We start from the raw sequence: 56,293 nt of genomic DNA on the forward strand, positions 1-56,293 counted from the left end.
GCCGAGGATGGCCTGGATCCGGCGGACGCACGAACCGCAGTCCGTCCCCGCCTTGCAGGCGGACGCTATCTGGCGGGGGGTGCAGACCCCGTCCTCCGCATGCCGCTTGACCTGCGCCTCGGTCACTCCGAAACAGCTGCAGACGTACACGCGGATTCACCTCCCGCCGGGATCGATCAGTGATGCCGTCCCGAATGGTCGGTGAGGCAAACCTAACCTTACCCGTCACCCGCGGAGTGGAAAAGTGCGGTGGGGCGCGGATCGTATGTGATCCGCGCCCCACATCAGCACGTCGCGACGGGCGGAGCCGTCACTGGTCCCGGTACATCTCCGCGACCAGGAACGCCAGGTCCAGGGACTGGCTGCGGTTCAGCCGCGGGTCGCAGGCCGTCTCGTAGCGCTGGTGCAGGTCGTCGACGAAGATCTCGTCGCCGCCGCCCACGCACTCGGTGACGTCGTCGCCGGTGAGCTCGACATGGATGCCACCCGGATGGGTGCCGAGCGCCTTGTGGACCTCGAAGAAGCCCTTGACCTCGTCGAGCACGTCGTCGAAGCGGCGGGTCTTGTGGCCCGAGGCCGCCTCGAAGGTGTTGCCGTGCATCGGATCGGTCACCCAGGCCACGGTGGCGCCCGAGGCGGTGACCTTCTCGACCAGCTCGGGGAGCTTGTCGCGGACCTTGTCGGCGCCCATCCGGACGACGAAGGTCAGCCGGCCCGGCTCGCGGTCCGGGTCGAGGCGGTCGATGTACCTCAGCGCGTCCTCGGCCGTGGTCGTCGGGCCGAGCTTGAGGCCGATCGGGTTGCGGATCCTCGCGGCGAACTCGATGTGCGCCCCGTCCAGCTGCCGGGTGCGCTCACCGATCCACACCATGTGCGCCGAGACGTCGTACAGCTTGCCGGTGCGGGAGTCGACCCTGGTCAGGGCGGACTCGTAGTCCAGCAGCAGCGCCTCGTGCGAGGAGAAGAACTCGACCGTCTTGAACTCCTCGGGCTCCGCGCCGCAGGCCCGCATGAAGTTCAGCGCGTTGTCGATCTCGCGGGCGAGCTGCTCGTAGCGCTGGCCCGACGGGGAGGACTTCACGAAGTCCTGGTTCCAGGCGTGCACCTGGCGCAGGTCCGCGTAACCGCCGGTGGTGAAGGCACGCACCAGGTTCAGCGTGGAGGCGGACGCGTTGTACATCCGCTTCAGCCGCTCGGGGTCCGGGACGCGGGAGGCCTCGTCGAAGGCGAAACCGTTGACCGAGTCGCCCCGGTAGGTCGGCAGCGTCACCCCGTCCCGGGTCTCGGTCGGCTTGGAGCGCGGCTTGGAGTACTGGCCGGCGATCCGGCCCACCTTCACCACGGGCACCGACGCGGCGTACGTCAGCACGGCGCCCATCTGGAGCAGGGTCTTGAGCTTGCTGCGGATCTGGTCGGCCGAGACCGCGTCGAAGGCCTCGGCGCAGTCGCCGCCCTGGAGGAGGAACGCCTCTCCCTCGGCGACGGCCGCCATCCGGGCGCGCAGCTGGTCGCACTCGCCCGCGAAGACGAGCGGCGGATACGACTCCAGCTCCGCGACGACTGTGCGCAGAGCCTCGGGGTCGGGGTACTCGGGCTGCTGCGCCGCGGGCAGGTCTCGCCAGGTGTTGCCAGCGCTCGCGCTGGTCTTAGCGTTCACGGTCACCCCCCAAACATTACGGGGTCGTGTCGCCTGATTTTTCCCTGGCTCGACTGGTGAGACGGAGTGATTGCCCTGTGGACGGAGGGTGGGGTGGGGTAGGGTTTTGGACATGTTCGCGCTTTCGAACCAGAACTGGTGGTGGACCGCTTCTCCGGCGGCCCACTGACTGCGCGTACGCAAGACTTCGCGAAGGCCGCCCGAGGGGCGGCCTTCGGCGTTTCCGGGGCCGCTCCTCTCTCACTCCCACTCCCACTCCCACCTGCAAGGGATCGCAGAGGACCCATGGACCTGACCCAGCTGCTCCACGACGACCGCCCGTTCGCCCTGCTCCGGCGCCGTCCCCCCGGCCACGACGAGAGCACGGTGGAGGTGCTGCTCGGCCCGGTCACCGCCCGCGACCGGCTGGCGGACCTGCCCGAGGAGGGGCTCGCCCTGATCCCCTTCCGCCAGATCCACGAGCGCGGCTTCGACGTCCGCGACGACGGCACGCCCCTGCTGGTCCTCACCCCCGAGGAGACCCACACCCTGCCGCTGGCGGACGCCCTGGCCCAGCTGCCCGCGCACGCGGTGCGGGTCGAGGACGGGGGCTTCGACGTCGACGACGAGGAGTACGCGGAGATCGTCGGCCGGGTGCTGCGCGAGGAGATCGGCCGCGGCGAGGGCGCCAACTTCGTGATCCGGCGGACGTACCGGGGACGGATCGCGGGCTTCGGCCGGCCCGACGCGCTCGCGCTGTTCAGGCGGCTCCTGGAGGGCGAGCGGGGCGCGTACTGGACGTTCGTGGTGCACACCGGGGAACGGACCCTGGTCGGCGCCAGTCCCGAGGTGCACGTCCGGATGTCCGGCGGCACCGTGGTCATGAACCCGATCAGCGGGACGTACCGCTATCCGGCCGAGGGCCCCACCCCGGAGCACCTGCTCGGCTTCCTCGCCGACGGCAAGGAGATCGAGGAGCTGTCGATGGTCGTCGACGAGGAGCTCAAGATGATGTGCACGGTGGGCGACATGGGGGGCGTGGTGGTCGGGCCCCGGCTCAAGGAGATGGCCCACCTCGCGCACACCGAGTACGAGCTGCGCGGCCGGTCCTCGCTGGACGTGCGGGAGGTGCTGAAGGAGACCATGTTCGCGGCGACCGTCACGGGCTCGCCGGTGCAGAACGCCTGCCGGGTGATCGAACGCCACGAGCCGCTCGGGCCGGACGGGGTAGGGCGCGGCTACTACGCGGGGGCACTGGCCCTGCTGGGCCGGGACTCCGGAGGCGCCCAGACGCTGGACTCCCCCATCCTGATCCGCACGGCGGACATCGGCGCCGACGGCGGACTGCGCGTCCCGGTCGGCGCCACCCTGGTGCGCGGCTCTGACCCGGCGGGCGAGGTCGCGGAGACGCACGCGAAGGCGGCGGGCGTCCTGGCGGCCCTCGGGGTACGGCCGGCCCGGCCGCGTGCCGAGGGGACCCGGTCCCGGCTCGCCGACGACCCCCGCGTGCGGGCCGCACTGGACGGGCGGCGGGCCGCGCTGGCGCCGTTCTGGCTGCGGATGCAGGAGCGGACCGGGGAACTGTCCGGGCACGCGCTGGTGGTGGACGGCGAGGACACGTTCACGGCGATGCTCGCGCACGTGCTGCGGGCCGCCGGGCTCGACGTGACCGTCCGCCGCTACGACGAGCCGGGGCTGCGGGGGGCGGTACTCGCCCACGAGGGGCCGGTGGTGCTCGGCCCGGGGCCCGGTGACCCGTCCGACCTGGACGATCCGAAGATGCGGTTCCTGCGGGAGCTCGCGGCGACCGTGCTGCGTGAGCACCGGCACGGGGTGCTGGGCGTCTGTCTGGGGCACGAGCTGATCGCGGCCGAGCTGGGCCTGGACATCGTCCGCAAGGAGGTGCCGTACCAGGGGGCGCAGACGACCGTGGACCTGTTCGGGCGGCCGGAGACGGTCGGCTTCTACAACAGCTTCGTGGCCCGCTGCGACGAGGACGCGGCACGGGAGCTGGCGGCGCACGGCGTGGAGGTGAGCCGGGCGGCCAACGACGAGGTGCACGCCGTGCGGGGGCCGGGGTTCGCCGGGGTGCAGTTCCACCCGGAGTCGGTGCTCTCCCTGAACGGCGCCGCCGTCGTGCGGGAGCTGATCGGTCAGGTGCGCGGCGCCGGCACGTTCCCCGAAGGGCGGCCGGCCCGCTAGTCCGGGACGCCGTTCCGGGCGGGTCCGGCCCTTTCGGGGCGCGGACCCGCCCGGACGCGGTCTCCCGGAATCAGCCGAAGAACACCCCGGCCTCTTCGTACAGCTTCGGGTCGACGGTCTTCAGCCTTGCCGTGGCCTCCGCGATCGGCACCCGCACGATGTCGGTGCCGCGCAGCGCGACCATCTTGCCGAAGTCCCCGTCGCGCACCGCGTCGATGGCGTGCAGACCGAAGCGGGTGGCCAGCCAGCGGTCGAAGGCGCTGGGCGTGCCGCCGCGCTGGATGTGCCCGAGGACGGTGGTGCGGGCCTCCTTGCCGGTGCGCTTCTCGATCTGCTTGGCCAGCCACTCGCCGACCCCGGAGAGCCGGACGTGGCCGAAGGAGTCCAGCGACTCGTCCTTGAGCACCATGTCGCCGTCCTTGGGCATGGCGCCCTCGGCGACGACCACGATCGGGGCGTACGAGGCCTTGAAGCGGGAGGTGATCCAGGCGCACACCTGGTCGACGTCGAAGCGCTGTTCGGGGATGAGGATGACGTTGGCGCCGCCGGCCAGCCCGGAGTGCAGGGCGATCCAGCCGGCGTGCCGGCCCATCACCTCGCAGACCAGGACCCGCATGTGCGACTCGGCGGTGGTGTGCAGCCGGTCGATGGCCTCGGTGGCGATGCCGACCGCGGTGTCGAAGCCGAAGGTGTAGTCGGTGGCGGACAGGTCGTTGTCGATGGTCTTCGGTACGCCGACGACGGGCACGCCGTACTCGTCGGTGAGCCGGGCTGCCACGCCCAGGGTGTCCTCGCCGCCGATCGCGACGAGCGCCTCGACCTCCTGCTTGGCGAGGTTGTCCTTGATGCGCCGGATGCCGTCCTCCTGCTTCAGCGGGTTGGTCCGCGAGGAGCCGAGGATGGTGCCGCCGCGGGGCAGGATGCCGCGCACGGCGGGGATGTCGAGACGGATGGTGTCGCCTTCGAGGGGTCCGCGCCAGCCGTCCCGGAAGCCGACGAAGTCATAGCCGTACTCCTGCACGCCCTTGCGGACGATGCCCCGGATGACGGCGTTGAGCCCGGGGCAGTCGCCGCCTCCGGTCAGTACTCCGACCCGCATGGAAATGTCCCTTCGCCGCGGTTGCCTGGTCGGAATCACGCTAATGGTGATACAGCTCACACAGGGATGGGCGCGGAAGGGCAATTCCGGTGAATTGTCGGGCGGTTGGTTTACGTCCCGGCCGCGAAGATCAGATCAGCGGCCTTCCGGACCGTCGTCGAGACCCCGCTCTATGGCGTACCGGACCAGCTCCACCCTGTTGTGCAACTGGAGCTTGCCGAGGGTGTTCTGGACGTGGTTCTGGACCGTGCGGTGCGAGATGACCAGGCGTTCGGCGATCTGCTTGTAGCTCAGGCCCTTGGCGACCAGTCGCAGCACCTCGGTCTCGCGGTCGGTCAGCCGGGGCGCGTCGGGGCCGCCGGCGCCCGCGGCCGGCGCCGGCTCGGAGGCCAGCCGGCGGTACTCACCGAGCACCAGACCGGCGAGGCCCGGCGTGAACACCGGGTCGCCGACGGCGGTACGGCGGACCGCGTCCAGCAGTTCCTCCGTCGAGGCCGACTTCAGGAGGTAGCCGGTCGCGCCGGACTTCACCGCCTCCAGGACGTCGGCGTGCTCACCGCTCGCCGAGAGCACCAGCACGCGCAACGCCGGGTTGTGGCCGACGAGTTCCTTGCAGACCTGGACGCCTGGCTTGGCGGGCAGGTTGAGGTCCAGGACGAGCACGTCGGGTGCGGCCGCCTTGGCCCGGCGCACCGCCTGCTCGCCGTCCCCCGCGGTGGCGACCACCTCGAGACCGGACTCCGCCAGATCCCGGGCGACCGCGTCGCGCCACATGGGGTGGTCGTCGACCACCATGACCCTGATGCTCATCGCCGCTCCGCCTTCCCCAGGGAGTCCTTCGGTACTTTCAGCTCGACTTCCGTGCCCTGCCCGGGAACCGAGAACAGCTCGGCACCGCCGCCGAGGTCGCGCAGCCGTCCGCGGATCGACTGGGCCACACCGAGCCGCCCCTCCCCCTCGGCCTGGGCGAGCCGCCCCTCCGGGATGCCGGGGCCGTCGTCCCGTACGGTCACCACGATCTCGTCGGGCTCGTCCTCGACCAGGATCCAGGCCCGCGCCCGGTCGCCCGCGTGCGCGCGCACATTGTCCAGCGCGGCACCGACGGCGGCCGCCAGCTCGCGGGCGGCACCCGCCGGCAGCTCCACCGGCGCACCGGGCTCGGCCAGACTCACCAGGGCCCCGGCGTAGGGCGCGAGCAGCGCGCGCAGGTCGACGGACCCGGTGGCGTCCGGCTCCTCCACGAGGCGCACGACCGCGCCCTCGGCCTCGTCCTCCGAGACCCGCGAGAGCGGCACCAGACCGCCGGAGACCAGGGTGCGCAGCGCCACCTCCTGTTCCCCCGCCATCCGTCCCAGTTCGGCCGCCTCGCCGCCGAGGACCGTGCCGCGCCGCTGCACCATGGCCAGCACCTGGAGCACGCCGTCGTGGATGTCCCGGGCGAGCCGCTCCCGCTCCCGGGTGGCCGCCTCGATCTCCAGGGCGCGGGCCAGGGTGCGCTCGGAGGCGCGGGCCACCTCGACGACGTACCCGATGGCGATGGACGCGACCCAGACCAGGATCACGTTGTGGACGGTGTCGCGCGCCGGGTGGCCGCGTTCGACCAGGTTGGCGGCGGCGACCGGCGTGGAGGCGAACGCGGCCCAGCGCCAGCCGCCCTTGAGGGCGTAGGCGAGCACCGAGCCCGCGGTCCAGATCGACGGCAGGGTCGAGCCACCGCGGTCGATGTGGACCTGGGTGACCACCCAGGGGGTGAGCACGATGCCGGTGAGCGCGATCACCAGGTCGACGGCGAGGAAGCGCTTGGTGCAGGCGGCCGCGTTCTGGACGCGCGGCAGGGTGGCCAGCGTCCAGCCGGCCAGCACGGCGTAGTAGGCGATCGCGACACCCGGACGGTCGTACTCGTCATAGGCGGACGCGAACAGGCCCGTCGCGTACAGCAGGGTCAGCACGCGGTAGCCGGTGAGGGCACGCCACAGGGGCTGCTCGACCGACATCCGTATGACGCGTTCCCGCTTGGTCATCTCCCCCAGTCCCCCCAGTCCCCCCAGTCCCGCAGTCCCGCAGTCCCGCAGTCCCGCAGTCCACCCAGCCCCCGCTGGTCCCCCGTGCCGCCGGTCTAGGACTCGGTGGCCTTCTTGTCGGCCTTCGCGGCTTCCTTCGCCGCCTCCCTCTCGGCCTTGGCGGCTTCCGCGATCTGCCGTTTGGCGGCGGTGGCGTACATGTCGACGTACTCCTGGCCGGACAGCTTCATGATCTCGTACATGACCTCGTCGGTCACCGCGCGCAGCACGAACCGGTCGTGCTCCATGCCCTGGTAACGGCTGAAGTCCAGCGGCCTGCCGATCCGGATGCCCGGGCGCATCAGCTTGGGCATCACCTGCCCGGGCGGCTGGATCTTCTCCGTGTCGATCATGGCGACGGGGATGACGGGAGCGCCCGTCGCCAGCGCCACGCGCGCGAGGCCACCGGGCTTGCCCCGGTAGAGACGGCCGTCGGGCGAGCGGGTGCCCTCCGGGTAGATGCCGAACAGCTCGCCGCGTTCCAGCACGTCCATGCCGCTGCGCACCGCCGCCTCGCCCGCGCCGCGCCCGCCGGAGCGGTCCACCGGGAGCTGGCCGACACCCTTGAAGAAGGCGGCGGTGAGACGGCCCTTCACGCCGGGGGTCGTGAAGTACTCGGCCTTCGCGATGAAGGTGACCTTGCGGTCCAGCACCGCGGGCAGGAAGAACGAGTCCGAGAAGGACAGGTGGTTACTCGCCAGGATCGCCGGGCCCTCGGCCGGAACGTTCTCCAGGCCCTGCACCCAGGGCCTGAAGGTGACCTTCAGCGGTCCCCCGATAGCGACCTTCATCGCGCCGTACAACAACCGAGTGCCTCCTGTTTCCGTGGATGAGACCTTAACCCGCGGCGCCGGGAATGGCCCCGACGACCCTGGTCGGTGTCAGTGCCGTCGCGTACGGTGAAGCACATCCGAAGTCGTCTTTCGGGCCTCTCTCATTTCCTGCCCGCTCTCATGAATTGGAGACCGAAGGTGCCGGTTCTCCCCGGAGCCGAGCCGTACCGCCATGACGGCGGAGAGGTCGGTGTCCTGCTCTGCCACGGTTTCACCGGTTCACCCCAGTCGCTGCGCCCCTGGGCGGAGCACCACGCGGCGCACGGCCTGGCCGTGTCCCTGCCGCTGCTGCCCGGGCACGGCACCCGCTGGGAGGACATGCAGGTCACCGGCTGGCAGGACTGGTACGCGGAGGTCGACCGCGAGCTGCGGCTGCTGCGCGAGCGCTGCTCCCAGGTGTTCGTGGCGGGCCTGTCCATGGGCGGCACCCTGGCGCTGCGCCTGGCCGCGAAGAACGGGACGGGCGTGGACGGCGTGGTGATCGTCAACCCGGCGAACAAGGTGCACGGCCTGTCCGCGTACGCCCTTCCGGTGGCCCGGCACCTCGTCCGCACCCGGCCGGGCATCGCCAGCGACATCGCCAAGCCGGGCGCCGCCGAGGTGGGGTACGACCGGGTCCCGCTGCACGCCGCGCACTCGCTGCGGAACTTCTTCCGCCGGGTGGACGGCGAGCTGCCGCAGGTCACCCAGCCGCTGCTGCTGTTGCGCAGCGCCGAGGACCATGTGGTTCCGGCGGTCGATTCGGCCCGGATCCTGAGCCGGGTGTCCTCCACGGACGTAACCGAGGTAGTGCTGGAACAGAGTTACCACGTGGCGACGTTGGACAACGATGCGGACCGGATCTTCGAGGAGAGCCTTGCCTTCATCGGCCGGCTCGCACCCAGTGTCGGCAAGGAAGGGACGGCCGCAGTTGGCTGAGCACGACTCCGACCGCGAGGACCGCGAGCCGGACGAGAAAGGGGTGCCCTTCGACGAGGCGGCCGCCTGGGCGGCGATCGTCGCGGGGTACGGCGACGAGCCGCCGGACCCGCCGGGCGCGAAACCCTACAAGCCGGTGGAGGATCTGGCCCTGCCGCCCGCCGAGGAGGACACCGCCGAACCGGGCGCGGCCGAGGAGCAGCGGCCCGTGCAGCCGCTGGGCAGCTCCGTCTCCTTCGCGCCCGGGGTGGGCCCGCGGGACTACACGGCACCCGAGCCGTCCGAGGACGACTTCGACGATGACGACGAGGGGCACTTCGTGCCGCCCGAGCCGCCGCCGCTGCCGATGGCCGACACGACGGCCAGGTTCGCCTGGCTGGGCGTGGTGGGCGGGCCGATCCTGCTCCTGCTCGCGGTGCTGCTCGGCTGGGACATGACGTGGTGGCTGGCGACGCTGGGCATCGGCGGGTTCCTCGGCGGCTTCGGCACCCTGGTCACCAGGATGAAGACGGACGACGACGAGGACGACCCGGGACGCGGTGCCGTGGTCTGAGGTCGCCTCCGGCGCGCCGGACTCCGTCCGGCCGCTCCGGATCAGGCCGCGGGCACCCGCAGCGCGGCCAGGAGGGGCAGATGGTCCGTCGCCCCGGCGAGGTCGGCGGCCGCCACGCCCGGCTGGTCCAGGGGTACCCCGCAGCCGAGCACCTCGATGCCCTTCGTCGCGAAGATCGCGTCGATGCGCTGGTGGGGGTCGGTGGACCCGGAGGTGAACTCGCCGCCCCAGGGCGCGGTGGTACGGCAGTCCTGGAAGGCGGTGGCCAGGCGGCGGAAGGTACGGCCGTCGGGGCGGTCGTTCAGGTCGCCGCCGGCGACGGCGTGCTCCACTCCCATGCCCGCGACCCGGTCCAGGAGCATGCCGCCCTGCTCGTAGCGCTCCTCCTGCTGCAGGCTGAGGTGGAAGCTGGCGACGCCGAGGCGGGCGCCGCCGAAGCGGACGACGGCGGTCGCGAAGCCGCGGCGGTGCAGGCCGGGCGTGAGGGGCAGGAGCACGTCCTCGGTGCGCTCCACGGTGGCGCGGAGGTCGCAGAGGACGGCCGGACCGGCCGCGGTCCCGCCGCCGGTGAGGATCACCAGGTCACAGGCGGCGGCCAGGCGGGCGAGCTTCTTGCGCCACCGGAAGAACCGGGGCGCTTCCTGGACGAGGACCAGGTCGGGGGCACAGGCCTTGATGACACGGGCCAGCGCCCCGGTGTCGTCCCGCAGGGAGCGGATGTTGTAGCTGAGGACGCGGATGACGGCGGAACCGTCGGGCTCTGTGTGGGAGTTGGGGAGCGGCGCCATGTGGATCAATGTACGCCCACCGGGCGGGGCGCGAGACGGGTGGGCGGCCGCCGGTGCATCGCGGCTGATCGCGCCCACGCGGCGGTAGCCGCATGCCGGCTACCGCCCCGCGCCCCTACGGGCCGCTACATGATCGGGTCGGGCTCCCGGGCCAGGTCCGCCGCGCCCACCAGGCCCGCCTCGTTGCCCAGCTGGGCGGCGATGACCTCGGCCACCGGGCGCCAGTTGCCGCCCACCAGCCAGCGCTTGTAGGACTTGCGGATCGGGTCCAGGACCAGTTCGCCCTCGTCGGAGAGGCCGCCGCCGACGATGAAGGCGGAGGGGTCGAAGAGGGAGGCCAGGTCGGCGAGGCCGGCGCCGGCCCAGCGGGCGAGCTCGCGGTAGGAGTCGACGGCGACCGGGTCGCCCTGGCGGGCCGCGACGGAGATGTGCTTGCCCTCGATGCCGTCGGGGCTGCCGTCGCCGAGGGCCAGCAGGATCTCGGCACTCTCCGGGGTGGCGTTGGCGCGCTGCTTGGCGTAGCGGACGAGGGCGCGGCCGGAGGCGTACTGCTCCCAGCAGCCCTGCGAGCCGCAGCCGCACAGCAGCCCGTCCGGGACCATGCGGATGTGGCCGAACTCGGCGGCGACACCGAAGTGGCCGCGGCGCAGTTTGTTGCCGATGATGATGCCGCCGCCGAGGCCGGTGCCGAGCGTGATGCAGATGACGTTGCGGTGGCCCTTGCCGGCGCCGAACTTGTACTCGCCCCAGGCCGCCGCGTTGGCGTCGTTCTCCACGACCACGGGGAGGCCCACGCGGGCCTCGACCTTCTCCTTCAACGGCTCCTGGCGCCAGTCGATGTTGGGCGCGAAGTAGACCGTGGAGCGCTGCCGGTTGACGTAGCCGGCGGCACCGATGCCCACGCCGACGATCTCGTGCCCGGCGCGCGCACCCTCTACGGCGGAAGCAATGGCGTCCACGATGCCCTCGGGCGTACCCGGGGTCGGCACCTTGTGGGTCGAGAGGATGTTGCCTTCCTCATCGACCACGCCGGCCGCGATCTTCGTGCCGCCGATGTCGACGCCGATGGTGAGTCCCATGAATCCCTCAGTTTCGGTCGAACCCCGCTACGGCCAACCGTACCCGAGGCCCTGCCGTCGGGTTCCCGCCGTCCGCCCGCGGGGCGGGTGCGTGCGGCCGCGGGAGGCGGGACGCGGTGGGGGTGCCCCGTGGGGGGCGTGCCAGACGCCCGCGGGCAGGCGGGAGCCCGACGGCGGCACCTTCAGGGGCGGTCAGTCGAGGTCGATGCGTTCGCCGGGGCCGGCTTCGTCGCCCTTGTCGCGGTCACCGGCGCTCCAGCGGGCCTCCTGGGCCTGCACCGCGGAGCGGTAGGCGGCGAGGAGTTCACTGCCGGCCGCGGCCAGGTGGTCGAAGACGTCGGGGTTGCGCTCTATGACGGGCTCGACGGCGTTCTTCGCCTGCTGCACGACCTGCCGGACCACCTGCTGGGCGGCGGGCCCGGCGACGGCCCCGAGAAGCGGGGTCTGGATGCCGGAGAGCTTGTCGGCGACGGCGTCGACCAGCTTGCGCAGTTCGTCGGCGGCCGATCCCGGGGGCGGGCCGTACTGGGTGCGGCGTCGGGCCTTCTCCGCCGCCAGGTCCTCGGCACAGGCGGTGGCCCAGGCGTCGGCGTCGGCGACCCGTACGTCGTCCGCGGCCTCGGAGGCGTCGGCTGTGGGGCGCTCTTCGCTCATGACGGACTCCTGACTACGGTTCGTCCCTACGACGTTACCCGAACGGGCGTACCGGATTCACCGTCAGCGCGGCCACAGATCCGGGTCGGGCGCGAAGCGCAGCCGCAGCTCGCCGTCGCGCAGCGCGGCCCCGGCGACGGTGCAGCGGCGCAGGGCCGACGGCAGCGCGACGATCCGGCGGAAGCCGCCCACGGTGATCACGAGTTCGTCGCCGCGCCGCACGAGATCGAGGCCGTCCCGTATCGCGCCGGGCAGCGGGATGTGCCAGACCAGGACGCCGTCCTCCTCGATACGGTCGGCGACGGGCCACTCGACCGGCGCGGGCGCGGTGTTGACGCCGGGCACGGCGAGCGCGGCGAGGTCCTCGGCGCCGCGCGGGTCGTGGCCCAGGTGCGGCACGACGGTGACGTCGAACGTCTCCGTCCAGTCGGCGACGGCCTTGCGCTGCTGGGCGACGAGACCGTGCAGGGGGGTGTCCTCGGGCAGTACGCGGTTGACGACGAGGGCCTCGGTGCGCAGGCCGCGCAGGGCGAGACCGAGGCGGGCGCTGCGGACGGCGTCGGCGCCGGCCGGGCCGGGCTCGGCGACCAGGCGTACGGCGGTGCGGCGGTCGGCGAGGACGGCCTCCACGGCGGCCAGCTCGACGTCCCAGCGGGCCGCCGTCTCGTAGAGCCAGTCGGAGGGCATGGGGACGCCGGCCAGCCGCCCGAGGACGGGGCGCAGGGCGCGGGCCGCCTGCCGCTCGGGCGGCAGCAGCCGGCGCAGATAGCGGCGCAACTCCTCGGGGAGGGCGAGCAGGCCGAGGGCCTGCGGGGCCGGCGGCAGGTCCACGACGAGCAGGTCGTAGCGCTCGGAGAGGGCGGCGTCACGCAGGGCGCGCAGGAGGGACAGCTCCTCCGCGCCGGGCAGCGGGGTGAGCTCCTCGGCGTCCAGGCGAGAGGCGCCCAGCAGGTCCAGGACGCTCGCGGCGCGGGTCTGGAAGGCGGTGAGGTCCTCCCGGAACCGGGCGGCCGCGTCGGGGCGCCAGGCGGTGAGGGTGGGGGTCACCCGGGTCGGCGCGGGCCCTGTCGCCGTGCCCAGGGCCGCGCCGAGGGTGTCGGTGCGGTCGGCGCCGAGCACGAGGGTCGGGGTGCCCTCGCCCGCGGCGCGCAGAGCGGTGGCCGCGGCGACGGCCGTACGGCCGCTGCCGCCGGGTCCGGTGATCAGGATGGTGCGCATGGGGGTGAACCGTAACGGACGTCCGGGTGGGCTCTCGCCGCAGCGGGCGCACGGGGGTGTCACTCACCGGCGTCGGCAGGGTGCCGCCGCGCCCGCCCGTGCCGCCCCGTGCGGCACGACTCTGCGCGCAGCCGTACGGCCGGCTGCTAGGCGCCCGCCTCCACCCGCTTCTTCAGCCCCGCCAGCGCCCGGTCGATGATGACCTTCTCGGCCTTGCGCTTGATCATCCCCAGCATCGGGATCTTCACGTCCACCGTCAGCGAGTAGGTGACCTCGGTCGCCCCGGCGCCGGCCGGCTTGAGCAGGTACGACCCGTCGAGCGATCGCAGCATCTGGGACTTCACCAGCGTCCAGGACACCTCGTCGTCACCGGTCCAGGTGTATCCCAGCGTCTGGTCGTCCTTGATCGCACCGGCGTCCATGACGAGACGGACCTGCTCGGCCCGGCCCAGGGCGTCGGTCTTCAGCACCTCCGCCTCCTTCACCTCACCGGTCCAGTCCGGATAACGGGCGAAGTCGGCGATCACCGCCATGACGTCGGCCGGGGCCGCCTCGATCGTGATGCTCGAGCTGGTGTGTTCCGCCATCGCCGTGGCTCCTCCAGATGCGGGCCGGTAAGAAGAGGGTCGCCGCACGCGTGCGCACGCGTGTGCAGCGTGAAGGCTACCGCGCGTCCGACCAGGCGACTTCACCGCCGTCCGGGGCCGTCGTCACCATTCCAGTGCCCAGGGCCGGCCGGTACCGGCGAAGTGCCCGACGTTCACGCACTCGGTGGCCCCGATCCGCATCCGCTTCACCAGCGGCTGGTGGACGTGTCCGAAGAGCGAGTAACGCGGCCGGGTGCGCCGGATGGCGTCGAGCAGCGCCCGGCTGCCCCGTTCGAAACGGCGCGCCACCGTGTCGTACACCAACTCCGGCACCTCCGGCGGAATGTGCGTGCACAGCACGTCGACCTCGCCGAGCGCCTCGATCTTGGCCGCGTACTCCTCGTCGGAGATTTCGTAGGGGGTGCGCATCGGCGTCCGCAGTCCGCCGCCGACGAAACCGAAGACCCGGCCGCCGATCTCCACCCGCTGCCCGTCGAGGATCGTGGTGCCCGGTCCGGCGTACTCCGGCCAGAGCGGCGGGATGTCGACATTGCCGTAGGTGGCGTACGTCGGTGTCGGGAACGCGGCGAACATCTCGGCGTACTGCTTGCGCACCGCCTTCTCGATGGCGGTCGCCCGGTCCATGCCGATCCCGCCCCACAGCCGCGCCCCCAGCTCCCGGGCCTCCTCGAAGCGGCGGGCGGTGCGGAGTTCGACGAGGCGGTCGGCGTTCTCGACGCCGAACAGGTCGGGGAAGATGCCGCGCGCGTGGTTGGCGTAGTCGAGGAAGAGGACGAGGTCGCCGAGGCAGATCAGGGCGTCGGCACCGTCGCCGGCCCTGGCCAGGTCACGGGCGTTGCCGTGTACGTCGCTGACCACATGGACTCGGGTCTTCCGGTTGCCGGAGGGTGTGGCTGCCATGGTGATCAAGCGTAGGCCTGTGCGGCAAACGTGAACAGGCGGTGGCCGGACCTGCGGTTACTGGTCAGTCACTAAAGCCGTGGACTACCGTACGCGAAGGAACACCCACCTGTGTGACGCACGGAACATCTCGCCGGGACCCCCTGTCGAAAAAGCTATACCGGCGGGTAACGTCCGGGCAGTCCAGTCGTGCTCAGGGTTTCAATCAACGGATCATGTGACCCGCGGCGAAGCCCTGAGTACCTGCCCGAGCCGTGGACCGCACCGTCGCATCGCACAACGTCGTGGCGCCGGCGCCCTATGAGGAGCAGCAGTCTTGCGCGAGTTCAGCCTTCCGGCTTTGTACGAGGTCCCCGCGGACGGCAATCTGACCGACATCGTCCGCAGAAACGCCGCGCAGCATCCGGATGCCGCCGTCATGGCCCGCAAGGTCGGAGGTGTCTGGCAGGACGTGACCGCCACCACCTTCCTGACCGAGGTCCACGCGGCCGCCAAGGGCCTCATCGCCTCCGGCGTGCAGCCGGGCGACCGGGTCGGCCTGATGTCCCGCACCCGCTACGAGTGGACGCTCCTCGACTTCGCGATCTGGTGCGCCGGCGCGGTCACCGTGCCGGTGTACGAGACCAGCTCGCCGGAGCAGGTGCAGTGGATCCTCAGCGACTCCGGCGCGACCGCCTGCGTCGTGGAACTCGACGCCCATGCGGCCGCCGTCGAGTCGGTGCGCGAGACGCTGCCGGCGCTCAAGCAGGTCTGGCAGATCGAGGCCGGCGGCCTGGAGGAGCTGGGCCGGCTCGGCCAGGGCGTCACGGACGCGACCGTCGAGGAGCGCAGCTCACAGGCGAAGGCCGACGACCCGGCCACCATCGTCTACACCTCGGGGACGACGGGCCGTCCCAAGGGCTGCGTCCTGACCCACCGCAACTTCTTCGCCGAGTGCGGCAACATCGTGGAGCGGCTGCGCCCGCTGTTCCGCACCGGCGAGTGCAGCGTCCTCCTCTTCCTGCCGCTGGCGCACGTCTTCGGCCGGCTCGTGCAGATCGCCCCGATGATGGCGCCGATCAAGCTGGGCTGCGTCCCGGACGTCAAGAACCTCACCGACGAACTGGCCGCGTTCCGGCCGACGCTGGTTCTCGGCGTCCCGCGGGTCTTCGAGAAGGTCTACAACTCGGCGCGTGCCAAGGCGCAGGCGGACGGCAAGGGCAAGATCTTCGACAAGGCCGCGGACACCGCCATCGCGTACAGCAAGGCACTGGACACGCCGTCGGGCCCGTCCCTCGGGCTGAAGATCAAGCACCGGACCTTCGACCGACTCGTCTACAGCAAGCTGCGTGCGGTGCTCGGCGGCCGGGGCGAGTACGCCATCTCCGGCGGCGCCCCCCTCGGCGAACGCCTGGGCCACTTCTTCCGCGGCATCGGCTTCACGGTCCTGGAGGGCTACGGCCTGACCGAGTCCTGTGCCGCGACCGCGTTCAATCCCTGGGACCGGCAGAAGATCGGCACGGTCGGTCAGCCGCTGCCCGGCTCGGTGATCCGCATCGCGGACGACGGCGAGGTGCTGCTGCACGGCGAGCACCTGTTCCGGGAGTACTGGAACAACCCCGGCGCAAGTGCCGAGGCGCTGGCCGACGGCTGGTTCCACACCGGCGACATCGGCACCCTGGACGAGGACGGCTACCTCAGGATCACCGGCCGCAAGAAGGAGATCATCGTCACCGCGGGCGGCAAGAACGTCGCCCCGGCCGTGATCGAGGACCGCATCCGCGCGCACGCGCTGGTCGCGGAGTGCATGGTGGTGGGCGACGGGCGGCCGTTCGTGGGCGCGCTGGTCACCATCGACGACGAGTTCCTGGGCCGCTGGGCGGCCGACCACGGCAAGCCGGCCGGTTCCACCGCGGCGTCGCTGCGTGACGACCCGGATCTGGTCTCGGCGATCCAGGATGCTGTCGACGACGGCAACGCCGCGGTGTCGAAGGCGGAATCGGTGCGGAAGTTCCGCATTCTGTCCTCCCAGTTCTCGGAGGAGTCGGGCCACCTCACGCCGTCCCTGAAGCTCAAGCGCAATGTGGTCGCGAAGGACTACGCGGACGAGATCGAGGCCCTCTACGCCAAGTAGCGGCTCACATGTCCTCGGCCAGGACCCGTTCCATCGTCCGCTCGGCGAGCGCGGTGATGGTCACGAACGGGTTCACGCCGATGTTCCCGGGCACCAGTGAGCCGTCCGTGACGTACAGCTTCGGATACCCCTTCACCCGGCCGTAGTCGTCGGTCGCCCTGCCCAGCACGCAGCCGCCCAGTGGGTGGTAGCAGAAGTCGTCCGCGAACACCTTGCTGCCCGGCCCGAACAGGTCGTACCGGTAGATCGTGGCGTTGGCCAGGTTGATCCGGTCGAACAGTTTCCTGGCCATGGCGACCGAGACCGCGCTCTGGGCCGCGGTCCAGCCCAGCCTCACCCCGTCGCTCGCGGAGTCGTAGGTGAAGGACGCCCGCTGCGGGTTCTTGGTGATCGCCAGGTACAGGCTGACCCAGGTCTCGAACCCGATGGGCAGCGGGGCGATCTCCGCGAAGACCGGGTTGTCGGCGTTGGCCCAGTCGTCGATGCCCATCACCGGCATGGTCGCCTGGTTGGCGCCGGTGGTGTCCCAGATGTGGTTGGCGCGCCCGAGCATGGTGTTGCCGTTGGTGCTCCAGCCGGCGCCGACACTGGAGTCGAGCGCGGGCAGCGCCCCGGTGTCCCGGGCCCGCACGAGCAGTTCGCTGGTCCCGAGGCTGCCGCCGCCGAGGAACAGGTAGGTGCAGCTGTACTGCTTGTGCTCGACGACCGCCCCGGTCACGTCGATCCGGTCGACGCCGAGCAGCCAGCTGCCGCCAGCCGCCCGGCTGATGGACCGCACCTTCTCCAGGGTGTGGATGGTGACGTTGCCGGTGCCGAGCGCGGCCGCGAGATACGTCTTGTCGAGGCTCTTCTTGCCGTAGTTGTTGCCGTAGATGACCTCCTGCGCGAGCGCGGACTTCGTGGCGGTGCCGGCGGCCTCCTTCTGCATGTAGCCGAAGTCGTAGACGTTGGGTACGAAGGTGGTCTTGAGGCCGGCGTTGGCGGCGGCCTTCCTGGAGGTCCGGGTGAACCGGTACCACTCGGTCGACTCGAACCAGGCGGCGTCGACGGTGTTGACGCCGAGCATGGAACGGGCCCGCGGGTAGTACGTGTTGTACATCGCGCTCGCGTCGACGGTCGGGAACTGCTCGGCGAAGTACGACTGGAGCGGGGTGACCGCCATCCCCCCGTTGACCAGCGAGCCGCCGCCCACTCCGCGCCCGACGTAGACGGACATGTTGTCGTAGTGCACCCGGTCCAGGACGCCGGGATAGGGGGTGATGTCCTTGTTGACGACGTCCAGCCAGAGGAAGCTGGCGAGCGGCGCCTCCGTGCGGGACTTGAACCACATGGATCGCCTGTCCGGGGCGGCGGTGGAGCAGAAGACCTTGCCGTCGGAGCCCGCCGTGTTCCACAGCTGCCCCATCTCGATCATCAGGGTCCGTACGCCGGCCTGCCCGAGCCGGAGCGCGGCCACGGCCCCGCCGTACCCGGAACCCACCACGATCGCGGGCGCGTTGTCGACGGCGGCCGCCTCCTCGGCGGCCTGCGCCGACTGGAGCCCGATGCGGGTGAGACCGGCCGCGGCGGCGGTCTGGAGGGCGATCACGCCCAGGATGTGACGTCTCGTCAGCTGACGCTGCATCAGTTTTGCTGTCATGCGCGCAGCATGTGCGGATTTTCCGGTTCCGCCTAGAGCTGCGACACGGTTGGTGACAACGCGGCCCCGTTCTCTAGAGCAACGCCCTCAACCGCTCCGCCAGCAGATCCCAGCGCCACCGCTCCTCGACCCACTGCCGCCCCCGCTCCCCCATCCGCCGCCGCAGCTCCGCGTCCGCCAGCAGCACGATGATCCGCTCGGCGGTCTCCTCCTCCGACCCGCCCCGCACCACCCAGCCGGTCTCCCCGTCCAGCACCGCGTCCGGGGCCCCGCCGGAGTCCCCCGCCACCACCGGCAGCCCGGTGGCCGAGGCCTCCAGGTACACGATCCCGAGCCCCTCCACGTCCAGCCCGCCCCGCCGGGTCCGGCAGGGCATCGCGAAGACGTCACCGGCGCCGTAGTGCGCGGGCAGCTCGGCCCACGGCACGGCTCCCGTGAACCGCACCGACGCCTCGACGCCCGTCTCCCGGGCCAGGCGCCGCAGCTCCCGCTCGTAGGGCCCGCCGCCCACGATCAGCAGAACCGCGTCCGGCTGCGCGGCCAGGATCAGCGGCATCGCGAGGATCAGCGTGTCCTGTCCCTTGCGCGGCACCAGCCGGGACACGCACACGACCACCGGCCGCTCGCTCAGCCCCAGCCGGGCCCGCACCTCGGCGCCCCCGGACCCGGGATGGAACGTCTTCTCGTCCACCCCCGGCGGCAGTTGCACCATCCGGCCGGCCGCGGCCGGGCTGAGCGCGGTGGCGATCCGGGAGCGCGTGTACTCGCCGAGATAGGTGACCGTGTCGGTCGCCTCGCCGATCCGCCCGAGCAGCTGCCGGGCGGCGGGCAGCTGGGCCCAGCCCGCCTCGTGCCCGTGGGTGGTGGCCACCAGCCGCTCGGCGCCGGCCCTGCGCAGCGCCGGCGCCATCAGCCCGAGCGGCGCCGCCGCCCCGAACCACACGGAGGTGCAGCCGTGTTCCCGGAGCAGCCCGGCCGCCGTCCGGGTCGCGCCCGGCGTGGGCAGCAGCACCGTCGTACGGTCGCGTACGACGGTGAAGGGCTGCTCCGCGTCGAACGCGGCGGTGGCCAGGGCGCCCTCCCGGCTCCGCTTCCACGTGGACGCGTAGACGACGAGCCGCTCCGGGTCCAGCCGCAGGGCCATGTTGTGCAGGAAGGCCTGGATGCCCCCCGGCCGGGGCGGGAAGTCGTTCGTCACGATGAGGGTCTTGTGCATCGCGGCCGACCTTACCCGCACAGCGTGTCCGGCCGTGCTTCATGGCCCCCGCGCAGCCCGGCGGGAGATCATGGGCGCACTCCCAGGCAGCACGACGGACAGGGGCTCAGGTGGACAGGACCGGCGAGAGGCGTGCCCTGGGGTTGCTGCTGGCCGTCTGGGGTGCCACCCGGCTGGTGCTGGTGCTGTTCGTACTGCGGGTGTTCGTGTTCCCGGGCGCGGACGTCACGTCCGACGTGTCGGTGATCTACCAGGGGTGGTACGAGGTCCTGCGGCACGGAACGTTTCCGCTGGACGACGTCACCTGGCAGTACCCGCCCGCGGCGGCCCTGGCGATCCTCGCCCCCGGGCTGCTGCCCTTCCTGGACTACCCGACCGCATTCTTCGTGCTGGCCTTCCTGGCCGACCTGGTGGTGCTCTGCCTGCTCCTCTACACCGGCCTGCGGCCCGGCCGGACCCTGCGCGGCGCCTGGATCTGGGTGGCCGGCGTGCCGCTGCTCGGCCCGACCGTCTACTCCCGCTACGACCTGATGGTCACCGCCGTCGCCGTCGCCGCGCTGCTCGCCGGGGCCCGGCACCCCCGGCTGACGGGCGTGCTGGCCGGCTTCGGCGCGATGGTCAAGGTGTGGCCGGCGCTGCTGCTGGCGGGTGCCTCCCCCGGAGGCGGGACCCTGCGAGGGGGGACCCCCGGGCGGCGGGCCTGGGTGGCGGCGGCGGTCACGGCGGGCCTGGTCGGGGCACTCTTCGCGGTGGCCATGCCGGGCGCGTTCGCCTTCCTGACCTTCCAGCGGGACCGGGGCACCGAGGTGGAGTCGCTGGGCGCGCTGGTCCTGCACGTCGCCCGGCACCACGGCTGGCGGGGCGAGGTGCTGCTGAACTACGGCTCGATCGAGTTCCTCGGCCCGCACGTGAAGGCGGTGAGCGCGGCGGCCCTGGTGCTCACCGCGTGCGCGTTCGGCTGGCTGCTCCTGTGGCGGCTGTGCGCGGCCCGGTTCCGATCCCACACGCTCGCGGACGCGGCGTTCACGGCCGTCCTGATGTTCACGGTCACCAGCCGGGTGATCAGCCCGCAGTACATGGTGTGGCTGGTGGGCCTGGCCGCCGTCTGCCTCTGCTTCCGGGCCGGCCGGATGACGCTGCCGGCGGTCCTGGTCCTGCTGGCCACCTTCGTGACGGTCCTGGAGTTCCCGGTCGGCTTCTCGCACGTGGTGGTGAGCGACTGGTACGGCATCACCCTGCTGTTCCTGCGCAACGGTCTGCTGCTCGCGGCGACGGTCACGGCGGCCCGGCAGCTGTGGCGCTCCACGGTCACCGGGGCCCCGGCCGCCGCGCTGCCCGCCCGGGCCGCCCCCGCGACGGAGACCTCGGTCCCTTCCTGAGCGCGGACCGCCTCACTCGCCCAGCTGATCCGTCAGATAGTCACGCCAGCGTGCGGTGAAGTCCGCCGAAGTGGTGCCGAGTTCGCCGCGCAGCGCGTCCTCGACGGCACCGGTCCGGCCCTGGTGGGCGCCGACGGCCCGGTAGAAGGCGTCGAGCCGCTCCTGGCCCCAGTGGGCGGCGATCATCCGGCAGGCCAGCCAGCCGCCCTCGTAGGCCTCGGCCAGCTTGGTGGGGTCGTCGGTGAAGCCGAAGTCCTTGTCCACCGGGAGGTCCTCGGGCAGATCCCCGTCCTGCACGGCGCGGGCCAGTTCCGGTGCGGCCTCGGGGGCGGTACGGCCGGTGCCGAGATAGCCGATCCAGTCCGCGTACCCCTCGGAGAGCCACAGCGGGGTGGCCGCCGAGGTGTGGGTGCGGGTGGCGACATGGGTCGTCTCATGGGTGAGGACGACCTGCTTGCCGACCGAGCCGAGGACGGCGTACGCCTCCGGGTTGAGGATGACCCGGTCCGCCGGGGTCCGGCCGGAGCCTGCCCCGGTCTTCGAGGGGGAGGACCCTCCGTTCGCTTCGCTCACCTCGCCGGTGGTGACGGCGGCGATGCCCCGGTAGTTGGAGGCGGGGGCGCCCAGCAGACCCGCCATGCCGTTCAGCGACCTGGGGACGACCAGCACCACCCGCTGGGTCCACTGCGTGCCCCAGGCCTTGGAGACCGCGGGGACGGCGGTGTCGGCGAGACCCGCGTACTCCCGCAGGGTGTCCCCGGACTGGCCGACGCCCAGCACCAGGCTGTGCGCGCCCTCGACCGCCGTCACCGTGCCCTGGTCCCAGAGCTGCTGTCCGGCCTTGCGGCCGGGCTTGTCGGCGGCGACGTACCAGTGGCCGTCGGCGGTGCGGCTGAGGGTCAGGGCGCGGTCGGTGGTGACCGGGGCCCTGTCGTAGCCCTGGATGCGGTAGCTGAGCCGGGCCTCGGCGGTGGCCCCGGCGCCGTCCGGGTGCAGGGCGGTCAGCCGGTAGCTCCACTCCGCGAGCGGTACGGCCCGCAGGTCCGCGTACGAGGCCCGGGTGCCGGTCTCGGTGTAGGCCCGCTGGTCATGACCGAGGACGGCGGCCGCGCGCCGGTCCAGGACCTGCTGCACCTCGGCCATGGCCGGTCCGCTCGCCGTCCGCCCGCCGCCGCATCCCGTCAGCGGCAGGAGCAGCAGGCACAGCCCCACCGCTCCCGAAGCCCACGCCCGTCCGCCACCAGCCACCTTCCGATCGTACGGGTCGGGGCCCGGAAGTCAGGGCCTGGTGACGGAGGAGATGGGCATCATCCCGACCGGGTCGTAGCGGACCGGGGCGCCCGGGTAGGGGGCGTGGATGACCTGTCCGTTGCCGACGTACATCCCGACATGGCTGGCGTCGGAGCGGTAGACGACCAGGTCACCGGGTTGGGCCTGGGAGAGCGGGATCCGGTGGCCGACGTGGCGCTGTTCCTGCGAGGTGCGCGGCAGGTGGATGCCGGCGTGCGCGTACGACCACTGCATCAGGCCCGAGCAGTCGAAGCCCGCGGGACCGCTGGCGCCCCACACGTACGGCCTGCCGACGGCGGCACGGGCCGCGGCCACCGCGGCGGCGGCGCGGCCGTCGGGGGCGGTGGCGCCGGAGAGATCGGGCAGGCCGGCACGGCCGTCTCCCCGGGAGGCGTGCTCGAAGGCGGCGCGGTCGGCGGCGGGCAGCGCGGCGATCAGCCGCCGGGCCGTGGCGAGCTTCTTCTCGACGGTGGCCTTGCGGGAGGCGACCGCCCTGCGGCTGCGTTCCAGCTCGGCGAGCTTGCCGGCGGCCTCGGTGCGCTCCTGGGCGAGTTCGCGCATCGCCCCCTGGAGCTCCCTGAGCTGCCCGGCCCGGCGGACGTCGATGCGGCCGAGGAGGGAGGCCCGGTCGAGGTAGTCCTCGGGGCCGTCGGAGAACAGCAGGGCGACGGTGGGGTCGATGCCGCCGGAGCGGTACTGGGCGCCGGCCAGCGACCCGAGCGCCTCGCGCATGACGTTGACGTCCTGCTGCCGGCGGGCGATGCGGTCCTGGGCGCCGTTCACCTCGTGGCGCAGCGCTGCGGCCCGCTCGCCGGCCTTGTTGTAGGCCTCGGTGACCTCCTCGGCCTGCCGGTACAGCCGGTCCACCTCGGCGCGGGTGTGCCCGCTCGAGGCCGCGTTCGCGGGTACGGCACCGAGCGCGGCCGCCGCGGCGGACAGCGCACAGAGGGCGGCACCGGCGCCCCGGTTGAGCACGGACGGTGCGAGACGGCGGTGAAACCCCACGGTGGTCCTTCTGCCGGCGGACGGATACCGCTTCCTCCGGTGCCGGGGACGGGGGATGCCCCGGCACCGGAGGAAACGCGGCAGACAGTAGCCGTGCGACCACGGCCTGACCAAAGAGCATCGGCGGCCACGTAACGTGACGCCCCGCCGCTGACGCAGGTCACCGGCGGGGCGTGGAGTCATCTTCGGTTGTCAGGATTCGCCCGTTCGGGCGCCCGGCGGGGTTGATCTTGGATCGTGCGAATGTCGCCGTAACCCGCTGCGGTCAGATCCGGACGCCGAACTCGAACGTCATGTTGCCGATCGCCTCGTAGCGCACCGAGGCGCCGGTGTGCGGGGCGTGCAGCACCTGGCCGTTGCCCGCGTAGAGGCCGACGTGGTGGTAGTCGCCGTAGAAGATGACCAGGTCGCCGACCTTGAGGTCGCTCTGGCTGTAGATCCGGGTCCCCGCGTTGGCCTGGGCCTCGGAGGTGCGCGGGATGGTGACGCCGGCCTGGGCGTAGGCCCAGGAGGTCAGACCCGAGCAGTCGAAGGAGGACGGTCCGGAGGCGCCGTAGACGTACGGCGAGCCGATCACGGACTGGGCGGCGGAGAAGGCGGCGGCGGCCCGGCCGGAGGCGGAACCGGTGTTGCCGAGGTCCACGCGGGAGGAGGCGCGGCTGGCGGCCTGGGCCTGCTCGGCGTCCAGGGCGGCCTTCTCCTTGGCCGTCAGGGTGTTGAGGAGCTTCTGCGCGTCGGCGAGCTTCGACTGGACGGCGCTCTTCTGCTTGGCCAGCTCGGTGCGGGTGGCGGAGAGGTCCTTGAGCTTGTCGGTGGCCTCCGCCCGCTCCTGGGCGAGTTCGCGCTGTTTGTCCTGGATCTTCTTCAGGGCCTCGACCTGCTGGCCGCTCAACTGGTCGAGCGTGGAGGCCTTGTCGAGGTAGTCGTCCGGGTCGGACGAGAGGAAGAGCTGCACCGAGGGGTCTATGCCGCCCGAGCGGTACTGCGCGGTCGCCAGCGAACCGAGACTGTCCCGCAGCTTGTTGAGGTCCTCCTGACCACGAGCCACGTTGTCCTGGATCGTGGAGATTTCCTTCTGCAGCTTCTGCTGCTTGTCCTTGGCCCCGTCGAGCTTCTCGGTGGCCTGCTCGGCCTGCTCGTAGAGCTTGTCGACCTTTGCCTTGACCTCGTCCTTGCTCAGCTTCTCGCTCGGCGCCGCGTTGGCGGCGTTGGCACTGAGGACGACAGCAGCGGCGGCTGCGGTGGTCAGCACGGTCACGCGCGCGCGACTGGGCTGCCTGGGTCGACGATGGGACGCCACGGAGACGGGCTCCTTCGTTTGAGTGATCACCCGTGTGGAGGTTCGAGGCCCGACCCTAGTGACCTTCCCGTGATCAGTTCAAACCCATCAGCGAAAAATCTGGTCACGCAACGCACTCTTTGCACATAACTCACGTGCCGTGATGTTCGATTGACGCTACGTTGCGCGACCGATCGGTCAATTCGGGCATTACATATGTCCGTTGAACCTTCAGGACAGTCGCTTCAGAAGCATCGCAGAAGCGACGGGACGGGCACCCGCCTTGGCGACCCCGTCGGCGACCTCGCGGTCGGTCGAGGCGACGATCACCGGCCGGCCGGGCGGTTCGGCGCGCACCAGCTGGCGGATCAGCTCGTCCGCGGTGACACCGGGCTTGGAGAAGAGGACCCTGACCCCCCGCGGCGGGGCGAGCAGCACCGGCGCGGCCAGTTCGGCGCCGTCGAAGACGCAGGTGACCTCGGCGCCGGTCTGCGCGGCGAGCTGGGAGAGCTGGCCGAGCAGCCGCAGCCGCTGCTTCTCCAGCGGCATCTGCGGATAGCCGGTCTTGGTCACGTTGTAGCCGTCGACCACCAAGTGCGCCTGGGGCAGGGCGAGCAACTGGTTGAGAATGGCCGGGTCGTTCTCGGAGAGCGCCCGGGCCGCGATGTCCTTCGGGGTCATCCGTCCCGGTTCGACCGCGTCCACGGTCTCGGCGGGCCGTACCGACACCGGTGGCAGTGCCAGTTCGCGGCGCAGCCCCTGGGCGGCCTCCAGAACGGTGTCGAGCAGCAGCCGCACCCGCATGTCCTCGACGCTGCGCCCCTCACGGGCGGCCCGGCGGCTGGCCTCCAGGGCCGCCTCGACCTCGCCGAGCCGGGCCTTGAGCCGCCGGCCCTCGCTCTCGGCCCCGGACAGCTGGACCTGCCCCTCGGCGCGTACCGACTCCATCTCGGCCTGCATCTTGCGCAACGCGGCCTCGCCGCGCTTGACGTCGCTGTGGGCCGCGCGCAGCTTGCGGTGAAGCGATTCCGCTTCCTTCTTCGCCGAGTCCAGTTCGGCGCGCAGCCGCTCGGTCTCGGAACGGGTCTGCTCCCGGGCCCGGTCCAGTTCCTCGCGCAGCCGCTCCAGCTCGGCCCGGCTCTCCTCGTCGGCGCGCTCGGCGTCGGCCCGCTGGGCCTCCTCGCCGGCCGCGGCCACCAGTTTCACCCAGCCCGTGGGGCGCAGCACGTAGGCCGCGGCCGCCACGTCGAGCGGGTCCGCGGCCGGGGGCGGGGAGCCGGAGTCGAGGGCGCCGGCGAGTTCCGGCTGGGCCTCTCTGAGCTTCTCCCCGATCCGCTGCCGGAAGAGGGTGTCCGTCTCCAGCGCGGTCGCCATGGCGTTCCCGGCGAACTTGGCCCGGCGGTTCGGGGCGAACCGGGCGTACTGCCGCAGCTGGGCGGGCAGTTCGGCGACGGTCAGGCCGCCGAAGCCGTCCGAGACGATCTGGACGACACGCCGTCGCACGCCATCGGGCAACGGACGGTCAAGCACCTCGGCGGTGCCGTCGCCCGGCCCCCCGCCCGTGGTCTCCACCATCCGTCACACCCCATCACCTGTGCGGAGCCGCCTCCCGGTCTCAGGAGTCGGCACCCGGCCTGTCCACAAGCTCCACCTGGTCCACCGCGTTGCACCAGCGGCAGCGCACCGACTCGATGGTCTCACTGACCACCTCGCGTTCCTCGACCTTGGGCTCACCGGCCAGGTCGAGGTGCACGTACTCCACGACCTTCGACGAGCGGGTCACGTCGAACCGCGTGAGGTTGCCGCACAGGGTGCAGCGCCACCGCGTCGTGGCGGTCGGCAGGGGAACCGTCATCGTGACTGTTCGCTTCCTTCTAGTGTCCGTGACGCGCCGTCCCGACGCGTGTGGCTCGTTACCCTACGGCCTGGCGAGTACTCGACGCCGCCCTGTCCGCGGCGGCGAGGCGATCTGCACCGGTGCGTCCTGTTACGCCATGCTCTATGTCCATGATCGGCAACTGGAACCCGACCGCCGTGCGGACCCTGCGGAGCCTGAGGGGGACGTCGGCCCCCATGACGTACACCCTGATCGCCGTGTGCTGCCTGATCTTCCTGGTCGGCCCGGCGTCCGGCTTCAACCCGTCCTACGGCACCGGGGACGCCCTGGCGGCCGCCCAGCGCGCGTACTTCCGGCGCTGGGGGGTGGTCCCCGCCGACCTGTTCGACGGCCCGGTGCGGGAGGTGCTGACCCCGGCCACGGCACTGTTCATCCACGGCAGCTGGGTGCACCTCCTCGGCAACATGCTCTTCCTCTTCGTCTTCGGGGCGATGACCGAGGAGCGAATGGGGCGCGCGGAGTTCACCCTCTTCTACATCGGCTGCGGCTATCTCGCACTGCTCGGCTACGCGGCCGCCAACGCCACGTCCCAGCAGTCGCTGGTGGGGGCGTCCGGGGCGATCTCGGCGGTCCTCGGAGCGTTCCTGTACCTGTTCCCCAACGCCCGCGTGACCAGTCTCCTGCCGTTCCTCTTCTTCCTTCCGCTCCGGTTCCCGGCCTGGGTGGTGCTCCCCTTCTGGGCGGCCCTGCAGTGGCTCGCCCTGAACCAGGCGACCGACGGCCCCGGCGTCGCCTACCTCGCCCACCTGGTCGGCTTCGGGCTCGGCCTCGGCTACGCGTGGGCGCGGTACGGCCGTGGGACTAAAGTGAAGGCCGCCCCAGCTCCGGCTCCCGAGGGAGAGAACCAGCCGTGATCACCGCGATCGTCCTCATCAAGACCAGCGTGGACCGGATCCCCGAGATCGCGGAACAGATCGCCGCGCTGGACAGCGTCAGCGAGGTCTTCTCCGTCACCGGTACGTACGACCTGATCGCCATGGTCCGGGTGCGCGAGCACGAGGACCTGGCCGAGGTGATCCCGGGCCGGATCAGCAAGATCCAGGGCGTGGAGGGCACGGACACGCACGTCGCGTTCCGCACGTACTCCCAGCACGACCTGGAGGCGGCGTTCGCGATCGGCCTGGACAGCTAGCGAAGGCCGCTCACTGGAGCGCCCCGTCGGGGGCGCGGGGAACTGCGCGGCCGGCCCCCACCGGCCCGCACCATGGCCTCCTGCGGGTGCGCCGCGGCTGGGCGGGCGGTTCTCCGCACCCCTGGGCCGGCCGCCCCTTGCGCCGGCCGGGATCAGACCGCCGGGACGCAGCGGCCACCCTCCGTGCGGTACGACCACTTCGCACCGTCGGTCACCAGTTCCCGGACCGCCGCCACGAAGCGCTCCACGTGCTCGTCCGGCGTTCCCGCCCCGAAGCTCACCCGGATGGCGTTCAGGGACTTCTCGCCCGGTGCCGCCTCCGGCGCCCCGCACTCGCCCTGGGTCTGCGGGTCGGAGCCCAGCAGGGTCCTGACCAGCGGGTGGGCGCAGAAGAGGCCGTCGCGGACGCCGATGCCGTACTCGGCGGAGAGGGCCGCGGCGAAGTGGGAGCTGTTCCAGCCCTCGACGACGAAGGAGAGCACGCCCACCCGCGGGGCGTCGTCGCCGAACAGGGAGAGCACACGGACCTCGGGGACCTCGGCGAGGCCCGCGCGGACCTTGGCGATCAGGTGCCGTTCGCGGGCGACCAGATTCTCGAAGCCCGCCTCGGTCAGCGCCTTGCAGGCCGCGGCGATCGAGTAGGCCCCGATGACGTTCGGGGAGCCCGCCTCGTGGCGCGCGGCGCTGTCGTGCCACTCCACGGCCACTCCCCCGTCCTCGCGCCGGGTGACCTTGCGGCTGGCGCCGCCGCCCGCGAGGTACGGCTCGGCCGCCCGCAGCCAGTCGGCACGGCCGGCCAGGACGCCGGAGCCGAAGGGGGCGTACAGCTTGTGGCCGGAGAAGGCGATCCAGTCGACGTCCAGCTCCCGGACGCTCACCGGGTGGTGCGGGGCCAGCTGGGCGGCGTCCAGGACGATCCGGGCGCCCTGCGCGTGTGCGACGGCGGCCAGCTCGCGCACCGGCCACAGCTCGCCGGTGACGTTGGAGGCGCCGGTGACGCAGACCAGGGCCGGGCCGCGGCCCCCGTCGGCGGCCTCCGGACGGGAGGCGAGAGCCTTCTCCAGGGTCTCGACGGCCTGGCGCGGGGTGCGCGGGGCGTCGAGGTAGCTGACCCGGGCGTCCTGCCAGGGCAGCAGGCTCGCGTGGTGCTCGGTCTCGAAGACGAAGACCTGGCAGCCGGCGGGGAGGGCGCGGGCCAGAAGGTTCAGGGAGTCCGTGGTCGAGCGGGTGAAGACCAGCTGGTCGTCGGGGCGGCAGCCGAGGAACTCGGCGACGGTCCGGCGGGCGTTCTCGAAGAGGTCCGTGGAGAGCTGGGAGAGGTAGCCGGCGCCGCGGTGGACGCTGCCGTAGTAGGGCGCGTACGCCGCCACGTCGTCCCAGACCCGCTGGAGCGCGGGAGCGCTGGCCGCGTAGTCGAGGGCGGCGTAGCCGACCTCGCCACCGGTGACGAGCGGGACGGTGACATCCCGCCCCAGAACGGGCAGAGGGGCACAGACCGACTGGGCGGAGACAGCGGTGGAGACGGACATGGCGAACTCCCGTGAGAGGAAAGAAGAAAGTGAAGAAGGGTGCGCGGAAGGGGGGCTCGACGCCCTAGCGCATTCGCTTGCTCACGGGAGACTCCCTCGATGACCAGGATCCCTGGATCGTGCTCATGAACAGAGCGTGAGGGATCCGCGCTTGCCGCAGACCTCGCTGCCTACGGCCTGGTCTTCACCCGGGGCACCCCGCCACGGACGGAGGGTTGCCGGACAGTCGGCCGGGGCCTCATGACTGTCACTCATGACCTGTGGGGAAACGTAGATGAGGTGATCGTCGGCGCGCAACCTGTGTCCGGATGACGGACGGGCCGGAGCGCCGGCGCCACCTTCTCCTTCCGCCGGGCGCCTACCGGTTGGTCGCCGCCGCCCAGCGCTCCAGCACCCGTTTGGCCGCGCCCGAGTCGATCGACTCCGCCGCCTCGTCCATGCCGGCGCGGATCTGCTCGGCGAGTGTCCCGGTGCCCGGGTCCAGGGCGACCAGTGCCGCCGCCGAGTTGAGCAGGACCGCGTCCCGCACCGGGCCCCGCTCGCCGTCGAGGAGCCTGCGCGCGACCTCCGCGTTGTACGACGGGTCGCCGCCGCGCAACGCCTCCACCGGGACCAGCTCGATGCCGACGTCCCTCGGGTCGAAGGTCTCCTCGGTGACCTTCCCGTCGCGGACGATCCAGACGTGGGACGTGGCGGTGGTGGTCAGTTCGTCGAGGCCGTCGTCGCCGCGGAAGACCAGGGAGGAGTTGCCGCGCTCGGCGAAGACGCCCGCGACGACCGGTGCCATGCGCGGGTCCGCGACACCGACCGCCTGGGACCGCACCTGCGCGGGGTTGGTCAGCGGGCCGAGGATGTTGAACACCGTGCGGATGCCCAGCTGGCCGCGGGCGGCGCCTGCGTGGCGCAGCGCCGGGTGGAACTTGACGGCGAAGCAGAAGGTGATGCCGGCCTCCTCGGCGACCTCGGCGACGCGTCGCGGGGTCAGGTCGAGGTTGACGCCGAGCTTCTCCAGCACGTCCGAGGCGCCGGACGCGGAGGACGCGGCCCGGTTGCCGTGCTTGACGACCTTCGCCCCGGTGCCGGCCACCACCAGCGCCGACATCGTCGAGATGTTCACCGTCTTGGCGCCGTCGCCGCCGGTGCCGACGATGTCGACCGTGCGGCCCGGCACCTCGATGACATTGGCGTGCGCGTACATCGTGCGGACCAGGCCGTTGATCTCGTCGACCGTCTCGCCCTTCGCCCGCAGGGCGACGACGAAGCCGGCGATCTGGGCGTCGGTCGCCTGGCCGCGCATGATCTGGTCCATCGCCCAGGCCGTCGCGTCCGCGCTCTGGTCCTGGCCGTACAGCAGCGCGTTCAGCACCCCGGGCCAGGAACGGCCCGCCGCGGTGTCGCCTCCAGCGGGGGTCACAGCGCTCATAAAGCCGCTCCTGATCGTCGTACGGGCAACAGAGGTCCGGTCCTCAGGGCTACCCTATCCAGCTCCGGGCACGGCGAAGGGCCCCCGTCCGTACCCCGGACGGGGGCCCTTCGGCCGTCGTGTGGCGACGCGGTCGATCAGTGGTGGCCGTGGCCGCTCGTGATCTCCTTGTACTCGTCGACGGTGGGCTTCGGGATCTGGTTGTCCTCGCCGTAGTAGGCGTTGCTCAGCTTGGCGCGGAGCTTCTCGGACCCCTTGATCTTGCGCTCGACACCGTTCTCGTCGACCCCCGCGCCGACCTGGGCCGGCTCGTACTGGTGGTGGGCCGTGAGGGTGTGCAGCTGCTCCTGGCTGAGCGGCTCGTGCACCTCGATGAACTCACCGTGCGGCAGCCGCTTGATGATGCCGGTCTCGCGACCGTGCAGCACCTTCTCGCGGTCCCGGCGCTGCAGGCCGAGACAGATCCGCTTGGTGACGAGGAACGCGATCACGGGTCCGGCGAAGAAGAAGATCCGGACGAACCAGGTCACGTCGTTGATCGACAGGTGGAAGTGGGTGGCGATGAGGTCGTTGCCACCACCGACCAGACCGATCATGTACACGGTCACCCAGGCGACACCGAACCCGGTACGGGTCGGGGCGTTGCGCGGGCGGTCCAGGATGTGGTGCTCGCTCTTGTCCCCGGTGACCCAGGACTCGATGAACGGGTAGAGCGCGATCACGCCCAGCACCAGGCCGAACAGGACCAGCGGGATGAACACGCCCAGGACCAGGGTGTGACCCCAGAAGTTGATCTCCCAGCCGGGCATGTAGCGGATCAGGCCCTCGGCGAAGCCCATGTACCAGTCGGGCTGGGCGCCGGTGGACACCTGGTCCGGACGGTAGGGGCCGATCGCCCAGACCGGGTTGATCTGGGTGGTCGCCGCGATGGCCGCGATGACACCGAAGACCAGGAAGAAGAAGCCTCCGGCCTTGGCCATGTAGACCGGCAGCAGCGGCATGCCGACGACGTTCTTCTCGGACTTTCCGGGACCCGCGAACTGCGTGTGCTTGTGGTAGAAGACCAGGATCAGGTGGCCCACCATCAGGCCGAGCATGATGCCCGGCAGCAGCAGGATGTGGATCGAGTAGAACCGCGCCACGAAGTCGTGGCCGGGGAACTCGCCGCCGAAGAGGAAGTACGAGATGTACGTGCCGACGATCGGCATCGACAGGATGGCGCCCTCGGTGAAGCGGACACCGGTGCCGGAGAGCAGGTCGTCCGGGAGCGAGTAGCCGGTGAAGCCGGTGAACATGCCGAGGACGAACAGCAGGAAGCCGAACAGCCAGTTGATCTCACGCGGCTTGCGGAACGCGCCGGTGAAGAACACACGCATCATGTGCACGAACATGCCGGCGAGGAAGATCAGCGCGGCCCAGTGGTGGATCTGCCGGATGAGCAGACCACCGCGCACGTCGAAGGAGATGTGCAGGGTCGAGTTGAACGCCTCGGACATCAGCTGTCCCTGGAGCGGGACATAGCTGCCGTGGTACGTCACCTCGTTCATCGACGGGTGGAAGAACAGTGTCAGATAGACACCCGTCAGGATGATGATGATGAAGCTGTACATGCACACTTCGCCCAGCATGAACGACCAGTGGTCGGGGAAGATCTTGCGCATGTTGGACTTGGCCAGGGAGTAGATCCCGAGCCGTCCGTCGGCCCAGTCGGCGACGCGCTCGCCGGCCGGTGCCTTCCCGCGTGAGCGGGTCTCGTCGTTCGTCGTAGTGCTCATCCGCGCTCCCAGAAAGCAGGACCGACGGGCTCCTCGAAGTCGCCGAGCGCCTGGAGGTAGCCCTCCTCGCTCACACCGATGCGCAGCTGCGGCAGGGCGTGACCGGCCGGGCCGAAGATCACTCGGGCACCGTCGGAGAGGTCGAAGGTGGACTGGTGGCACGGGCAGAGCACGTGGTGGGTCTGCTGCTCGTACAGCGAGATCGGGCAGCCCACGTGGGTGCAGATCTTCGAGTAGGCCACGATGCCCTCGTGGGACCACTCCAGCTCGCGCTTGTCCTTGATGTTGTCCGGCTGCAGCCGGATGATCATCAGGGCCGCCTTCGCCATCACGTTCTGGAAGTCCTCCTGGGACTCCTCGACGCCCTCGGGCTTGGCGAAGGTCAGCGAGCCGACGGTGACGTCGGAGGGACGCAGCGGCTCGTTGGTGTTCATGTTGACGAGCAGCTTGCCCTTCGACCACGCCGTGTGGCGCAGCGAGGTGCCGGGCAGCGGGCCGAGGTCGCGCAGCAGCACGACACCGGAGAGCGGAACCAGGGTCAGCGCGCCGAACATGGTGTTGCGGATCAGCTTGCGCCGGCCGAGCGCCGACTCCTTGGCGCCCTGCTTGAAGTCCGCGTGGACCTTGGCGCGGACCTCGGGGCCGGCCTCGATCGGGTGCCGCTCGTCGGCGACCTCGACGTCGGACATCAGGGTGCGGGCCCAGTGGACCGCGCCCGCGCCGATGCAGAACAGCGCCACACCGAGCGTCAGGCCCAGCGCGAAGTTCAGCGCGCTGATGTGACCGAGCGGGAAGACGAAGATCGACTTGTCTTTGGGGACGGTCACGTACGAGGCGATGAAGCCGGCGGTGGCCAGCATCGACACCGTGAACAGCAGGGCCACGACGCGCTCGGACCGCTTGGCGGCGCGCTCGTCGATGTCCTGGATCCGGTGCTCGTGAGGCGGCAGACCCGGGTCCCCGAACGGGTCCCTCTCGTCCGCGACACCCACGGCGCCGTGCGCGTGGTCCTGCTCAGCGGGCAGGTTCTCTTCTGGAATCTCTTGGCTACTCATGACTTCTTGGCCTTTGCGGTCCGAGCGGCGACCCAGACGGCGACGGCGATCAGGGCGCCGAGACCGAAGATCCACGCGAACAGACCCTCACTGACCGGCCCGAGGCCGCCCAGGTCGAGACCGCCGGGGTTCGTCGTCTTGGAGCTGTTGACCGCGTCGAGGTACGCGATGATGTCCTTCTTGTTCTTCTCGGACAGCGTGGTGTCGGGGAAGGACGGCATGTTCTGCGGGCCCGTCTGCATGGCCTCGTAGATGTGCTTCGGGTCGACGCCTTCCAGGCTCGGCGCGAACTTGCCCTTGGTCAGCGCGCCACCCGCACCCACGAAGTTGTGGCACTGCGCGCAGTTGGTGCGGAAGAGCTCACCGCCCGCGGCGATGTCGGCACCGCCCGGGCCGTACTGCTCCTTGGTGGGCACCTCGGGACCGGCGCCCAGCGAGGCGACGTACGCCGCGAGCTGGTCGATCTGGGCCTGGGTGTAGATGTTCTTCTTCGCGACGACCTGCGGGCCCTGCGAGGTGGCCGCCGGCATACGGCCGGTGCCGACCTGGAAGTCCACGGCCGCGGCGCCCACGCCGACCAGGCTGGGACCGTCGGACGAACCCTGACCGCCGGTGCCGTGGCAGCTGGCACAGCCGACCGAGTAGAGCTTCTTGCCCTCCTCAATGGTCAGGGACTGGGAGGTCTCGTCGGCCTGCGCCCGGCCCGCGGGCGCGAGCGCGGCGTACAGCCCCCCAGTGGCCGCCAGCGCAAAGAGTAGGACGACGACCGCCGCCAGCGGATGGCGTCGTCGTGCGGAGAGCTTTTTCACGGATTACCCCGGTGTCAGGATCTTCTGCGTCGATGCTTCTGGGTTGTGCGCTTGTGCAGCGCGCGGAGCCGGCCCCGCTACTTGATCAGGTAGATCGTGGCGAAGAGGCCGATCCAGACGACATCGACGAAGTGCCAGTAGTAGGACACGACGATGGCCGCGGTCGCCTGCTCGTGCGTGAAGCGCTTCGCCGCGTAGGTGCGGCCGAGGACGAACAGGAAGGCGATGAGGCCGCCCGTCACGTGCATGCCGTGGAACCCGGTGGTCAGGTAGAACACCGAGCCGTACGGGTCGGAGGAGAGCGAGATGCCGTCCTCCTTCACCAGGTTGGTGTACTCGTAGATCTGACCGCCGATGAAGATCGCGCCCATCACGAAGGTGATGATGAACCAGCCCCGGAGCTTCTTCACGTCCCCGCGCTCGGCGGCGAACACGCCGAGCTGGCAGGTGAGGGAGGAGAGCACCAGGATCGTGGTGTTCGTCGCGGAGAACGGAATGTTGAGATGGCTCGCCATCTCCTTCCAGTGATCCGGACCGGTCACCGATCGCAGGGTGAAGTACATCGCGAAGAGGGCCGCGAAGAACATCAGCTCGGAACTCAGCCAGATGATGGTTCCGACGCTGGTGAGGTTCGGCCGATTGACCGACGGGTGCGCGTGCCCGGTTTCTACTGTCGTTGCTGTCGCCACGACCGACATTATGTCGGTCGCTTATCTCGCGCTCACTCCGGGGGGTGCCGTTCGGGGTGTCCGCACCGTGTGTACTGCCCGGATGGCCCATCGAAGCGGTGTTCCAACAGGTGTTGACGAGGTGTTCGGGGGAGTAGCATCCGGCGCACCGGTCCTGTCCGTACGACGACTCCCGTCCCCGCGTATCGGAGGAACAATGCAGCCGACCGCCACGGTGCTGGTCTACAGCGACGACTCCAACACCCGCGAGCAGGTACGGCTGGCCTCCGGCCGGCGCCCGGCTCCCGACGTGCCCTTCGTCGAGTTCTTGGAGTGCGCGACGCCACAGGCGGTCGTCACCGAACTGGACAAGGGCGGCATCGACGTGTGCGTGCTGGACGGTGAGGCCGTGCCGCTGGGGGGGATGGGGGTGTGCCGGCAGATCAAGGACGAGATCTTCAACTGCCCGCCGGTGCTGCTGCTGATCGGGCGGCCCCAGGACGCGTGGCTGGCCACGTGGAGCCGTGCGGACGCGGCGGTGACGCTGCCGGTGGAACCGGTGGAGTTCGCGGCATCCTTGGCGGCTCTGCTGCGGCAGCGGAGGCTGCAGAGCGCCTAGGCAGACGTGGGGCGCGGTGCGTGCGCGACCGCGGCCCGGTGGGGGCCGTTCGCGCCCGCGGGGCGGTAGCCGCATATCGGCCACCGCCCCGCGCCCCTGGGTCAGCTTGCCCTTCAGGGCGTTTCACAGGGCGGCCGGCTGCACTCTCGCCGCGCTCGCGGGGTTCTGGACGTCCTGGGCGCCGTTGGCCAGGGCGCTGCCGCCCCGCCAGTCCTTCCAGGCGAGGTTCCAGTCGCCGAAGCCGTTTCCGAAGTGCTCCATCTCCTTGCCGTTGGAGTTGACGACCTTCACCACATCGCCCGGGTGGAAGGTGTCGAAGAACCACTCGGCGTTGGAGGTGTTCATACCGGTGCAGCCGTGGCTGACGTTCGCGGACCCCTGGGAGCCCACCGACCAGGGCGCGGCATGGACGTACTCACCCGACCAGGTCACCCGGGTGGCGTAGTAGACCGGAAGGTCGTAGGAGTCCGAGGTGCCCTCGGCGATGCCGACCGTGGTGCCGCGCATGCGTACGAAGTACTGCTTCTCCAGTACGACCTTGACACCGTTGCGGGTCTCGAAGCCGGGCTTGCCGGTGGTGATGGGGATCTGGTTGATCACCTTGTCGTTCTTGTACACCGTCATCTGGTGAGCGGCGGCGTCCGTGACGGCCAGGAGCTTGTCGCCGATGGTGAGCTTCAGCGGCGTGACCGCGCCGCCCCACAGGCGGTCGCTGATCCTGACGCCGTCCAGGTTGCTGTGCACCTGGAGGGTGGCGTGCGCGGGCCAGTAGTCCCTGGGCCGGTAGTGGAGTTCCTTGTCGCTCACCCAGTACCAGGACCCCTCGACCGCGGGGACCGAGTCGACCCGGAGGCCGCGCTCCACGATGGCGCGCTGGGCCTTGTCCTTGATGCCCTGGTCGAGTTGGGCGGTGACGGGCTGGCCCACCCCGTACTCCCCCGACTTGGGGCCGAAGGTGACTTTCAGGCGCTGCTGGGTGGTGGGCTTGCTGGTGTCGAAGGTGAGGGTCTTGCGGCCGGGCGCGCCGTCCTCGTCCTCGGTGCTGACCTGGACCGTGTAGTGGGCGTTGGCGGCCAGCGGCGACGTGCTGTGCCAGCGACGCCCGTCGGCGTCGAGTTCGCCCGCCACGACGCGGCCGGTGGCGTCCCGGGCCGTGACGTCCGTGATCCGGTCCTCGTCGCTCTTGGCGACGACCTCCAGGGGCTTGTCGGGGTCGGCCCGCTTCCCGGTGCCGGTGGGGGTGTTGAAGGAGATCTGGTCCGCCGCGTCGTGCGGCTTCTCCGACAGCGGGCCGCCGCCGGATCCACAGGCGGTGATGCCCGCTCCGAGGGCGGTCACCAGCAGGGCGCAGCTGACGACGGTGCGAGCGCACGGAGTCTGACTCATATGGTCACATTATGATCCGTTTTGCGGACCGGCATGCCGGATAGGCCGGACGGGGGACGCCACTGCACCGAAAGCGGTACCCGCTCCCCCGGAACGCCAGGAGCCCGGGCCCTCCTTGCGGAGAGTCCGGGCTCCTGGTGCGCTCGGCGCGTGCTTACTGGGTGCGGTTCTCACCGCGGTAGTACTCGAACACCCAGCCGAAGAGGCCGATCATGATGATGGGCGCCGAGAAGTACAGCAGCCACCAGCCGACCGCGACACCGAGGAAGGCCAGCGCGCCGCCGACACCGAGGGCGAGCGGCTGCCAGCTGTGCGGGCTGAAGAAGCCCACCTCGCCGGCCTCGTCCGCGACATCGGCCTCCTTGTTGTCCTGGGCACCGGCGTCCACCCGCGAGGCCGTGAAGCCCAGGTAGAAGCCGATCATGATGCACAGGCCGAAGGCCATGAAGAGCGCCGTGGTACCGGCCGCCTCCTTCGACCACACGCCATAGACGATCGCCATGGCGAGGACGAAGACGCTCAGCCACACGAACATGCGGCCCTGGATCTTCACTTGCCGGCCTCCTTGCTGCCCGCGACAGCGGCGGCGGCTTGGCCGTGCTCCAGCTGCTCCAGGGCGGCGATCTCAGGGTGGTGCAGGTCGAACGCCGGGGATTCGCTGCGGATCCGCGGCAGGGTGAGGAAGTTGTGCCGCGGCGGCGGGCAGGAGGTCGCCCACTCCAGCGAACGGCCGTAGCCCCACGGGTCGTCGACCTCGACCTTCTTGCCGTACTTCGCCGTCTTCCAGACGTTGTAGAGGAACGGCAGGATCGACAGGCCGAGCAGGAAGGAGCTGATCGACGAGACCGTGTTGAGGGCGGTGAAGCCGTCGGCCGCCAGGTAGTCGGCGTAACGGCGCGGCATGCCCTCCGCGCCCAGCCAGTGCTGGACCAGGAAGGTGCCGTGGAAGCCGACGAACAGCGTCCAGAAGGTGATCTTGCCGAGCCGCTCGTCGAGCATCTTGCCCGTCATCTTCGGCCACCAGAAGTGGAAGCCGGAGAACATCGCGAAGACGACCGTGCCGAAGACCACGTAGTGGAAGTGGGCCACCACGAAGTACGAGTCGGAGACGTGGAAGTCCATCGGCGGCGAGGCCAGGATGACACCGGTCAGACCACCGAAGGTGAAGGTGATCAGGAAGCCGGTGGCCCAGAGCATCGGTGTCTCGAAGGACAACGAGCCCTTCCACATCGTGCCGATCCAGTTGAAGAACTTCACCCCGGTCGGGACCGCGATCAGGAAGGTCATGAAGGAGAAGAACGGCAGCAGCACACCGCCGGTGACGTACATGTGGTGCGCCCACACCGTCACGGACAGACCGGCGATCGCAATGGTCGCCGCGATCAGACCCATGTAGCCGAACATCGGCTTGCGGGAGAAGACCGGGATGACCTCGGAGATGATGCCGAAGAACGGCAGCGCGATGATGTACACCTCTGGATGGCCGAAGAACCAGAAGAGGTGCTGCCAGAGCAAGGCTCCGCCGTTCGCCGCGTCGAAGACGTGTGCCCCGAACTTCCGATCCGCCTCCAGCGCGAACAGCGCGGCGGCGAGGACGGGGAAGGCGAGCAGGACCAGGACCGCGGTCAGCAGCACGTTCCACACGAAGATCGGCATGCGGAACATGGTCATGCCGGGGGCGCGCATGCAGATGATCGTGGTGATGAAGTTGACCGCGCCGAGGATGGTGCCGAAGCCGGAGAAGGCCAGACCCATGATCCACATGTCGGCGCCGAGGCCCGGCGAGCGGACCGCGTCCGACAGCGGGGAGTAGGCGAACCAGCCGAAGTCGGCGGCGCCCTGCGGGGTGAGGAAGCCGCCCACCGCGATGGTGGAGCCGAACAGGTACAGCCAGTAGGCGAACATGTTCAGCCGCGGGAAGGCGACGTCCGGAGCACCGATCTGCAGCGGCATGATCCAGTTCGTGAAGCCGGCGAACAGCGGCGTCGCGAACATCAGCAGCATGATCGTGCCGTGCATCGTGAACGCCTGGTTGAACTGCTCGTTCGACATGATCTGCAGACCGGGGCGAGCGAGTTCGGCGCGCATGAGCAGCGCCATCACTCCACCGATCAGGAAGAACGCGAACGACGTGACCAGATACAGCGTGCCGATGGTCTTGTGGTCGGTGGTCGTCAGCCACTTCACCACGACATTGCCGGGCTGCTTGCGCCTGACCGGCAGCTCGTCAGCGTACGAGCCTTCAGCCGCGGCACCCTGGGGTTCGTTGAGGATGCTCACAGGTTGTTCGTCTCCCGGTTCTTCTCGTGGCTCGTCTGCGCGATGCCGGCGGGAATGTAACCGGTCTGCCCCTTCTTGACGAGGTCCTTGAGGTGCTGCTGGTAACGCTCAGGCGAGACGACCTTCACGTTGAACAGCATCCGGGAGTGGTCGACGCCGCAGAGCTCGGCACACTTGCCCAGGAAGGTGCCCTCTTGATTGGGGGTCACCTGGAACGCGTTGGTGTGGCCCGGGACGACGTCCATCTTCATCAGGAACGGCACCACCCAGAAGGAGTGGATGACGTCACGCGAGGTGAGGATGAAGCGGACGGTCTCGCCCTTGGGGAGCCAGAGCGTCGGACCGGGGTTGCCGGTCTGGGGGTTCTTGGTACCCGGCGTGCCGACGTCGTAGACGCCGCCGGCGGCGGCCGGGAACTCCTTCTTGAACCGGTCCGGAATCGCTTCCAGGTTCGCGTCGGTCTTCGCGTCGCCGGTCACACCGTCGACGGGCGTCACGTAGTTGAAGCCCCAGCTCCACTGGAAGCCGACCACGTTGACCGTGACGTCGGGCTTCTTGTCGGTGAGGCTGAGCAGCTTCGTCTCGTCACGCGCGGTGAAGTAGAACAGCACCGAGACGATGATGAGCGGAACCACCGTGTACAGCGCCTCGATCGGCATGTTGTACCGGGTCTGGGCCGGCACCTCGATCTTGGTGCGGCTGCGCCGGTGGAAGATGGCGCTCCAGATGATCAGACCCCACACCAGCACGCCGACGGCGAGCGCGGCGGCCCAGGAGCCCTGCCACAGGGAGAGGATCCGCGGAGCCTCTTCCGTGGTCGGGGTGGGCATACCAAGGCGGGGGAAGTCCTTGTATGTGCAACCGGTAGCGGTCGCAAGGACCAGGCCCGCGGTCATTGCCTGCAGCAGCTTCCGCCGCATCGGGCGCCGCGGCGAGCGGTCGGAGCCGTTGGGACTCACGTAGCGCCTTCCCGAGAGTCTCGCCCGCGCGGTTCGGCTGCGGCCTTCTCGCTGGTCGGTCGCCGCCCTGCGTCGGGCAGGGGTTTGGATGTTTATGCGGACCAAACCCTAGCCGACGCGTTCTGAGGCTTCGCGGGGAGGGGGGCATACGCGCCGCGGGTCACTCCTTAAGGGTGGGATTGGGCGCCTAACAGCTCGGGTTGCCCGGGTCTTGGGCGCGTGTGCGGGTGCGTGGAGGGCTGGTCACGCCACCCGGCGGAGCCGCCTGCCGGTCCGGCTCCGCGCCCCTGGGCCGGCCGTCCCTCAGGACGTTCTAACGTTGCGGTGTGTCCTACTTCGACGCCGCATCGGCCGCGCCCCTCCATCCCGTCGCCCGGCAAGCACTGTTGGCCGCTCTGGACGACGGGTGGGCCGATCCCTCCCGGCTGTACCGCGAGGGCCGGAAGGCGCGCATGCTGCTGGACGCCGCTCGGGAGGCGGCCGCCGAGGCGGTCGGCTGCCGGACGGACGAGCTGACGTTCACGCCGTCCGGCACCCAGGCCGTCCATGCCGGTGTCGCCGGGGCGTTGGCCGGCCGGCGTCGCGCCGGACGTCACCTGATCGTGTCAGCCGTGGAACACTCCTCGGTCCTCCATTCGGCCGAGGCGTTCGAGGCGGAGGGCGGCGAGGTGACCCAGGTGCCGGTGTCACGCCAGGGAGCGGTGGACGCCGGCTCCTACGAGGCCGCTCTCCGCCCCGGCACCGCGCTCGCCTGTCTCCAGTCGGCCAACCACGAGGTGGGCACCGTGCAGCCGGTCGCGGCGGTCGCCGAGGCGTGCCGGGCGGCCGGGGTGCCGTTGCTGGTGGACGCGGCGCAGTCGCTGGGATGGGAGCGGGTGGAGGGTGACTGGTCGCTGCTGACGGCCAGTGCGCACAAGTGGGGCGGCCCGGCCGGGGTGGGACTGCTGGTGGTGCGCAAGGGGGTGCGGTTCGCCGTCCAAGGGGCTTCGGACGAGCGGGAGTCGGGCCGTTCGCCCGGTTTCGAGAACCTGCCGGCGATCGTCGCGGCGGCCGCGTCGCTGCGCGCCGTGCGGGCGGATGCCGAGCGGGAGGCCGCACGGCTGCGGGAGCTGACGGCGCGGATCCGGGCGCGGGTGCCGGAGTTGGTGCCGGACGTGGAGGTGGTGGGCGACGCGGACCGGCGCCTGCCGGGCATCGTCACGTTCTCCTGTCTCTACGTCGACGGCGAGACCCTGCTCCACGAGCTCGACCGCGAGGGTTTCGCGGTGTCGTCCGGATCCTCCTGCACGAGCAGCACGCTGACGCCCAGCCATGTGCTCAAGGCGATGGGCGTCCTCAGTGAGGGGAACGTGCGGGTGTCGCTGCCGGCGGGAACGGCCGAAGGGGACGTGGAACGGTTTTTGGACGTGCTGCCGGGGGTGGTGGCGGGGGTGCGGGAGAAGCTGGGCGCCCCGCCGGTGACGTCGGCGGTCCGGGCACCGGAAGCGCCCGAGGTCGTCGTCGACTCGCTCGGCAAGCGGTGCCCGATCCCCGTCATCGAACTGGCGAAGGTCATCGGGAGCGTGCCGGTGGGGGGCCTGGTCCGGGTGCTGTCGGACGACGAGGCGGCGCGCCTGGACATCCCGGCGTGGTGCGAGATGCGGGGCCAGGAGTACGAGGGCGAGGAGCCGGCGGACAGGGGAACGGCCTACTTGGTACGCCGGGTCGACTGAGGCACCCCCTCAGGGGCGCGGGGAACTGCGCGACCAGCCCCCGCGCGCCCGCCACCCGGCGGCCTCAGACCAGGTGCCCGCGCACCTCTTCGGCCGCCTCGTCCCCGTACGCCTTGGTGAACCGCTCCATGAAGTGCCCGCGGCGCAGCTGGTACTCCTGGGTGCCCACCGTCTCGATGACGAGCGTCGCGAGCATGCAGCCCACCTGCGCCGCCCGCTCCAGCGAGACCCCCCAGGCGAGCCCGGACAGGAACCCGGCCCGGAACGCGTCGCCGACACCGGTCGGGTCGGCCTTGCGCTCCTCGTCGGCGCAGCCGACCTCGATGACCTCCTCGCCGGCCCGCTCGATCCGCACTCCGCGGGCGCCCAGCGTGGTGACGCGGTGGCCGACCTTCCCGAGGATCTCCTCGTCGCTCCAGCCGGTCTTGGTCTCGATCAGACCCTTCTCGTACTCGTTGGAGAAGAGGTAGGTCGCGCCGTCCAGCAGTATCCGGATCTCGTCGCCGTTCATCCGGGCGATCTGCTGGGAGAAGTCGGCGGCGAACGGGATGGCCCGGGCCCGGCACTCCTCCGTGTGGCGGAGCATGCCCTCCGGGTCGTCCGCGCCGATCAGGACCAGGTCGAGTCCGCCCACCCGGTCGGCGACCGTCTTCAGCTCGATCAGCCGGGCCTCGCTCATCGCGCCCGTGTAGAAGGAGCCGATCTGGTTGTGGTCGGCGTCGGTCGTGCACACGAAGCGCGCGGTGTGCAGGGTCTCGGAGATGCGGACGGAGTCCGTGTCGACGCCGTGCCGGTCGAGCCAGGCCCGGTACTCGTCGAAGTCGAAGCCCGCCGCGCCGACCAGGACGGGCCGGGTGCCGAGCTGTCCCATGCCGAACGCGATGTTCGCGCCGACGCCGCCCCGGCGCACGTCCAGGTTGTCGACCAGGAAGGACAGCGAGACCGTGTGCAACTGGTCCGCGACGAGCTGGTCGGCGAAGCGGCCGGGGAAGGTCATGAGGTGGTCGGTGGCGATGGAGCCGGTGACTGCGATGCGCACGGCTGGGACTCTCCTGAGGGGAGGCGTGAATGACAGTTAACGCTACCGGGTCGGCCGGGGGCTCTGAAGGTGTCAAAACTACCCGATAGTAGATCTTTCTTCGCACCCCACGGCGTGCGTACGGTTCGTTCATGACGAACCTCAAGGTCCAGCCTTCCGCTCCGGCCGACCTGGACGGCGACCTCGCGTCGCTGCGCGGGGACTGCGCCCGGATGGCCCCGCACTGGGTGGTTCCCGCTCACAGCGATGCCCACCCGGTGCCGCCGTCACTCATCCACGGGGTGACGGTGCCGAAGAAGTCCGCCAGGCTGCTGGACGCGATGTCCGACTACGGCGACTGAGCCGCCCGGCGCGTTCCCGGGGAACCGCGCGCCCCCCTCCCGCGTCCCATCGCCGTCCCCCGCGAAGGGGAGGCGGGATACGACGCGCGGCAAGGAGCGATGCGGTGAAGAGCGAGCGACCCGAGAACGACGAGGACGCGGCCGCGGGTACCACCGGGGAGTCCTCGGAGGCCCTGGACACCACGGAGTCGCCGAAGGCGGCCGGGCCCGACGCCCGGCCCACCGCGGGGCCCGCCGAAAGCACCGCACGCCCCGGCCGGTCCGGGACCGCGGCGGAGCCGCGGCCGGCCCAGGACCCGGAGCCGGCGGCTCCGGAGCCGGCGGCACCCCCCGTCGCGGACACGCCCCCCGAGCAGACCGCGGCCGGGGCTCCCGAGCCGGAAACGGCCCCGGAGCCCGACCGGCCCGCCGCGCCGGCGGAGCCCCGCGCCGCGGGGAGCGAGTCGGACGCGGATCCGGCGCCGAAGGCCCCCGAGGCCATGGTGGCCGCTGCCTCCGGTGCCGCCGGGGCGTCCGGGGACCAGGCCGGTCACCCCGCCCGGCGCCGGTCACCCGCTGTCATCGCCTCCGTGGCCGCCGCGGTCCTGCTGATCGGCGGTGGCGGGGCCTTCCTCGCCGCGCGCGGCGGCTCCGGCGACGGGCCCGGGCCCGGGGCGGCCACCGGCGCCGCCGGTGGCACCACTCCCCCGCCGCTCGCCCTGGACGGTTACTCCTCCGGCGGCGACGGGGTGGCCGTGGGCGAGCCCAACCCCTACGGCGTGACCTACAAGGCGGACGGCACGCTCCCCGCCGGACCCGGCTCGGCCGCGGTGTACCAGCCGGCCGGCGAGGTCTCCAAGGACCGGGTGGCCGCGCTGGCGAAGGCGCTCGGCGTCGAGGGGGCGCCGGTCGCCGAGGGCCAGGTGTGGAAGGTCGGCACCGACCACGACGGCTCCGGCGGGAGCCTCCAGGTCAACAGGGCCGCCCCGGGCATCTGGACGTACAGCCGCTACGCCCCCGGCACCGACAACTGCAAGAGCGGGCCGGTGTGCGGCCAGGATCCGGCGGCGCCGGCCGCCACCCCGGTGAGCGTCTCCGCCGCGGAGAAGGCCGCCGCCCCGGTGCTCAAGGCGCTCGGCCAGGACGACGCGAAGCTCGACGCGAGCCAGGTCATGGGCGCCCAGCGGGCGGTGAACGCCGACCCGGTCGTGGGCGGGCTGCCCACCTACGGCTGGACGACCGGGCTGACCGTCGGCAGGCAGGGCGAGGTCGTCGGCGGCAACGGGATGCTGGCGACGCCGGTCAAGGGCGACACGTATCCGGTGCTCAGCGCCGGGAAGACGCTGGACCTGATGAACGCGGCGCCCCGCTCCGACCACCGGATGGGCATCGGCGGCTGCGCCAGTCCGGTACCGCTGAAGGACCGGCTGGAGCAGCCGTGCCCCGCTTCCTCACCGTCAGGCTCCTCGGCCTCCTCGGCCCTGATCCGCAACGCGGTGTTCGGGCTGGCCGCGCAGTCCGTCGGCGGCCGGCAGTCGCTGGTGCCGTCCTGGCTGTTCCAGGTACGCGGCGCGGCCGACTCGTACACCGTCACCCATCCGGCGGTGGACCCGAAGTACCTGGCCTCCGCCGCCTCGCCGGCGCCGAGTCCCTCCCCGGGGACCCCGAAGGACGTGAAGGTGGACGGCTACACGGCCGACGGCCGTGACCTCACCGTCGCCTTCACCGGCGGGGTGTGCGCCGACTACAAGGTCACCGCGGACGAGGGCTCCCAGCAGGTGGTGGTCAAGGTGACCGAGACGCCCTGGCCGGACAAGATCTGCATCCTGATCGCCAAGCAGTACCACCAGACGGTGCGCCTGGACGCGCCGCTGGACGGCCGGAAGGTGGTCGGCACGGGCGGCAGGGCGGTCCCGAAGGAGAAGGCGACCACGCTCGACCCGCAGGTGCGCTGAGGACACACGAAGGCGGCGGCCCCTCGGGGAGGGACCGCCGCCTTCGTTCCGCCGTACGGGCCGGCTCAGCTGAAGGAGTCGCCGCAGGCGCAGGAGCCCGTCGCGTTCGGGTTGTCGATCGTGAAGCCCTGCTTCTCGATGGTGTCGACGAAGTCGATCGACGCGCCGCCCAGGTAGGGGGCGCTCATTCGGTCGGTGACGACCTTGACGCCGCCGAAGTCCTTGACGACGTCGCCGTCGAGGGAGCGCTCGTCGAAGAAGAGCTGGTAGCGCAGGCCGGAGCAGCCACCGGGCTGGACGGCGACGCGCAGCGCGAGGTCGTCGCGGCCTTCCTGGTCGAGCAGGGCCTTCACCTTGGCCGCGGCGGCGTCACTGAGGATGATGCCGTCGGTGGCGGTGCTGGTCTCGTCCGATACGGACATCTACATCTCTCCCGGGTTGTACGGAGACTGCTTGCCGACGAGTGCAACCGGCGGGTCCGCTGTTTCATTCCGGGCCGGCATTCGCGTTCTCGCGTTTTCTCTACCTCTTCATGCTCGCACATGCCCGAAGTCACGCACAGCGGCCTGTTGACCGCCCCCGGGCAGCCCCGCGGGCACCCCAGGGCCACTCCCCCGCGACCCGCCTGTACACCGCCCGTGCACCGCCCGTGCACCGCCGGGATTCACGTCACATCGACACAATCGGCATCGTCAAAGTGACGTGAAGCGGTTATGATAGATAACGTCAGAACGACGAAAAGTAGAAAGGGTGCGTGCCGTGACCACCGCCCAGACCACGGAGCTCGACGTACAGCCGACTCCGCTCGCCCTGCTGCTGCTCGGCCGTGAGGCCGACCCGAAGAGCGAGCGGGGCGTCGAGTGTCCCGGCGACCTGCCCTCGCCGTCCGACCCCGATCTGGTCGCGCGCGCCCGCGCGGCCAAGGAGAAGCTCGGCGACAAGGTCTTCGTGCTCGGCCACCACTACCAGCGCGACGAGGTCATCCAGTTCGCCGATGTCACGGGCGACTCGTTCAAGCTGGCCCGCGACGCGGCCGCCCGCCCGGAGGCCGAGTACATCGTCTTCTGCGGTGTGCACTTCATGGCCGAGTCCGCCGACATCCTGACCTCGGACGACCAGAAGGTGGTCCTGCCCGACCTGGCGGCCGGCTGCTCGATGGCCGACATGGCGACGGCCGAACAGGTCGCCGAGTGCTGGGACGTGCTGACCGAGGCCGGGATCGCCGGACAGGTCGTCCCCGTCTCGTACATGAACTCGTCCGCGGACATCAAGGCGTTCACCGGCAAGCACGGTGGCACCATCTGCACCTCGTCCAATGCCCAGCGGGCCCTGGAGTGGGCCTTCGAGCAGGGCGAGAAGGTGCTGTTCCTGCCCGACCAGCACCTCGGCCGCAACACCGCCGTCCGGGACATGGGCATGTCCCTGGACGACTGCGTGCTCTACAACCCGCACAAGCCGAACGGCGGCCTGAGCGCCGAGCAGTTGCGCGACGCGAAGATGATCCTGTGGCGCGGCCACTGCTCGGTGCACGGCCGCTTCTCGCTGGACTCGGTCGACGACGTGCGCGAGCGCATCCCGGGCGTGAACGTCCTGGTCCACCCGGAGTGCCGGCACGAGGTGGTGGCCGCCGCCGACTACGTCGGTTCGACGGAGTACATCATCAAGGCCCTGGAGGCGGCCCCCGCCGGCTCCAAGTGGGCGATCGGCACCGAGCTGAACCTGGTCCGCCGCCTGGCGAACCGTTTCGCCCCCGAGGGCAAGGAGATCGTCTTCCTCGACAAGACGGTCTGCTTCTGCTCCACCATGAACCGCATCGACCTCCCCCACCTGGTCTGGACCCTGGAGTCGCTCGCCGAGGGCAACCTGGTCAACCGGATCGAGGTCGACAAGGAGACCGAGGCGTTCGCCAAGCTGGCCCTGGAGCGGATGCTGGCGCTGCCGTAGCGGTACCCGACGGTGTCACCCCGGGACGGGCTCGCGCTCGGGGTGTGCCGGGTCGAGGGTGAAGACGGTGCCGTCCGAGGTGGACAGGACCAGGGCGCCGCGGTCGAACCGGACCGTCGGCAGCAGGCCGCTGTTGCCGAGGGTCTCGGCGCGCACGGAGGACTCCCACAGCACCGTGCCCCCGGCCGCGTCCGGCGCGGAGGCCGTCGTGGGCCACCAGCGCGTTGGCCGGTTCCAGGTCGCGGTGCACCATCCCGGCCCGGTGGATCTCCCGGAGGGCCTCCACCAGCCCGAGGGCCAGCGGCCGCAGTTCGGTGACGCGGAGCGCGCCCTGCGCCCGGATGCGGGCGGCGAGGGAGGGGCCCGGCACGTACTGGGTGGCCGTCCAGGGGGCCGGCGCGTCCGCGTCGGCGTCCAGGACGGGCGCGGTGAAGGCGCCGCCGACCCGGCGGGCGGCGTCGATCTCCTGCCGGAACCGGGCGCGGAAGACCGGGTTCCCGGCGTACTGGGCGTGCACCGCCTTGACGGCGACCTCGCGCCCGGAGCGCGACCGGCCCCAGCAGACGATGCCCAACCCGCCGGCCCCGAGCCGGTCGGCCGGCTTGTGACCGCCGAGAGATCTCGGGTCGTCCTTGTCCAGCGGCACGCCGAAACTCCCCTCCCCCGTCGTGCGGTTCGCGGCGGCGGCATGCGGAACGGCCGGGCGGCAACAGCCGGTTCCCGGAGGTGTTCCGGAAACCGGCCGTCGTGCGCGGGAGTGCGGGCCGCTGCCCGCAGGACCGTCAGACGGCCGCGGGCTGCGGCTCCTCGGCCGCCGTGGCGGAGACCGCCGTCCCGGGGCCCCGCTTCGCGGCCCGCTTCTTCGCCCGGCGCTCCTTGCGGAGTTCGACCATCGCGTACAGCGTCGGGACGAGGAGCAGGGTGAGCAGCGTCGACGTGATCAGACCGCCGATCACCACCACCGCCAGCGGCTGGGCGATGAAGCCGCCCTCGCCGGTGACGCCGAGCGCCATCGGGAGCAGGGCGAAGATGGTCGCCAGCGCGGTCATCAGGATGGGGCGGAGCCGGTGCCGGCCGCCCTCGATCACCGCTTCGACCACGCCGTATCCCTGGCGCCGGTACTGGTTGACCAGGTCGATCAGCACGATCGCGTTGGTCACCACGATGCCGATCAGCATCAGCATGCCGATCATCGCGGGCACGCCCATCGGGGTGCCGGTGACGATCAGCAGGCCGATCGCGCCGGTCGCCGCGAACGGGATGGAGACCAGCAGGATCAGCGGCTGGACGAGCGAGCGGAAGGTCGCGACCAGCAGCATGAAGACGATCGCGATCGCCGCCAGCATCGCAAGGCCCAGGTTCTTGAACGCGCTGTCCTGGTCCGAGGTGACGCCGCCGATCGAGGCCGTCGCGCCCGCCGGGAGCTTCAGCGCCTTGATCTTCGACTGGAGCTGGGTGCTGACCGCGCCGGTGTTGTCACCCGTCGGCTTCGCGGAGACGGTCGCGGCGCGCTGGCCGTCGATCCGGGTCATCGACACCGGTCCGTCCACCAGCTTCACGGTGGCGATGTCGCCGAGCTTCACCGGGCCCAGCTTGAGGGCGCGCAGCTGCGCGAGGGTCCCGGCCGGCTTCGCCGACTTCACGACGACGTCCCGCTCGGTGTCGTCGAGGGTGGCCTTCGCGGCCGTGGTGCCCTTGACCGCCTGGGTGACGGCGGCGCCCAGCGTCTGGTCGTCGAACCCGGCCGCGGCGGCCTTGGAGTTGGCCTTCACCGAGATGCGCGGAACGCTCTGCGAGAGGTCGCTGGTGACGTCGGTGACGTCGTCCAGCTGCGCGACGGCGGCCCGGACCTGCTCGGAGGCCTTGCGCAGCACGTCCCCGTCGGCCGCCTTCACGACGACGCTCAGGTCCTGGCTGCCGAAGCCGTCACCGGCCGACACCGTGGTCGTGCCGATGCCGGGCAGCTTGTGCAGGCCGTCCTCGATGGCGGTCTGCACCTCGTCGTACGACTTCGCGTCGTCCAGCATCACGGAGTACGACGCCTGGTTGGTGTCGGTGCCGCCGCCGAAGGCCGCCATGAAGCCGGACGAGCCGACGGTGACCTGGTAGTCCTTCACCCCGTCGACGGAGGACAGCAGCTTCTCGACCTTCTTCGCCTGCGCGTCGGTCGCCGCCAGGCTGGTGCCCGGCTTCAGCTCCTGCTTGACGGTGAGGACCTCCTGGTCGCCCTGGTCGAAGAAGTTGGTCTTCAGCAGCCCGGCCATGCCGAACGTGACGACCAGGACCACGAGGGCGATCAGGACGCTGGTGAGGCGGCGTCGGGTCGCGAACCGCAGGACGGGGACGTAGGCGCGCTGGAGCCGGCTGTCGGCCTCCTTCGCCTCGGCCTTGCGGCGGGCCTCCGCCGCGTCCTCGGGGGTGCCCTTCGGGGCCCGCAGGAACCAGTACGACAGCACCGGTACGACCGTCAGGGAGACCAGCAGGGAGGCGAGCAGCGCCGCCGTCACGGTGATGCTGAACGAGCCGAACAGGGCACCCACCATGCCGCCGACCAGGCCGATCGGCAGGAAGACGGCGACCGTGGTGAGGGTGGAGGAGGTGACCGCGCCGGCCACCTCGCGGACCGCGCCGATGATGGCGGCCTGGCGCTCCTCGCCGTAGCCGAGGTGGCGCTTGATGTTCTCCAGGACCACGATCGAGTCGTCGACGACCCGGCCGATGGCGATGGTGAGCGCGCCGAGCGTGAGCATGTTGAGGGAGAGACCGCGGGTCCACAGGACGATGAGCGCGAGGACCACCGACAACGGGATGGAGACCGCGGTCACCAGGGTCGAGCGGACCGAGGCCAGGAAAACCAGGATGACAAGGACCGCGAAGAGCAGGCCGAGGGCGCCCTCGGTGGTCAGGCCCTTGATGGACTTGGAGACCGCCGGGCCCTGGTCGCTGACGACCGTGAGGGTGGCGCCGGAGCCGAGGTCCTGACGCAGCTTCGGCAGCTTGTCCTTGACCGCGTTCGAGATGGAGACCGCGCTGCCGTCGTGGTCCATGGTGACGTTCACGGCGAGGCTGGGGCGGCCGTCGGTGCGGGTGATCGAGTCGGCCGGGGCCTCCTGTTCCTCGACCGAGGCCACGTCACCGAGGCGCACGGGCTTCTCGCCGCCCTGCCCGGTGACCATCAGGTCCTTGATCTGGCCCAGCGAGGTGAGCCCGCCGCCGACCTGCACGGTGCGGTTGGCGCCGGCCTCGTCGAAGGAGCCCGCCGGGACGGTCGCGCCGGCCGCCTGCAGACTCTGGGCGAGGGCGGCGGAGGTGAGACCCGCCCGGGCCAGCTTCGCGTCCGAGGGGGTGACGGTGACCTGGAGGTCCCGCACGCCGGTGACCTGGACCCGGCCGACGCCGTCGATGTCCTTCAGGTCCGGGACGACCGTCTTGTCGAGCTGGTCGGCGAGGGCCTGCTGGTCTTTCCCGGAGGTGACGGCGAGGACCACGGTCGGCATGTCGTCGGTGGAACCGGAGATGACCTGCGGGTCGACGGAGTCCGGGAGCCGGGCGCGGTTGACGGCCAGCTGGACGTCGGCGACCAGCTGCCTGGTGTCGCTGCCGTAGTCGAAGGACGCCATGATCACGGCGTTGCCCTCGCTTGCGGTGGAGGTGACACCGGTGACGCCGTCGACGCCTTCGAGGTTGTTCTCGACCGGCTCGATGACCTGCTTCTCGACGACGTCGGGGGCGGCTCCCTGGTAGGGAGCGATGACCGACACCATGGGCAGGGAGATGGTGGGCAGCAGCTGCTGCTTGATCTGGGGGATGGCGATCGCCCCGAAGGCGAGCGCGATCAACGACATGAGGCCTATCAGGGCCCGCTGCGCGAGGCTGAAGCGGGACAGCCAGGACATGGGTCAGGGTCTCTTTTCGGTGAGCTGCTGTGTGCGAGGACCGCTGGGAGCGGCGCATGAGCGGCGCAAGAGCGGCGGATGAACGGCACAGGGGGCACCTGTGAGCGCCCACCCCACCACCCTCGCCCATGCGCGGCCCCGCTCGTGTAGGCCCTGGGTGCCGTCCTTTGTCCGTCTCCTACTCCCGCCGCAGTACGCCGGGGTGGAGATCAGTCCATCCGCGGACGGACCAGCCCCGACTCGTAGGCGATCACCACGAGCTGGGCCCGGTCCCGGGCGCCCAGCTTGGCCATGGCCCGGTTGACGTGCGTCTTCACGGTCAGCGGGCTGACTTCGAGGCGCTCGGCGATCTCGTCGTTGGAGTGCCCGCCGGCGACCTGGACCAGCACCTCGCGCTCGCGTGAGGTGAGCGCGTCCAGCCGCTCGGCGCGGGCCGGGTCACGGCCGTCGGCGGCGTCGCCCTGGGCGAGGAAGCGGGCGATCAGCCCCTTGGTGGCGGTCGGGGAGAGCAGCGCCTCGCCGCCGGCGGCGACCCGGATGGCGCTCAGCAGTTCCTCGGGTTCGCTGCCCTTGCCGAGGAAGCCGGAGGCGCCCGCGCGCAGCGCCTGCACCACGTAGTCGTCCACCTCGAAGGTGGTCAGTATGACCACCCGGACTTGTCCGAGGGACGGATCCTCGCTGATCAGCCGGGTGGCGGCCAGTCCGTCCGTGCCCGGCATCCGGATGTCCATCAGGACGACGTCGGCCCGGGTCTCCCTGGCCAGCCTCACCGCCTCGACGCCGTCGGAGGCCTCGCCGACCACCTCCATGTCGGGCTCGGAGTCGACGAGCACGCGGAACGCGCTGCGCAGCAGGGCCTGGTCGTCGGCGAGCAGGACACGGATCGTCATGCGGAATCCCCCAGGGCGGCCGTGCGGTGGTCCGGACGGCCGTCGGTGTCGGTCTTGACCGGCAGGATCGCATGGACGCGGAAGCCGCCGCCGTAGCGGGGGCCGGTGGTGAGGGTGCCGCGCAGCGCGGTGACGCGCTCGCGCATGCCGAGCAGGCCGTGGCCGCCGCCTTCCTCGGGGGCGGTGGCCTCGCCGGAGCCGTTGTCGAGGACGGTGACCTCGATGTGCGGTCCCACGCGTACGACGCTGACCTCGGCCTTGGCTTCGGATCCCGTGTGCTTCTGCACGTTGGTCAGGGCCTCCTGGATGATCCGGTAGGCGGCGAGGTCCACGGCGGCGGGCAGGGTGGTGCCCTGGTCGGCGCGGGCCACCTCGACCTGGAGGCCGGCGTTGCGGAAGGTGTCGGCGAGCTCTTCGAGGCGGTGCAGGCCGGGAGCGGGTTCGGTGGGGGCCTCGGGATCGCCGGACTGGCGGAGCAGGCCGACGGTGGCGCGCAGTTCGTTGAGCGCGGAGCGGCTGGCCTCGCGGACGTGGGCGAGGGCCTCCTTGGCCTGGTCGGGCCGCTTGTCCATGACGTGTGCGGCCACGCCCGCCTGCACGTTGACCAGGGCGATGTGGTGGGCGACGACGTCGTGCAGGTCCCGGGCGATGCGCAGCCGCTCCTCGGCGACCCGGCGGCGGGCCTCCTCCTCGCGGGTCCGCTCGGCACGCTCGGCGCGCTCCCGGATGGCCTGCACGACGGCCCGCCGGCTGCGCACCGCGTCCCCCGCGGTGGCGCCGATGCCGGTCCAGGCGAAGATCGCGAGGTTCTCCTGGGCGTACCACGGGAGCGGGCCCGCGGCCATCGCGGCGGTGGTCAGCACGGTCATGGTGAGCAGGCCGGCCCGCAGGGTGGTGCGGCGGTCGGTGGTGGCGGCGACGGTGAAGAGGGCGACGACGGCGGCCATGGCGACGGGGGCGCGGGGGTCGCCGGTGACGCACTCGACGACGGAGGCCGCGCCGGTGACGGCCAGGACCGTCTTCGGGGCGTACCGCCGGAACACCAGGGCGCCGGCCGCCAGCGTCATGAGCACCAGGCTGAGCGGGTCCGGGGTGCGGATGCCCCAGGCGACGCCGTGCGCGCCGTGCGGGACGGCGAAAGAGCTCACGATCATGCAGACGAGAGCACCCGCGGCGATGACCGCGTCCACGGCCAGCGGATGGGCGCCGACTCTGCAGCGGGCTCTTTCGAAGGGGCTCACGGTGTGAACAGTACGGCCGGTCGGGGCGAGCCGGAACCGTCGGTTCGGCCCGCCTCGCGCACCGCCCGGTTTCCCCCCGGCCCGACCGGCCCGCTCGGCTGACGGGCCAGGGTGCGGGCGTCGGGGACGTCAGCGGGAGCGTGTCACCCCGGGATGAGGCCGTCGTCCCTCAGCAGTGCCCTGACCTCCTCCAAGGTCGCGTCCGGGGAGGGAAGGATCAGGTCCGAGGGTTCCAGGGCGTCGTCCGGGAGCGGAGTGCCCAGCTCCCGGACCTTGTCCAGGAGGGCGGTCAGGGTGCGGCGGAAGGCTGCCTCGTCACCGGACTCCGTCTCCGCCAGGAGTTCGTCGTCCAGCTTGTTCAGTTCGGTGAGGTGGCTGTCGGCCAGCCTCACCTGGCCCTCCCCCATGATCCTTACGACCATGTCGGCCATGTCGCCCTCCAGGCGTCGGCTACTGCTTGTCGAAGCGCGGGGTGTCCTGCGGCTGCTGCGCCTGCTGGCCCTGGCCGGCGCCGCCCTCGATCGCCTGCTGCGGCTGGCCGCCGGCCAGCTCGGCCTTCATCCGCTGGAGCTCCAGCTCTACATCCGTACCACCGGAGAGGCGGTCCAGCTCGGCGGCGATGTCGTCCTTGGCCATGCCGGTCGGGTCGTCCAGGGCGCCGGAGGCGAGCAGTTCGTCGATGGCGCCGGCGCGGGCCTGGAGCTGCTGCGTCTTGTCCTCGGCACGCTGGATGGCGAGGCCGACGTCGCCCATCTCCTCGGAGATGCCGGAGAAGGCCTCGCCGATGCGGGTCTGGGCCTGGGCGGCGGTGTAAGTGGCCTTGATGGTCTCCTTCTTCGTGCGGAAGGCGTCCACCTTGGCCTGGAGGCGCTGGGCCGCGAGGGTGAGCTTCTCCTCCTCGCCCTGGAGGGTGGCGTGCTGGGTCTCCAGGTCGGTCACCTGCTGCTGGAGGGCGGCGCGGCGGGACAGCGCCTCGCGGGCGAGGTCCTCGCGGCCGAGCGCGAGCGCCTTGCGGCCCTGGTCCTCCAGCTTGGTGGACTGCTGCTGGAGCTGGTTCAGCTGGAGTTCGAGCCGCTTGCGGGAAGTGGCGACGTCGGCCACCCCGCGGCGCACCTTCTGGAGCAGCTCGAGCTGCTTCTGGTACGAGTAGTCAAGGGTCTCGCGCGGGTCCTCGGCCCTGTCCAGGGCCTTGTTCGCCTTCGCGCGGAAGATCATCCCCATACGCTTCATGACACCGCTCATGGGCTTCGCGCGCCCCCTTCTGACGGACTCCAGCTCACAGATCCTGCGACAGAACCCACAGTACGGGCCCTGCCTCCATTACCGCACTGTTCGGGGACCGATGCGCTCATCCCCAAGGACGACTGCCGACGGTTGCGCTCCGGCACAGGTAGTAGGTGGCCCCCTGAGCGAAGCGTCTGCAACGTCCCCTCTGTCCCCCATGGAGACGACCGGCGTTGCGGGATCGTTCCCCATCGGACTAGGGCCCACACCCGTCCACCCATTACCCTTGGGTTTTGTGTTCCGTAGCCGTGCCAAGGAAGAGAAGGCCCCCGCCGACAAGGCGGCGGTGACCGACTCCAAGCAGACCCGTGACCCGCAGGCGCCCAAGGGCAGGCCCACGCCCAAGCGCAGTGAGGCCCAGACCCAGCGCCGCAGCGTGGCCAGCACACCGACGAACCGCAAGGACGCCGCCAAGCGCCAGCGGGACGACCGGCGCGCCGCCATGGAGCGGCAGCGCCAGGCGCTGGCCACGGGCGACGAGCGGTACCTGCCGGCCCGTGACAAGGGCCCGGTCCGCAAGTTCGCCCGCGACTGGGTGGACTCGCGTTTCAACGTGGCGGAGTTCTTCCTGCCGCTGGCCGTGGTCATCCTGGTGATGAGCGTGGTCAACAACGCGGCGATCAAGAACATCGCGCTGCTGCTGTGGCTGGTCGTGATCGTGCTGATCGTGCTCGACGCGGCGGTGAGCGGCATCCGGCTGCGCAAGCGTCTCGCCGAGCGGTTCCCGGACCAGAACAAGAAGGGTGCCGTGGCCTACGGTCTGATGCGCTCCCTCCAGATGCGCCGGCTCCGGCTGCCCAAGCCGCAGGTCAAGCGCGGAGAGCGGCCCTGAGCACAGAGCCTTTCTCCGGGGGTGCGGCACAGGCCTGGCTGACCGGGCTGGGCGGGCTGCGTGACGTCGTCCGGCAGGAGCTGGTGGCCCGGCAGCTCGACGAGCAGATAGCCGGGCGGTTCCCGGTCGGACAACGGCTGCGGGTGCTCGACGTGGGGATGGGCCAGGGCACGCAGGCGCTGCGGCTGGCTCGCGCCGGGCACCAGGTGACCGGTGTCGAGCGGGAACCGACGATGATCGCGGCCGCGCGTCAGGCCCTGGCCGGTGAGCCGGAGGGGATCCGCGAGCGGGTCCGGATCGTCGAGGGGGACGGACGGGACACGGGCGTCCACTTCCTGCCGGGCAGCTTCGACCTGGTGCTCTGTCACGGTGTGCTGATGTACGTCGAGGAGCCGGACGCGCTGCTGGCCGGGCTGGCCCGGATGCTGGCGCCGGGCGGGCTGCTGTCGCTGCTGGTGCGCAACGCCGACGCGCTGGCCATGCGGCCGGGGCTGAGCGGGGACTGGACGGGCGCGCTGAACGCCTTCGACACCGTCTCCTACCGCAACCGGCTGGGCCTGGAGGTGCGGGCCGACCGGCTGACCGCCGTGATCGCCGCACTCGCCGGCATCGGTGCGCCGCTGCACTCCTGGTACGGCGTGCGGGTGTTCACGGACACCGTCGCGGACGGCGCCGGACTTCCCGCCGACGTGGAGACGCTGCTGGCGGCTGAGGAGCGCGCGGGCCGGACGGATCCCTACCGTGCGGTCGCGGCGCTGCTGCACCTGTGCGGGGTCCGCGGCTGAACCCGCCGCGTGCTGCTCGTTCGGGTCAGCAGTACGAGCCGGACCGGCACCCCGCGACGAGACTCGGGGGCATGGACGTTTCCCGTACCCTTCGCGGCTTGCGTACGGCCGCCGCGCTCGGCTCCTGCTGTCTCGTCCTCGTCTCCGGCTGCTCCGGCTTCGACGGCGCCACCGCCGAGGACCGTTCGGACACCCGGGCCGCCCAGGCGGCGGCCGTTCCGATGGCGGCGACCGACCTGCAGAACCGGTACCAGAAGGTGATCAAGGACGTCCTGCCGTCGGTGGTGCAGATCCAGGCCAGTCACGACCTGGGCTCCGGCGTGGTCTACGACGACAAGGGACACATCGTCACCAACGCCCACGTCGTCCAGGGCGAGAAGAAGTTCAAGGTGAC

At 71.1% G+C, this 56,293-nt stretch carries 53 protein-coding genes, 1 pseudogene and 1 riboswitch (2 of these 55 cut by a window edge); of the genes and pseudogenes, 16 read left to right on the forward strand and 38 right to left on the reverse strand.

Annotation, left to right across the window (positions count from 1 at the left end; genetic code table 11):
• A protein-coding gene (locus tag ACFXI4_RS11785) for a bacterioferritin-associated ferredoxin (RefSeq protein ID WP_384989647.1) crosses the window boundary here: on the reverse strand, nt 1-150 show its 5' portion. 84 nt of this gene lie to the left of the window's left edge; only the first 150 of its 234 coding nucleotides appear in the window; its start codon is at nt 148-150; its stop codon lies beyond the left edge, outside the window.
• Between the two features lie 160 nt (nt 151-310).
• Nucleotides 311-1,663, reverse strand: a complete 1,353-nt coding sequence (locus ACFXI4_RS11790) for a class II 3-deoxy-7-phosphoheptulonate synthase (RefSeq protein WP_362724649.1) — start codon at nt 1,661-1,663, stop codon at nt 311-313.
• A gap of 106 nt (nt 1,664-1,769) precedes the next feature.
• Here ACFXI4_RS11790 and ACFXI4_RS11795 point away from each other — a divergent pair, with 106 nt between their 5' ends.
• Together ACFXI4_RS11795 and ACFXI4_RS11800 are read left to right on the forward strand one after the other, a co-directional pair.
• Nucleotides 1,770-1,826, forward strand: coding sequence for a trp operon leader peptide (locus ACFXI4_RS11795; RefSeq protein WP_111582571.1), 57 nt, complete (start codon nt 1,770-1,772; stop codon nt 1,824-1,826).
• Nucleotides 1,827-1,942: 116 nt separating this feature from the next.
• On the forward strand, nt 1,943-3,838 hold the full coding sequence (locus ACFXI4_RS11800) for an anthranilate synthase family protein (RefSeq protein ID WP_384989649.1): 1,896 nt from the start codon (nt 1,943-1,945) through the stop codon (nt 3,836-3,838).
• A gap of 70 nt (nt 3,839-3,908) precedes the next feature.
• On the opposite strand, the gene ACFXI4_RS11805 is transcribed toward ACFXI4_RS11800, so the two are convergent.
• The 4 genes from ACFXI4_RS11805 to ACFXI4_RS11820 form a co-directional block, all read right to left on the reverse strand.
• On the reverse strand, nt 3,909-4,937 hold the full coding sequence (locus ACFXI4_RS11805; protein ID WP_384989650.1) for a 6-phosphofructokinase: 1,029 nt from the start codon (nt 4,935-4,937) through the stop codon (nt 3,909-3,911).
• 135 nt (nt 4,938-5,072) lie between these two features.
• On the reverse strand, nt 5,073-5,732 hold the full coding sequence (locus tag ACFXI4_RS11810; protein ID WP_384989797.1) for a response regulator: 660 nt from the start codon (nt 5,730-5,732) through the stop codon (nt 5,073-5,075).
• 11 nt (nt 5,733-5,743) lie between these two features.
• A complete protein-coding gene (gene macS, locus ACFXI4_RS11815; RefSeq protein ID WP_384989651.1) occupies nt 5,744-6,958 on the reverse strand; it encodes a MacS family sensor histidine kinase in 1,215 nt (404 codons plus the stop codon).
• A 95-nt stretch (nt 6,959-7,053) separates the two neighbouring features.
• Nucleotides 7,054-7,788, reverse strand: a complete 735-nt coding sequence (locus ACFXI4_RS11820; protein ID WP_384989653.1) for a lysophospholipid acyltransferase family protein — start codon at nt 7,786-7,788, stop codon at nt 7,054-7,056.
• Nucleotides 7,789-7,968: 180 nt separating this feature from the next.
• Between ACFXI4_RS11820 and ACFXI4_RS11825 the strand changes: the two genes are divergently transcribed.
• Entirely contained in the window at nt 7,969-8,748 is a 780-nt protein-coding gene (locus ACFXI4_RS11825; RefSeq protein ID WP_384989654.1) for an alpha/beta hydrolase, read from the forward strand.
• Nucleotides 8,741-9,301, forward strand: a complete 561-nt coding sequence (locus ACFXI4_RS11830) for a hypothetical protein (RefSeq protein ID WP_384989655.1) — start codon at nt 8,741-8,743, stop codon at nt 9,299-9,301. The genes ACFXI4_RS11825 and ACFXI4_RS11830 overlap by 8 nt, the downstream gene beginning before the upstream one ends.
• Nucleotides 9,302-9,342: 41 nt before the next feature.
• Here the strand turns inward: ACFXI4_RS11830 and ACFXI4_RS11835 are convergent, their stop codons facing one another.
• From ACFXI4_RS11835 to ACFXI4_RS11860, 6 genes are all read right to left on the reverse strand, one after another.
• Nucleotides 9,343-10,089, reverse strand: coding sequence for an endonuclease/exonuclease/phosphatase family protein (locus ACFXI4_RS11835; protein WP_384989657.1), 747 nt, complete (start codon nt 10,087-10,089; stop codon nt 9,343-9,345).
• 125 nt (nt 10,090-10,214) lie between these two features.
• A complete protein-coding gene (locus ACFXI4_RS11840) occupies nt 10,215-11,168 on the reverse strand; it encodes an ROK family glucokinase (RefSeq protein ID WP_384989659.1) in 954 nt (317 codons plus the stop codon).
• 192 nt (nt 11,169-11,360) lie between these two features.
• Entirely contained in the window at nt 11,361-11,822 is a 462-nt protein-coding gene (locus ACFXI4_RS11845; RefSeq protein WP_384989660.1) for a DUF5304 domain-containing protein, read from the reverse strand.
• Between the two features lie 63 nt (nt 11,823-11,885).
• Nucleotides 11,886-13,040, reverse strand: coding sequence for an ArsA family ATPase (locus tag ACFXI4_RS11850; protein WP_384989661.1), 1,155 nt, complete (start codon nt 13,038-13,040; stop codon nt 11,886-11,888).
• 146 nt (nt 13,041-13,186) lie between these two features.
• Nucleotides 13,187-13,627 (reverse strand): SRPBCC family protein, encoded by a 441-nt coding sequence (locus tag ACFXI4_RS11855; RefSeq protein ID WP_384989663.1) that lies wholly within the window; start codon nt 13,625-13,627, stop codon nt 13,187-13,189.
• Between the two features lie 123 nt (nt 13,628-13,750).
• Nucleotides 13,751-14,548 (reverse strand): metallophosphoesterase, encoded by a 798-nt coding sequence (locus ACFXI4_RS11860; protein WP_384989664.1) that lies wholly within the window; start codon nt 14,546-14,548, stop codon nt 13,751-13,753.
• Nucleotides 14,549-14,864: 316 nt separating this feature from the next.
• On the opposite strand from ACFXI4_RS11860, the gene ACFXI4_RS11865 reads away from it, so the two are divergent.
• Nucleotides 14,865-16,661, forward strand: a complete 1,797-nt coding sequence (locus ACFXI4_RS11865; RefSeq protein WP_384989666.1) for an AMP-dependent synthetase/ligase — start codon at nt 14,865-14,867, stop codon at nt 16,659-16,661.
• 4 nt (nt 16,662-16,665) lie between these two features.
• Here ACFXI4_RS11865 and ACFXI4_RS11870 read toward each other — a convergent pair whose 3' ends face one another.
• The gene (locus ACFXI4_RS11870; protein ID WP_384989667.1) at nt 16,666-18,300 is read right to left on the reverse strand and encodes a GMC oxidoreductase; all 1,635 of its coding nucleotides are present in this window, start codon (nt 18,298-18,300) and stop codon (nt 16,666-16,668) included.
• 73 nt (nt 18,301-18,373) lie between these two features.
• A complete protein-coding gene (locus ACFXI4_RS11875) occupies nt 18,374-19,516 on the reverse strand; it encodes a glycosyltransferase family 4 protein (RefSeq protein ID WP_384989669.1) in 1,143 nt (380 codons plus the stop codon).
• Nucleotides 19,517-19,626: 110 nt separating this feature from the next.
• On the opposite strand from ACFXI4_RS11875, the gene ACFXI4_RS11880 reads away from it, so the two are divergent.
• Nucleotides 19,627-20,895: a glycosyltransferase 87 family protein gene (locus ACFXI4_RS11880; RefSeq protein WP_384989670.1), complete on the forward strand. Its 1,269-nt coding sequence runs from the start codon at nt 19,627-19,629 to the stop codon at nt 20,893-20,895.
• A 12-nt stretch (nt 20,896-20,907) separates the two neighbouring features.
• Here ACFXI4_RS11880 and ACFXI4_RS11885 read toward each other — a convergent pair whose 3' ends face one another.
• From ACFXI4_RS11885 to ACFXI4_RS11905, 5 genes are all read right to left on the reverse strand, one after another.
• Nucleotides 20,908-22,143 carry a hypothetical protein gene (locus ACFXI4_RS11885; protein WP_384989671.1) on the reverse strand — a complete coding sequence of 412 codons (1,236 nt, stop codon included), beginning with the start codon at nt 22,141-22,143 and terminating at the stop codon, nt 20,908-20,910.
• Nucleotides 22,144-22,173: 30 nt separating this feature from the next.
• Nucleotides 22,174-23,190, reverse strand: a complete 1,017-nt coding sequence (locus tag ACFXI4_RS11890) for an NlpC/P60 family protein (protein ID WP_384989673.1) — start codon at nt 23,188-23,190, stop codon at nt 22,174-22,176.
• 265 nt (nt 23,191-23,455) lie between these two features.
• Nucleotides 23,456-24,490, reverse strand: a complete 1,035-nt coding sequence (locus tag ACFXI4_RS11895; RefSeq protein WP_362730303.1) for an NlpC/P60 family protein — start codon at nt 24,488-24,490, stop codon at nt 23,456-23,458.
• Between the two features lie 210 nt (nt 24,491-24,700).
• Nucleotides 24,701-26,044, reverse strand: a complete 1,344-nt coding sequence (locus ACFXI4_RS11900) for an NYN domain-containing protein (RefSeq protein ID WP_384989674.1) — start codon at nt 26,042-26,044, stop codon at nt 24,701-24,703.
• A gap of 40 nt (nt 26,045-26,084) precedes the next feature.
• Complete coding sequence (locus tag ACFXI4_RS11905) at nt 26,085-26,324, reverse strand: hypothetical protein (RefSeq protein ID WP_009309707.1); 240 nt, start codon at nt 26,322-26,324, stop codon at nt 26,085-26,087.
• Between the two features lie 152 nt (nt 26,325-26,476).
• On the opposite strand from ACFXI4_RS11905, the gene ACFXI4_RS11910 reads away from it, so the two are divergent.
• On the forward strand, nt 26,477-27,220 hold the full coding sequence (locus ACFXI4_RS11910; RefSeq protein ID WP_384989799.1) for a rhomboid family intramembrane serine protease: 744 nt from the start codon (nt 26,477-26,479) through the stop codon (nt 27,218-27,220).
• Nucleotides 27,217-27,498: an Lrp/AsnC family transcriptional regulator gene (locus ACFXI4_RS11915; protein ID WP_024882613.1), complete on the forward strand. Its 282-nt coding sequence runs from the start codon at nt 27,217-27,219 to the stop codon at nt 27,496-27,498. The genes ACFXI4_RS11910 and ACFXI4_RS11915 overlap by 4 nt, the downstream gene beginning before the upstream one ends.
• Nucleotides 27,499-27,650: 152 nt before the next feature.
• On the opposite strand, the gene ACFXI4_RS11920 is transcribed toward ACFXI4_RS11915, so the two are convergent.
• From ACFXI4_RS11920 to ACFXI4_RS11945, 6 genes are all read right to left on the reverse strand, one after another.
• Nucleotides 27,651-29,027 (reverse strand): aminotransferase class V-fold PLP-dependent enzyme, encoded by a 1,377-nt coding sequence (locus ACFXI4_RS11920; RefSeq protein ID WP_384989677.1) that lies wholly within the window; start codon nt 29,025-29,027, stop codon nt 27,651-27,653.
• 142 nt (nt 29,028-29,169) lie between these two features.
• Nucleotides 29,170-29,286: riboswitch (SAM riboswitch) on the reverse strand.
• Nucleotides 29,287-29,385: 99 nt separating this feature from the next.
• Nucleotides 29,386-30,450, reverse strand: coding sequence for an anthranilate phosphoribosyltransferase (gene trpD, locus ACFXI4_RS11925; protein WP_384989679.1), 1,065 nt, complete (start codon nt 30,448-30,450; stop codon nt 29,386-29,388).
• A gap of 137 nt (nt 30,451-30,587) precedes the next feature.
• Complete coding sequence (locus ACFXI4_RS11930; protein WP_384989680.1) at nt 30,588-32,225, reverse strand: cytochrome bc complex cytochrome b subunit; 1,638 nt, start codon at nt 32,223-32,225, stop codon at nt 30,588-30,590.
• Nucleotides 32,222-33,280, reverse strand: a complete 1,059-nt coding sequence (locus tag ACFXI4_RS11935) for a Rieske 2Fe-2S domain-containing protein (RefSeq protein ID WP_384989682.1) — start codon at nt 33,278-33,280, stop codon at nt 32,222-32,224. The genes ACFXI4_RS11930 and ACFXI4_RS11935 overlap by 4 nt, the downstream gene beginning before the upstream one ends.
• Entirely contained in the window at nt 33,277-34,089 is an 813-nt protein-coding gene (locus tag ACFXI4_RS11940) for a cytochrome c (RefSeq protein WP_362715416.1), read from the reverse strand. Before ACFXI4_RS11940 ends, ACFXI4_RS11935 begins: the two co-directional genes overlap by 4 nt.
• A 77-nt stretch (nt 34,090-34,166) precedes the next feature.
• Nucleotides 34,167-34,787: a heme-copper oxidase subunit III gene (locus ACFXI4_RS11945; protein ID WP_351325272.1), complete on the reverse strand. Its 621-nt coding sequence runs from the start codon at nt 34,785-34,787 to the stop codon at nt 34,167-34,169.
• Between the two features lie 187 nt (nt 34,788-34,974).
• Here ACFXI4_RS11945 and ACFXI4_RS11950 point away from each other — a divergent pair, with 187 nt between their 5' ends.
• Nucleotides 34,975-35,376: a hypothetical protein gene (locus tag ACFXI4_RS11950; protein WP_362715420.1), complete on the forward strand. Its 402-nt coding sequence runs from the start codon at nt 34,975-34,977 to the stop codon at nt 35,374-35,376.
• 123 nt (nt 35,377-35,499) lie between these two features.
• On the opposite strand, the gene ACFXI4_RS11955 is transcribed toward ACFXI4_RS11950, so the two are convergent.
• From ACFXI4_RS11955 to coxB, 4 genes are all read right to left on the reverse strand, one after another.
• Nucleotides 35,500-36,762, reverse strand: a complete 1,263-nt coding sequence (locus ACFXI4_RS11955) for an Ig-like domain-containing protein (RefSeq protein WP_384989684.1) — start codon at nt 36,760-36,762, stop codon at nt 35,500-35,502.
• Between the two features lie 154 nt (nt 36,763-36,916).
• The gene (locus ACFXI4_RS11960) at nt 36,917-37,315 is read right to left on the reverse strand and encodes a cytochrome c oxidase subunit 4 (RefSeq protein WP_046727399.1); all 399 of its coding nucleotides are present in this window, start codon (nt 37,313-37,315) and stop codon (nt 36,917-36,919) included.
• Nucleotides 37,312-39,042, reverse strand: a complete 1,731-nt coding sequence (ctaD, locus tag ACFXI4_RS11965) for a cytochrome c oxidase subunit I (RefSeq protein WP_384989685.1) — start codon at nt 39,040-39,042, stop codon at nt 37,312-37,314. Before ctaD ends, ACFXI4_RS11960 begins: the two co-directional genes overlap by 4 nt.
• Nucleotides 39,039-40,001: a cytochrome c oxidase subunit II gene (gene coxB / locus ACFXI4_RS11970; RefSeq protein WP_384989686.1), complete on the reverse strand. Its 963-nt coding sequence runs from the start codon at nt 39,999-40,001 to the stop codon at nt 39,039-39,041. The genes ctaD and coxB overlap by 4 nt, the downstream gene beginning before the upstream one ends.
• Nucleotides 40,002-40,327: 326 nt before the next feature.
• On the opposite strand from coxB, the gene ACFXI4_RS11975 reads away from it, so the two are divergent.
• Complete coding sequence (locus ACFXI4_RS11975; RefSeq protein ID WP_384989688.1) at nt 40,328-41,713, forward strand: cysteine desulfurase/sulfurtransferase TusA family protein; 1,386 nt, start codon at nt 40,328-40,330, stop codon at nt 41,711-41,713.
• 64 nt (nt 41,714-41,777) lie between these two features.
• Here the strand turns inward: ACFXI4_RS11975 and ACFXI4_RS11980 are convergent, their stop codons facing one another.
• Complete coding sequence (locus ACFXI4_RS11980) at nt 41,778-42,752, reverse strand: carbohydrate kinase family protein (protein ID WP_362725065.1); 975 nt, start codon at nt 42,750-42,752, stop codon at nt 41,778-41,780.
• 131 nt (nt 42,753-42,883) lie between these two features.
• Between ACFXI4_RS11980 and ACFXI4_RS11985 the strand changes: the two genes are divergently transcribed.
• Nucleotides 42,884-43,093 (forward strand): hypothetical protein, encoded by a 210-nt coding sequence (locus ACFXI4_RS11985; RefSeq protein ID WP_362725068.1) that lies wholly within the window; start codon nt 42,884-42,886, stop codon nt 43,091-43,093.
• Between the two features lie 104 nt (nt 43,094-43,197).
• Nucleotides 43,198-45,027, forward strand: a complete 1,830-nt coding sequence (locus tag ACFXI4_RS11990) for a hypothetical protein (RefSeq protein ID WP_384989689.1) — start codon at nt 43,198-43,200, stop codon at nt 45,025-45,027.
• A 65-nt stretch (nt 45,028-45,092) separates the two neighbouring features.
• Here ACFXI4_RS11990 and ACFXI4_RS11995 read toward each other — a convergent pair whose 3' ends face one another.
• Nucleotides 45,093-45,449, reverse strand: a complete 357-nt coding sequence (locus ACFXI4_RS11995) for an iron-sulfur cluster assembly accessory protein (RefSeq protein ID WP_030951236.1) — start codon at nt 45,447-45,449, stop codon at nt 45,093-45,095.
• A gap of 337 nt (nt 45,450-45,786) precedes the next feature.
• Here ACFXI4_RS11995 and nadA point away from each other — a divergent pair, with 337 nt between their 5' ends.
• Complete coding sequence (gene nadA, locus ACFXI4_RS12000) at nt 45,787-46,971, forward strand: quinolinate synthase NadA (protein WP_384989690.1); 1,185 nt, start codon at nt 45,787-45,789, stop codon at nt 46,969-46,971.
• A 15-nt stretch (nt 46,972-46,986) separates the two neighbouring features.
• Here nadA and ACFXI4_RS12005 read toward each other — a convergent pair whose 3' ends face one another.
• The 7 genes and pseudogenes from ACFXI4_RS12005 to ACFXI4_RS12035 all read right to left on the reverse strand — a co-directional run bounded on the left by ACFXI4_RS12005 (nt 46,987) and on the right by ACFXI4_RS12035 (nt 54,240).
• Nucleotides 46,987-47,127, reverse strand: coding sequence for a hypothetical protein (locus ACFXI4_RS12005; protein WP_384989804.1), 141 nt, complete (start codon nt 47,125-47,127; stop codon nt 46,987-46,989).
• A 40-nt stretch (nt 47,128-47,167) separates the two neighbouring features.
• A pseudogene (locus ACFXI4_RS12010) lies at nt 47,168-47,617 on the reverse strand (protein kinase); the annotation flags it as partial.
• Between the two features lie 136 nt (nt 47,618-47,753).
• A complete protein-coding gene (locus tag ACFXI4_RS12015) occupies nt 47,754-50,867 on the reverse strand; it encodes an efflux RND transporter permease subunit (RefSeq protein ID WP_384989692.1) in 3,114 nt (1,037 codons plus the stop codon).
• Between the two features lie 209 nt (nt 50,868-51,076).
• The gene (locus ACFXI4_RS12020; protein ID WP_384989693.1) at nt 51,077-51,757 is read right to left on the reverse strand and encodes a response regulator; all 681 of its coding nucleotides are present in this window, start codon (nt 51,755-51,757) and stop codon (nt 51,077-51,079) included.
• Entirely contained in the window at nt 51,754-52,998 is a 1,245-nt protein-coding gene (locus tag ACFXI4_RS12025) for a sensor histidine kinase (protein ID WP_384989695.1), read from the reverse strand. The genes ACFXI4_RS12020 and ACFXI4_RS12025 overlap by 4 nt, the downstream gene beginning before the upstream one ends.
• A gap of 143 nt (nt 52,999-53,141) precedes the next feature.
• Entirely contained in the window at nt 53,142-53,420 is a 279-nt protein-coding gene (locus tag ACFXI4_RS12030; RefSeq protein ID WP_294008958.1) for a hypothetical protein, read from the reverse strand.
• A gap of 28 nt (nt 53,421-53,448) precedes the next feature.
• Entirely contained in the window at nt 53,449-54,240 is a 792-nt protein-coding gene (locus tag ACFXI4_RS12035; protein WP_362730221.1) for a PspA/IM30 family protein, read from the reverse strand.
• Nucleotides 54,241-54,439: 199 nt separating this feature from the next.
• On the opposite strand from ACFXI4_RS12035, the gene ACFXI4_RS12040 reads away from it, so the two are divergent.
• From ACFXI4_RS12040 to ACFXI4_RS12050, 3 genes are all read left to right on the forward strand, one after another.
• Entirely contained in the window at nt 54,440-55,114 is a 675-nt protein-coding gene (locus ACFXI4_RS12040) for a DUF3043 domain-containing protein (protein ID WP_362730224.1), read from the forward strand.
• A gap of 83 nt (nt 55,115-55,197) precedes the next feature.
• Nucleotides 55,198-55,899 carry a class I SAM-dependent methyltransferase gene (locus ACFXI4_RS12045; RefSeq protein WP_384989698.1) on the forward strand — a complete coding sequence of 234 codons (702 nt, stop codon included), beginning with the start codon at nt 55,198-55,200 and terminating at the stop codon, nt 55,897-55,899.
• Nucleotides 55,900-55,970: 71 nt separating this feature from the next.
• A protein-coding gene (locus ACFXI4_RS12050) for a S1C family serine protease (RefSeq protein WP_384989699.1) crosses the window boundary here: on the forward strand, nt 55,971-56,293 show its beginning. 757 nt of this gene lie beyond the right edge of the window; 323 of the gene's 1,080 nt are visible here — the first part of the coding sequence; the start codon lies at nt 55,971-55,973; the stop codon falls past the right edge of the window.

Source organism: Streptomyces sp. NPDC059224 (assembly GCF_042754285.1).
Classification (GTDB): Bacteria; Actinomycetota; Actinomycetes; order Streptomycetales; family Streptomycetaceae; genus Streptomyces.

Bases quoted from the DNA above. Each gene is read 5' to 3' on its own strand.
- ACFXI4_RS11845 (WP_384989660.1), bottom strand. From the start codon at position 11,822: ATGAGCGAAGAGCGCCCCACAGCCGACGCCTCCGAGGCCGCGGACGAC.
- ACFXI4_RS11910 (WP_384989799.1), top strand. From the start codon at position 26,477: ATGATCGGCAACTGGAACCCGACCGCCGTGCGGACCCTGCGGAGCCTG.
- ACFXI4_RS11875 (WP_384989669.1), bottom strand. From the start codon at position 19,516: ATGCACAAGACCCTCATCGTGACGAACGACTTCCCGCCCCGGCCGGGG.
- ACFXI4_RS12015 (WP_384989692.1), bottom strand. From the start codon at position 50,867: ATGTCCTGGCTGTCCCGCTTCAGCCTCGCGCAGCGGGCCCTGATAGGC.
- ACFXI4_RS11835 (WP_384989657.1), bottom strand. From the start codon at position 10,089: ATGGCGCCGCTCCCCAACTCCCACACAGAGCCCGACGGTTCCGCCGTC.
- ACFXI4_RS12020 (WP_384989693.1), bottom strand. From the start codon at position 51,757: ATGACGATCCGTGTCCTGCTCGCCGACGACCAGGCCCTGCTGCGCAGC.
- ACFXI4_RS11900 (WP_384989674.1), bottom strand. From the start codon at position 26,044: ATGGTGGAGACCACGGGCGGGGGGCCGGGCGACGGCACCGCCGAGGTG.
- macS (WP_384989651.1), bottom strand. From the start codon at position 6,958: ATGACCAAGCGGGAACGCGTCATACGGATGTCGGTCGAGCAGCCCCTG.
- ACFXI4_RS11945 (WP_351325272.1), bottom strand. From the start codon at position 34,787: ATGTCGGTCGTGGCGACAGCAACGACAGTAGAAACCGGGCACGCGCAC.
- ACFXI4_RS12035 (WP_362730221.1), bottom strand. From the start codon at position 54,240: ATGAGCGGTGTCATGAAGCGTATGGGGATGATCTTCCGCGCGAAGGCG.
- ACFXI4_RS11860 (WP_384989664.1), bottom strand. From the start codon at position 14,548: ATGGCAGCCACACCCTCCGGCAACCGGAAGACCCGAGTCCATGTGGTC.
- ACFXI4_RS11840 (WP_384989659.1), bottom strand. From the start codon at position 11,168: ATGGGACTCACCATCGGCGTCGACATCGGCGGCACGAAGATCGCGGCC.
- ACFXI4_RS11805 (WP_384989650.1), bottom strand. From the start codon at position 4,937: ATGCGGGTCGGAGTACTGACCGGAGGCGGCGACTGCCCCGGGCTCAAC.
- ACFXI4_RS11950 (WP_362715420.1), top strand. From the start codon at position 34,975: ATGCAGCCGACCGCCACGGTGCTGGTCTACAGCGACGACTCCAACACC.
- ACFXI4_RS12040 (WP_362730224.1), top strand. From the start codon at position 54,440: ATGGAGACGACCGGCGTTGCGGGATCGTTCCCCATCGGACTAGGGCCC.
- ACFXI4_RS11995 (WP_030951236.1), bottom strand. From the start codon at position 45,449: ATGTCCGTATCGGACGAGACCAGCACCGCCACCGACGGCATCATCCTC.
- ACFXI4_RS11905 (WP_009309707.1), bottom strand. From the start codon at position 26,324: ATGACGGTTCCCCTGCCGACCGCCACGACGCGGTGGCGCTGCACCCTG.
- ACFXI4_RS11800 (WP_384989649.1), top strand. From the start codon at position 1,943: ATGGACCTGACCCAGCTGCTCCACGACGACCGCCCGTTCGCCCTGCTC.
- trpD (WP_384989679.1), bottom strand. From the start codon at position 30,450: ATGAGCGCTGTGACCCCCGCTGGAGGCGACACCGCGGCGGGCCGTTCC.
- ACFXI4_RS11855 (WP_384989663.1), bottom strand. From the start codon at position 13,627: ATGGCGGAACACACCAGCTCGAGCATCACGATCGAGGCGGCCCCGGCC.
- ACFXI4_RS11930 (WP_384989680.1), bottom strand. From the start codon at position 32,225: ATGAGCACTACGACGAACGACGAGACCCGCTCACGCGGGAAGGCACCG.
- ACFXI4_RS12030 (WP_294008958.1), bottom strand. From the start codon at position 53,420: ATGGTCGTAAGGATCATGGGGGAGGGCCAGGTGAGGCTGGCCGACAGC.
- ACFXI4_RS11870 (WP_384989667.1), bottom strand. From the start codon at position 18,300: ATGACAGCAAAACTGATGCAGCGTCAGCTGACGAGACGTCACATCCTG.
- ACFXI4_RS11955 (WP_384989684.1), bottom strand. From the start codon at position 36,762: ATGAGTCAGACTCCGTGCGCTCGCACCGTCGTCAGCTGCGCCCTGCTG.
- ACFXI4_RS11985 (WP_362725068.1), top strand. From the start codon at position 42,884: ATGACGAACCTCAAGGTCCAGCCTTCCGCTCCGGCCGACCTGGACGGC.
- ACFXI4_RS11850 (WP_384989661.1), bottom strand. From the start codon at position 13,040: ATGCGCACCATCCTGATCACCGGACCCGGCGGCAGCGGCCGTACGGCC.
- ACFXI4_RS11820 (WP_384989653.1), bottom strand. From the start codon at position 7,788: ATGAAGGTCGCTATCGGGGGACCGCTGAAGGTCACCTTCAGGCCCTGG.
- ACFXI4_RS11935 (WP_384989682.1), bottom strand. From the start codon at position 33,280: ATGAGTAGCCAAGAGATTCCAGAAGAGAACCTGCCCGCTGAGCAGGAC.
- ACFXI4_RS11810 (WP_384989797.1), bottom strand. From the start codon at position 5,732: ATGGTGGTCGACGACCACCCCATGTGGCGCGACGCGGTCGCCCGGGAT.
- ACFXI4_RS11920 (WP_384989677.1), bottom strand. From the start codon at position 29,027: ATGTCCGTCTCCACCGCTGTCTCCGCCCAGTCGGTCTGTGCCCCTCTG.